The following is a 54,499-nucleotide window of genomic DNA, read 5'->3' as shown; positions in this document are numbered from 1 at the left end:
GCGGCTGTGCCAGCAGCCACAACGGCTCCGGGCACCACTTCTCCACATCGTCCATCGTTGATCAACGATACCGCCTACCTTGCAACACACCCAAACGAGATGCGGTCTAAGCCAGGCGAAGGTGCGTTCCACCGGCCAGCGGATGGTGCCCAGGCTCGAGCCGTGCTTGACGCCGCGGCGGGCGACGACCGGTGTGATACCGCGGGCGCGGACCAGACGGCGGTACTTGTCGTGGTCGTAGCCGCGGTCGGCGTAGAGCCGACGTGGCCGCCGCCGTGGCTTGCCGACCACACCTCGGATCGATGGGATAGCGTCGATCAGCGGAATCAGCTGGGTGACATCGTTGCGATGCCCGCCGGTCAGCGTGACGGCGAGCGGGGTGCCGTGGGCGTCGGTGATCAGGTGGTGCTTGGAGCCGGGTTTGCGGCGATCGACCGGGCCGGGCCCGGTGTGGTCCCCCCTTTGAGGGCACGCAGGTGGGTGGAATCGACCAGCGCAGCCGACAGGTCCAGCAGGCCGGCGGCACGTAGCTCGGCGAGCAGGCGTTCGTGCAGTTGCTGCCAGACGCCGGCCTCGTGCCATTCGGTCAGCCGCCGCCAGCAGGTGGCCCCGGAAGCGCCGAACAGCGCCGTGGGCAGGCGGTTCCAGCCGATGCCGGTGCGCACACGTACAGGATGCCTTCGAGTGCGGCGCGATCATCGGCACGCTTGCGGCCGGGATAGCGGAACCGCCGCGGGTGCACCGGAAGGAGCGGCTCGAGCCGCTCCCACAGCTGGTCGGTCAGAACCTCCTCACGGATACCGAGATTCTGGAAAGCCCCGCAGCCTCCGCAAAGACGACACGCCGACTCATTCTGAACTGACCTCTAAGACCTCGCACGAGGTCGTGGCCGGCGACGAGTTGCGCGGCCTCGACTCGCAGGTTGTCCGGGTCGGCTTCCTCGGCGATTCGAACGAGTGCCGCAATGCCCCTCGCCGGATGATGACATCGCACGGCTGCCGGTCCTGCTGAACGCGGACTGACCACTTACCGCTCCTCGGCCGCGGGGGCTTGCCCTGGAGCGGGGGAGATCAAGGTGTTCACGATGGTGTCGGCGTAGTCGCTCGTGATCGGCTCGCCGGTCACCAGCAGGCGGTACCAGAGCGGGGCGACCAGCATGTCGTCGTAGAGCGCGGGGTCGCCGGCGGCCAGCTGCCCGGCTTCCTGTGCCTTGACGAGCCGGGCCCGGTTGATCGCGGCCAGCGCCGTGTGGACCTTGCCCTGGATCATGGCGGCGAGTTCCGTGTCGAGCTGGGCCGAGCCGATCACGCCCGAGATGATCTGGCCGTGCCGTTCGTCGGCGAAGACCTCGGCGAGGGTGCGCAGCCAGGTGCGCAGGTCGGCGTCGATGTCACCGGTGTCGGGATAGAGGAAGAACCGCTCGCCCAGCCGGTCCATCAGGGCGTCCAGGAACAGCGCCCCCTTCGACGGCCACCAGCGGTAGACCGTCGGTTTGCCCACCTTCGCCCGCGTGGCGACCGCCTCCATGGTCACCGCGGCGTAGCCGCGCTCGGCGCAGAGGTCGACGGCGGCTTGCAGGATCTCGTCCCGGGAGCGTGCGGTCCGGCCGGCGGGTGGGGTGCTCACCGCGATCACTCTACCCAACTACAAAACGTTCTGTTACGTTCTGTGCAGTCATAACGTTACGTAACGTTTTGAGAGAAGGGGTGACCGTGACCCGCAAGAACGTCAACACCGTCCTGGCCACGGTGGGGCCCTGTTCATCGCCTGCACGCCGCTCGGCGACATGATCACCGTGCTGGCCCACGACGGATCGTCGGCCGCCGCGTTCGGCATTCACGGAGCGACCGCCGCCCTGGTCGCGCCCACCGGCGTTCTGACCCTCCGTGAAACCCGCGGCCGCCCGGCCATCGCGGAGCGGTTGTCCCTCGCACGTCAGTGAATTCCCGTCACCCTTTTCCGGAAAGAGCAAAGTAATGTCGAAATCCTATTACGCGGCACACATCTACATGATCCTCGGAGTGGTTTCCGGCTTGTACTACCGGGAATTCACCAAGCTCAACGAGTTCGACGGGCGAACCCAGCTCGCGCTCATCCACACGCACCTGCTCTCGCTGGGCATGCTGGGCTTCCTCATCGTCCTGGCGCTCGACAAGCTGTTCCAGCTTTCCGGGACCAGGCTGTTCACCCTCTTCTTCTGGTTCTACAACGCGGGCATCGCCGTCTCGGTCGCCATGATGTTCGTCCACGGCACTCAGACGGTTCTCGGCCTCTCCGTGCCGATGGCCGTCTCCTTGACCGCCGGGCTCGGCCACGTCCTGCTCACGGTCGGGCTGATCCTGCTGTTCGTCCTCCTCGGCAAACGCCTCAAGAAGACCGTTCAGCCGGCAGCATGAGCACGGCGGCCCGTCAGTGGCGGATGGCGAGGTAGACCCGGGCGGCAACGTCCTGGGCGGCCTGGTTGAAGGCGTGGATCTGGGGTGCGGTGTTGGTGCGCAGCCAGGTCGGCGCCCATTCCAGGGGTGGCGCGTCGCTGATCGGGAGATACGCGACGCCGGGCCGCGCGTAGAACCGGGACACCTGCGCGCCCATCACGAAAGCGCCTTCCCCTGCGCCGATCAATGCCAGGGCTTCCTGGAGTGTTTCGAAGCGCGGGCCCGGTTCGATCGGGTCGCCGCCGGGCGTGTGGTCCGGCGTGCGATCCGCGCGCCAGTAAGCCGGGAACGCTTCGGCCACTTGCAGCATTTTGACCGCGGCGAGGTCTTCCAGCGAAACGGTGTCGCGGCGGGCGAGCGGATGCCGGACGGACACCCCCAGCACCCGCGGCTCCGAGAACAGGACCTCGCCGGTGACCATGTCGGGTTCGTCGTGCGGCAGGCTCACGACCAGCAGGTCGGTATCGCCCGCGCGCAGCCGCTGAAGGCCGTCGACGATCTGCACTTCCCTCGGCTGGGCCCGCCAGCCGGGGTGACGCCGGTCGAACAGCTGGGCCCCCTGGACCATGAGCTGTCCCGCGGCGGCGCCGAGGAAACCGACCCGCAGCACACCGTGGACGCCGCGCGCGGCGTCGGTCGCCTTCCGGAGCCCGGCCTCGATCAGGTCGTAGGCGGGGCGCAGATCGTCGTACAACCGTTGCCCCGCTTCGGTGAAGGCGACATGGCGGCTGGTGCGTTCGAACAGCGGCGTCCCGATCTGGCGTTCGAGCTTCTTGATCGTCTGGCTGATCCGCGCGGTGGTCACGTGCAGGCGGTCGGCAGTGCGGCCGAAGTGCAGCTCCTCGCCGACGGTCAGGAACGCTTCCAGTTCAAGCCGCTCCAGCACATGCGCCTCCGGTCGTTAAACCCACCTTAATGACCGTTGCACTATGCCACCTTGTTGGCGGATCGGGCCCCCTAAAGACTGAATGAGACAACGTCACTCGGTGTCACCGACTCTCACTCAAGGACTCTCTGTGGGCAAGATCGTTTCGCTCGTCTACCTGTCGCTGGACGGGGTGATGGAGAAGCCGACCTGGACCGGGCCGTATTTCAGCGCCGAGCACGCCAAGTTCGCCTACGGTCAGTTGTTCTCCAGTGACGCACTGCTGCTGGGCCGCGTCACCTACGAGGGCATGGCCGCCGCCTGGCCGCATATGGAGGAGTCCGACGGCGACTTCGCCGTCCGGATGAACACCCTCCCCAAGTACGTCGTGTCGACCACCCTGGAAACCGCCGAGTGGAACAACACCACCGTCGTGCGAGGCGATCTGGCCGCCGAGATCTTAGAGCTCAAGGCGCGCTACGCCGGCGACATCCTCATCTACGCCAGCGGAGTCCTGGTGAACTCCCTGATCGAGCTCGGCCTTCTCGACGAACTGAAACTCTGGCTGCATCCCGTGATCGTCGGATGCGGCAAACGCCTGTTCCGCGCGGGCATCGATCCGACCTCGTGGCGTCTCGCGACGACGGCGGCCTTCAGCTCCGGAACGATGATCCTGGACTACCGGCCCACCGGTCGCGAGTGAAGTCCCTTCCCCCGGTTTCCCTGCCTGGCGGACGTTGAAGCGGGCCATACCGCCGGAAAGATCGTCCTCACCGTCTCCGCCTGACCCTTCCCCTTCTCACGAGAGCAGGCCCATGCGTTTGTTCCTTTCCTCCTGGAAACTCGGGGACGCCCCCGAACTCCTGGACGACCTCGCCGGCGACGTCCGGACCGCGGCCGTCATCGGCAACGCGCTGGATGCCCTCCCGGGTCCGGCGAGACGGCAGGCCACCGGCCGCGAGGTTGCACTGCTTCGCGACCGTGGCTACTCAGTGTCCGAAGTGGACTTTCGTGACCATTTCGGTGCTTCGGAAGGACTCGCGGAGCGCTTGTCCGGCTTCGGGGTCATCTGGGTCCACGGCGGCAACCCGTTCGTCCTGCGGCTGGCGATGGCCCTCAGCGGCGCCGACGGGATCCTGTCCGGCCTGCTCCGGCGCGACGCCGTCGTCTACGCGGGCTGGAGCGCGGGCGCCTGCGTCCTGTCGCCCAGCCTTCACGGCCTCGAACTCGTCGACGACCCCGCGGACACCGTCACCGCCTACGACCTGCCGGCGATCTGGGAAGGGCTCGGTCTCTTGGACTACGCCTTGGTCCCCCACTACCGCTCGCCGATCCCCGAGAGCGAGCCCATCGAGCGCGTCGTCGAGCGCTACGACCGCGAAGGAGTTCCGTACCGCACTCTCCGCGACGGCGAGGTCACCATCATCGACCGGCCGTCGACCCCCGCGAACCGCTGACACCCAACGAAAGAGAGAACCATGAACGCCGTACGACTCCCCGTCGACGAGCTGGCACCGCACATCAACCGCGCGCTCAACTCGCTCGACGCGGCCTCTCGCAAGGTCAGCCTGGAGCCCGCGCTGCTGGAACTGGTGCGAGCGCGCGCTTCCCAGCTCAACGGCTGTGCCTACTGCGTCGACATGCACACCAAGGACGCGCGTACCGGTGGTGAGACCGAGCAGCGGCTGTACGCGCTGCCGGTGTGGCGCGAGACGCCGTTCTTCACCGACCGTGAACGGGTGGCACTCGAGCTGACCGAGGCGGCGACCCGGCTCGTCGACGGCCCCGTCACCGACGAGGTGTTCGGCCGGGCGGCCGCCGAGTTCACCGAGGTCGAGCTCGCCGAGCTGATCTGGACCATCACCGTGATCAACGCCTGGAACCGGCTCGGCGCCACCGCCCGGCCCTGGCCGCTGGACTGACGGCCTCCCTTCTCCCGCCTCACCCCAGCCATACGCGCGAACGCGCCTACCGGATCGGAACATCACATGCGCGTCTTCATCACCGGGGCCACCGGCTACATCGGGGGTTCGGTCGCCGACCTGCTCCTGCGCTCAGGACATCGGGTCGACGGTCTCGTCCGTAGCGAGGACAAAGCTCGCGAGCTGGAGCGGCGCGGCATCAACCCCGTCATCGGCACGCTCGACGACGCCGCACTGCTCACCGCGCGCGCCCGCGAGGCCGACGCCGTCGTCAACGCCGCCAGCAGCGATCACCGGGGCGCCGTCGAGGCGCTCGTCGAAGGGCTGGCCGGCACCGGCCGTCCGCTGGTGCACACGAGCGGGTCCACCGTCGTCAGCACCGACTCGCGCGGTGCCGTCGCCGACGAGGTGTACACCGAGGAGGTCATCGCCCCCGGCTCTGGCTGGAGCCCCATCGAAAAGAAGGTCGCCCGTGTCGCACTCGACCGGTTCGTCCTGGACGCGGCGAGCCGCGAGGTGCGCTCGGTGGTGCTGTGCAACTCCCTCGTCTACGGGCACGGCCGGGGCATGTCCCGCGACAGCCTGCAAGTCCCCGTCCTCGCCAGGCAGGCCCGCGAAAGCGGGGTCGCCCGGTACGTCGGGGAGGGCCGCAACATCTGGTCGACCGTGCACATCGACGACCTGACCGACCTCTACCTCCGTGCGCTCACCGACGCTCCGGCCGGATCGTTCTACTTCGTCGAAAACGGCGAAGCGTCGTTCCGCGACATCGCCGCCGCGATCGCCCGGAAGTTCGGCCTCGGTCCCGCCGAGGCGTGGGACACCGACGATGCCGTGGCCCACTGGGGAGAAGAACTCACCTTGTACGTTCTCGCCTCCAACAGCCGGATCCGAGGCCGCGCCTCCGCCGGACTCGGCTGGCGTCCGGCGCACGCCTCCGTCTTGGACTGGATCCAGGACGATCTCGACTAACGCGTCGCGCGGGTGTTTTCCGGGGCGGTGCGGATCACGACATCCGCACCGCCCCGGAGCCGCCCTCGAACAGCTACTCCTCCGGGCGTACGCCGGAAAGCGTCCCGCGACGACGCAGCGCGACGAGCCGTTCACGCCGTTTCCGGCGCTCGACGAGCGGCGGTGCCGGTCAGAACGACCGCGACGAGCACCGCAAGCTGGAGAGTGATCGGCCAGGCCTGGAGAAGGTCGCACTTCCGTGCACCCGACGCCGACGCCGTGGGGTAGGTGGTGGGCGCACTCCGGTGGGCGATGTGTTCGACGGGATCGACGCGAAGGGTGTCGATCCGGCAGTCGTGCCGGGCGCAGCCGGCTGCTTCGCCGAGGCGGATCGCGACCGTGCTTTTCGCGACGACGATGGAAGAACCATCGGTAGACGATGGGTTCCGCCTCGAACTCGGCCTGAGTGCGGCTTTCGTGGAGAACGACTCTGGCGACGGCCCGCAGTAGCTGTTCGGGACCATCGGTGACGTAGGACGCGAACGCCTCGGCACCAGTGTGTCCGTCCGTGACGACCATGTCCCGGCGCTTCGGCGAGCCCCAGCGTCTCACCCGGGACTTCCCGCGAAAACCTTCCCGTTACATCTTGACGCCGCCGACGTCATCGTTCAGAGTCCAATGGTGCGTTCAGTCACACCGCCGTCGGCTACCTGACACCTATACCCCCTCATATTCCTGCACGGATCGCCTTCCAAAATGTTAGCGCTAACACGGCACTTTCCGTGGCGCGGGTGTCGCCGGGATCCGCACCGACGCGGACCCCTCCTGAAAGGACAGATGCTCATGTCGGTTGGGTTTGCGCGGACCGCGAGGTGGCGTCGTCGGTGGCGGTCGGGGTTGGCTGCTGCGGTAGCTGTCGTGATCGCAGGTGGGCTGCTCATGGGGGTCCCCACCTCGGCGTCGGCCGCCACTGTGGACACGGCTGCCTGGTATGTCCTGGTGAACCGCAACAGTGGCAAGGCCATCGACGTCTACAACTTCTCCACCGCCGATGGCGCCAACGTCGTCCAGTGGACTCGAACCAACGGCAACAACCAGCAGTTCCAGTTCGTGGATTCGGGTGGCGGTTACTACCGGCTCAAGGCGCGGCACTCGGGCAAGGTGATCGACGTGTCCAGCTGGTCGACAGCCGACGGTGCCGCCATCCACCAGTGGACCGACGGCAATGGCGCGAACCAGCAGTTCCGGTTGGCCGACTCCGACAGCGGTTACGTGCGGCTGATCAACCGCAACAGTGGCAAGGCGGTCGAGGTTCAGAACGCGGCGACCAACGACGGCGGCAACGTCGTGCAGTACAGCGACTGGGGCGGCAGCAACCAGCAGTGGCAACTCGTCCGCGTCGACGGGGGCACCGGCACGTGTGCTCTTCCGTCGACGTACCACTGGACATCCACCGGCCCGCTGGCGAACCCGAAGGCGGGCTGGGTCGCGCTCAAGGACTTCACCAACGTCGTCTACAACGGACAGCACGTCGTCTACGCCACGACGCACGACACCGTCGCCGGTGAGCAGGGGCGCTGGGGATTGATGAGCTTCAGTCCCTTCACGAACTGGTCCGACATGGCCACCGCCACCCAGAACACGATTCCCTTCGACGGCTTCGCGCCGACGCTGTTCTACTTCGCCCCGAAGAACACCTGGGTGCTCGCCTACATGGGCGGTTGGCCAAACGTCTTCTCCTACCGCACCTCGAGTGACCCCACCAACCCCAACGGCTGGTCCGCGCAGCAGGAGCTGTTCTCGGGCACCGTCCCGATCGGGGGTCCCCTCGACGTGACCCTGATCGGCGACGACACGAACATGTACATGTTCTTCGCCAACGACAAAGGCTACATCTACCGGTCCGGCATGCCCATCGGGAACTTCCCGAGCAGCTTCGGTTCGTCGTCCACGGAGGTCATGCACGACGCCGAGGCCAACCTGTTCGAGGCGCCGGAGGTCTACAAGGTCCAGGGCCAGAACCAGTACCTCATGATCGTCGAGGCGGAGGACTGGCGCGGTCGCTTCTTCCGCTCGTTCACCGCCACCAGCCTGGGCGGCACGTGGACACCGCAGGCCGACACTCAGGGCAACCCCTTCGCGGGCAAGGCCAACAGCGGCGCCACCTGGACCAACGACATCAGCCACGGCGACGTGGTTCGCACCAACCCCGACCAGACCAAGACCGTCGACCCGTGCAACCTGCAGTTCCTCTACCAGGGACGCGACCCCAGTACCGACGGCATGGACTACGGCATCCTGCCGTACCGGCCGGGCGTGCTGACACTGCAGCGCTAGTGTCCTGCGCCTGAATTTCGCTATCCAATCGCAGGCTGCGGTGACGGCGAGTGTGCGACGTTGCTGCGGTGGGAGCGGCGGGCGAAGTCGGCGCAAGCGTTGGCGTTGCGGTGCCGGATCGTGCTGGCGTAAGTGGCGGTCCCGGTTCGTGGCGCAGGGTTTGGACGGGCTGGTCGATGAGGACCGGCCCGGCCGGCCGGCGTCGATCACGCTGGAGAAGGTCGACGACGTGATCGTGACGAACGCATGCCGAGCCAGTAACCCAGGGCACTGCGGACCACCGGGGCACCGGTCCGGGCAGCACTGTGCACTCCACCGGTGACACTGGCCGCCTGCACCACCGACCCGCTGACGTCACCGCCCACGGAGTTCGCCACTCCAGCCGGCGGCACATCCGCATCGTCAGACATCGGACCAGTGTCTCGCCACCACCTGCACCCTTGAGGGCATCACCCACCGCATGCCCCGGACGGAGGATTCGACGACCGGCTCTCCCCGCCCGATTTTTCGCCCGGCGTGTACTGCCAGAACGACCTCGCCAGGACCGCGCCGGTCAGGACGAGGACCGCGCAGGTCAGTGCGGTCGCCGACCAGGCCACGGCGAGGGGGAGTGCCGAAGCCATGATCCCGGCGCGGAGGTCGCCGAGGCGGGGACCGCCGGTGACGACGACCGTGTACACGCCCTGTAGCCGGCCGCGCATGCGGTCGGGGACGGCGGTCTGCAGGATCGTCTGGCGGTACACCGCGCTGACGAGGTCGGCCGCGCCGGCGACGATGAGCAGCGTGACCGCGAGCCACAGAGTGGGCGCGAGCCCGGCCAGCGCGACGGCGCCGGCCCAGACCACCACCGCCGCGGTGAGGGCGGCGCCTTGGCGCCGCACCCGGCCGATCCAGCCGCTGGACAGCCCGGCGAGCACCGAGCCGATCGCGATCGCTGAGTAAAGCAGGCCGATTCCGCCGTGCCACCGCGTCTCGGCCGCTTGGGGGAACAGCGCGGTCGGCATGGCCAGCACCATCGCGGCGATGTCGACCAGGAAGGACATCAGCAGGACCTGGCGGCCGGCGAGGAAACGCAGGCCGTCGAGGACCGAGCGCAGGCCGGGGCGGCCGAGGGGTGCCGCCGGAGGCAGGGGCGGGAGCCGGAACGTCGCGTAGAGCGCCGCGGTGAACAGCACCGCGTCCGCGCCGTAGGCGTAGCAGAATCCGTTCGGCAGTCCGAGGAGGACACCCGCGACGAGGGGGCCCAGCACCTGTCCGACCGTCGAGGCGGTGTAGTTCAGCGAGTTGGCCGCGGGCACCAGATCCGGGGTGACGAGGGCCGGGACGATGGCGCCGCGGACCGCGGACGACACCGCGAAACCGCCGGACTGCACAGCGACGAGCGCGAGGATCAGCGGCGCCGACCGGAGCCCGGCCACCGCCTGAGCGAACAACGCGAGCGTGACCGTCCAGGTGAGCGCCGAGGAGACCAGGTACAGGCGTCGCCGGTCCACGGCGTCGGCGATCGCGCCGCCGTAGAGCCCGAACACCAGGATCGGAACGAGCCCGGCCAGTCCGGCGAGACCGACGTCGAACGACGAGTGCGACAGGTCGTAGATCTGCACCGGCACGGCGACTTCGGTCACCACCGTCCCGACCACCGCGGCGCCCTGACCGAAGAAAGTCCGGCGGAACACGGGATGCGCCAGCGGCCGGATGTCCACGGCGATCCGGCGGAGGCGGTTCTTCGGAGCGCTGGTCGTCATGCGCTCACGTTCGCAGCCACCACCGGGGCCGCACTTCCGATAATCTGTCGACTTGTGTCAGAAAACCGCCACGAGCACGCGGCCGGGCAGGTCATCGAGCGGCACCGGCACGACGAACACCAGCTGGTGTACGTCATCCGGGGTGTGCTCGCGGTCCGCACCGACCGCGGCGCGTGGGTCGCCTGCGCCGACCGCGCCGTCTGGATGCCCGCCGGCACCTGGCACGAACACCGCGTCTACGGCGCTTCCGAGGTGCTCACGCTGATGTTCCCGAGCCACGACGCGCCATTGGACGGCACCGCGCCCGCGGTCATCGCCGTCAGCGCGCTGCTGCGCGAACTCCTCATCGCCGCCACCGAACCCGGCCTCGGCGCCGCCGAGGCCGCCCGGCTCCACCTGGTGCTCCGCGACCGCCTGCGCCGCGCCCAGGACCGGCCGCTGACCCTGCCCGTGGCCCGCGACCCCCGCTTGGCCCACGCGTGCCGGCTCGTCACCGAAGACCTCAGCCGGCCCCGCACGACGGCGTGGCTGGCCCGTCGCACCGGGACCAGCGAGCGCACGCTGTCCCGGCTGTTCCGCGTCGAGTTCGGGACCACCTATCCGCAGTGGCGCACCACGACCCGCGTGTTCCACGCGATGATCGAGCTCGCGGAGGGCGCCAGCGTCACCCGGACCGCGCACCGGTGCGGCTGGGCCACGCCGAGCGCGTTCGTCGAAACGTTCACCCGCACCATGGGGCGGACACCCGGCTCCTACCGGGCCGGGCAGCCTCGGCGTCCGGAGCCCGGGGATGCTCCTTGAGCTTCACGGCTCGATCACCAGCGCGGCGATGTGCTCACCGTCCAAAGTGAACTGGAACCGCAGGTCGACGACGCCGCCGGGGAAGTCGCCCTCGAGGTGGTGCACGGCGACGTAGTGCCGGTCGTCGACGCGGTGGGCCGCGACGAGCGTCGTGGTGTAGGTGTACTGGCTCGCGGCGCGGGCGAGCCAGTCGCGGATCTCGCGCTTGCCGCGGTGGCTGTGACCCTCGTCGGTGACGACGGCGTCCTCGGTGTAGCAGGCCAGCGCCGCGTCCAGGTCACGGGCCTGGTGGGCGGCCAGGTAGCCGGTGATCAGTGCGGGCAGTTCGCGGGTGTCGATCGCTTCACTCATGCCGTCGACCGTGGGGTCTCTCCCGGGGAGAGGGTCAAGCGGTGCACAGTGGAGGGTGTCCCGTGGATTGACGATCGGCGAATTCGCGCAGCTGACGCACCTGGGTGTGCGGACCCTGCGCCGGTACCACGAGTCCGGCCTGCTGGAGCCCGCTTCGGTCGACCCCGCCAGCGGCTACCGGTACCACACCGCCGGCCAGATCCCGGCCGCGCAGGTCATCCACCGGCTGCGGGAGCTGGACGTGCCGCTGGCCGACGTGGCCAAGATCCTCGCGACCGAGGACGCGGCGGAGCGCGCGGACCTGGTCGCCGGCCACCTGCGGCGGCTGGAGGAGGAACTCGAGCGGACCCGGGCCGCGGTGGTTTCCCTGCAGCGGCTCCTGTCTCCCGCGTCTCCCGGGGACGACGGGCCGGATGTCGAGCTCCGCTCGGTGGCGGCGAGGACGGTCGCGGCGGTCGAGGACGTCGTCGACCAGGAGGACGTGCTGTCGTGGTTCGACCGGGCGATGGCCGAGCTCGACGCCGCGATCGCCGGCCTGCCTCCGCTCGGTCCGCCGGGTGGCCGCTACGCCAACGAGCTGTTCACCGGCGGCCGGGGCGCGGTCCTGGTCCACCGGCCCGTCGCCGACCCGCCGGCCCGGGGACGGGTGCGGCCGGTGGAGTTGCCGCCCGCCGAACTCGCCGTCGTCGTCCACCACGGACCCCACGACGACATCGACGTCACCTACGGCCGCCTCGGCGCCTGGGTGGTGGAGCACGCCCTCACGGTGGCCGGTCCCGTCCACGAAACGTACGCGGTCGGCCCGCGCGACAACCCGGCCCCGGCCACCTGGCGAACGGAGATCGGCTGGCCCGTGTTCCGGCTCGCATCGTCGCCGTGAAGATCGAGGACGAGGGTGCTCTGTTCGGTGGTGGCGTGTGAGCCCGTCGGTCAGTCGATGCCTTCGACGATGCGGAAGTCGCGCCCGAAGCCGTCGGGGAGGGCCACCAGCGCCTTCTGGTACGCCTCGCTCTCGTAGGCCGCGACGGCCTGCTCGAAGCTGTCGAACTCGATCAGAACGACGCGTTGCGTGATTCCGGCTTCGTGGGCGACGACTCGGCCGCCGCCGCGGGCCAGGACCCGGCCGCCCCCGGCTTGGACGGCCGGACGGGCCAGCTCGTTGTAGGCAGTCAGAATCTCCGGGTCGGAAATGGCGGGGTAGACACTGACCCAGTAGCCCTTGGCCACGGAAACCTCCTGTGTTCAGCCGGGACGCCAGATGCATAAAGCATTCATATAAATATTGTATGCTTCACCCATGAGCCGTCAAGACACCGCTCGTGGCGCTTCCGCTGCGATCGGGTCGGCCCTCTACGGGCTGGCCACCAGGGCTGTGAGACGCCTTCCGCGCGATATGAGCATCACGTCCGCGGCCACCTTGGCCACCCTGCACAGGTCCGGCCCGCGTCGCATCACCGATCTGGCCGGGATCGAGGGTGTCACCCAGCCCGCGATGACCGTCCTGGTCCGGGTGATGGAGGAGTCCGGGCTGGTCGAGCGGAGGGGCGACGCGTCCGACAAGCGGGTCACGCTGGTGTGCCTGACGGAGGCCGGCGAGTCCTACGTTCGGACCCGGCACCAGGCGGGCGTCGACGCGTTCGCGCGGCTGATCGACGAACTCGCCGGCGACGAGGTCGAGGCCCTGGTGGCGGCGCTTCCGGCGCTGGCGCACCTGGCAGAGCTCGAAAGCCAGGACCGAGAAGGGCCGAAGCGGTGACGGAGCGCACCCTGAAGCGCTCCGAGGCGCGGCTGCTGGTCCCCGCCCTGATCTTCATCGCCCTGGTCGTGGCGGCGGTCGCCAGCCTCGGGACGCCGCTGATCACCAGTGTGGCGACCACGTTCCACGTCTCGCTCGACAGCGCGCAGTGGACGCTGACCGTCGCGCTGCTGAGTGGCGCCGTCGCCACGCCCGTCCTGGGCCGGCTCGGAGCCGGCCCGCACCGGCGGGCCACGATCCTCGCCACGCTGGCGATCGTCGTCGCCGGCAGTGCGCTCACCGTGCTGCCGCTGCCGTTCGCGTGGCTGCTCATCGGGAGGGCGGCCCAGGGCGTCGGGCTCGGCCTGACGGCGCTGATGATGGGCGTGGCCCGTGACCATCTCCCCGAGGAACGCAGCACGGCGGCGATCGCCCTGATCTCGGTGGTCTCGATCATCGGTGCCGGCGTCGGCTACCCGCTCACCGCACTGCTCGCCGAGATCGGCGGCGTGCAGGCCGCCTACGGCTTCGGTCTGTTCGTCACCGCTGCCGCCTTCCTGACCGCTTGGCGTTCCATACCCGCGGCTCCCGAAGGCCGCTCCGCTCACGTGAACGTGGCGGGCGCGCTCGCCCTGGCGGGCGGACTGTTCCTCGTCCTGGTCCTGGCCGGCCAGAAGAGCCTGTGGAGCCGTCACCTCGCCGTGGCGGTGGTCCTCGCCGTCGCCGCCGTGCTCCTGCTGTGCGCCTGGACCGCTTCCGAGCTGCGCAGCAAGACGCCCCTGGTCGACGTCCGGGCGGTCCGGCACCCGGCGGTCGCCGGAGCGAACATCGCCATGTTCGTCGGCGGGAGCGGCATGTACCTCCTGCTCACGCTCATCACGCGGTACGCGCAGACGCCGCACAGCGCCGGCTACGGCTTCGGACTGACCACTTTCGTCGCCGGGCTGGTCCTCGTCCCGTTCTCGGTGCTGGGGTTCGTCGCCGGCAAACTCACGCCCCGGGTGCGGACGCTGGTCGACGCACCCGTGCTCCTGGCCGGCAGCGCGGTCGTCGTCGGCGGCGGGTTCGTCCTCTTCGCCGCGGCCCGGTCGAACCTGGCCGAACTGCTCGTCGCGATGGGTGTGCTGGGCTTCGGCGTCGGCAGCTTCTCGGCCGCAATGCCCGGCGTCATCCTGGCCGTCACGCCAAAGAGCGAGACGTCGAGCGCGATGAGCTTCAACTACGTCGTCCGCAGCGTCGGGTACTCCCTGGGCAGCGCGACCGGTGGCCTGATCCTGGCCACTGACACCGGTCAACTTTTCCCGGACGACCATGCCTACACCACCGCAGCGCTGGTCGGCATCGCCGCGATGGCGGTCACGACGCTGGCCGGCCTCGTTCTCGCCCGCCAACACCCGTCCGGGATCGACCCCACCCCTCGGCATTGAGGCGAGGCTCGTTGCACCGCAAGGTCTACGGCCGTCCACAGTGCGAGCATCGCCGTGGCGACTTCATCGGCGGCCGCGTCGGGGTGCGCCGCGCACAGCGAGGCCGGCACGCCACATTCGTCCGTTCGACGGTGCACGTCCGGGTGGTGCGCGCATTAGGCTCCGCCTCCATGATCGAGGACGACGCGCCAGCCGATCCGGTCGCCTCGCGCCGCCCGGCCTACCTGGAGGACCTGGCCGGCGGTGTGGATCGGTTCTTCGAGCCGCGCCGCACCAGCTGTCCGTGGTGTGGCTCCGAGGCCCTTCGTGGCCGGTTGCGCACGACCGACCTGCTGCTGCACAAGCCGGGCCGGTTCGGGCTCGACGAATGCCGGGACTGCGGGCACGTCTTCCAGAACCCCCGGCTGAACCCGGCCGGGCTCGAGTTCTACTACCGGGACTGCTACGACGGGCTCGGCGAAAAGAACATGTCCGGGATGTTCGAAAGCAACCGGGCGGGTTATCGCTCCCGGGCCGAGCTGGTCCGGGACATCGGCGTATCGGGTGAGTGGCTCGACGTCGGCATGGGACACGGGCATTTCTGCAAGGAAGCCGCCGCGGTGCTGCCCGGCGTCAAGTTCGATGGTCTCGACCTCGGCGAAGGGGTGGAGCTGGCGCGCCGGGAGGGCTGGATCCGTACCGGCTATCGGGGCTTCTTCGTGGACTTGGCCGAGGAGCTCGCCGGGCGCTACGACGTGGTCAGCATGTACCACTACCTGGAACACACCGCGGAACCGAAGCGGGAGCTGGCGGCCGCGATGGCGGTGTTGCGGCCAGGTGGGCTGCTGGCGATCGAGCTGCCCGATCCGGAATGCCGCTGGGCGAAGCTGCTGGGCCGGTGGTGGATGCCCTGGCTGCAGCCCCAGCACCTGAACCTGATGCCGATCGGCAACCTCCGCGCGGAGCTCGCGGACCGCGGATTCACGGTGGTCGCCGAGCAGCGTGCCGAGCCACATGACGCGATCGACGTGCTGGCCGCCTCGATCATGGCGGTCAACGCCCTGACCATCGCCGGGGAGGACCTTCCGTGGCGGGACGCGCCGCCGGCGCGGTGGCGGCGGATCCTGCGCAAGGCCACGTTCATCGCGTGCGTGCCGTTGTTCGTCCTGGCCTCGGCGGCGGACCGGATCAGCGCGCCGTTCGGCCGGCGGCGCGGGTGGTCCAACGCGTACCGGGTGGTGGCCCGCCGGGATGCCGCATAGCGTGCCTCGCGTTTCTGCTCAGCGCGCCGGCCAACCCGTTCATACACGTCTACTCCGTGAACATGGTCAGCGACCGAACTCGGCCGAAGCGGCGGGCGGCCAGGTCTTCGTGGCGGATCAGGAAGCGGCCGACGTGTACCTGGTCCTCCAGCTGGAACTGGGCCAGCGGTATCCACTCGCTCATCAGCCGGGTGGTCTCCTCCTCCACGAGCCGGTCGCGGTTCGGTACGTCACGCGCGATCGAGTCCTCCGCCATGCCGTACTCGGCGTTTTCGCCGATACCCAGCTCCATCGAATAGCCGCCGAGGTAGAGGTCGGCGCCCGTCGTCACCTGCGGCCAGAGCTCCTTGACCAAGGTGCGGAGGTCTTCGAGGTGGGCGGTGTCGCCCACCTGCAGCTGGACGACCTCCGACTCGAACTCGAGGTTCTCCGGTTCGTCGAACCAGCCCGGCATCTCCGGCTGGACCAGAGCGACAAGGTCGGACCGCGGCCGGAGGAAACCCGATTCGAACCAGTCTTCGTCGTGGGGCGGTGGCTGTTCCACCTGCACGGTGGCGGTGCCGGCCGGAATGTGGACGACCCGGGCGAACTCGTGCTCGTCGTGCGCGTGCAGAGCGTGCTCGTGCGCCAGGAAGAACAGGAGCGACCCGTCCGCCGGGAGCTCGAGGCCGTCGGCCCGCGGCAGCTTCGCGCAGTCCAGCGAGGCGATGAACGGAAGCGGCAACCGGCCCAGGCCGCTGATGTCGGCGTGCGGCCATTCCGTGCCGACCGGCAGGCGGGGCAGCCCGCCGTTCTGTCCGACCACGCCACCGTGCCGCTCGGCCGATCCGATGCCGTACCGGTTGGCATTGCACACCCAGATCGCCACCCGGAGGAAGCGGCCGATCCGGTCGGCCGCTTCGGCCGGGATGCCGCGCTCGATCGCCGTACCCCGCAACTGTTCGAGATGGTTCATGGCCGAGCACTCTCGCACATCCGCCGCCATGTCCATCACCCTGACCGCTCGAGTGGCGGCTCAGCCCAGCACCGTGCCCGAGTTCGCGGTGTTTCGGTTGCGCTTACGGGAAAACGCACCCAGGTCGATCTCCAGGCCGGTGCGCGGGGCCCGGAACCGGACGGGCACCATGTCGTGGTCGGCGCCGTTCTCCACCTGGTTGATCAGCTCCGTCATCAGCTGCCCCACGACCGGTGCGTTCTTGAACTGGTTGCCGCTCGTTCCGATCGCGACGTAGAAGCCCTCGAGTTCGGTGCGGTCGTAGATCGGCGTCCAGTCGTCCGCGACGTCGTAAACGCCCACCACGCCGCGCGCCCGGTTGGGCACCGCCAGGTTGGGCAACCGCCGCGCGGCCCGTGTCACCTGAGCCTCGAAGACCGCGGCCGTCGGGTGGATCTCGATCGTGTCCGGGTCGTCGGTCCACTGCAGCGGATCGCACTCCGGTTCCGTTCCGCCGACGAGCAGGTCCCCTCCGGTTTCACCGCGGAAATAGGTGCCCAGGTCCATGTCCGCCACCACCGGCCCGCCATAGCCTTCCCGGACCGGCACGTGCGCCACTTCCTGCCGCATCGGGCGCACCCCGACCGTGAAGTCGGAACCCACGCCGGCCAGCCGATTCAGCGCTCCCGACCACGGACCGGCCGCGTTGACCACGACGGCGCAGGGAATCCGGGTGCCGTCCGACAGCCGCACCGACGTCACGCGGCCGCCGGCCTTCTCCACCGCTGTCACCGTGCTGCGGAAGCGGAACTCCGCCCCGCACGCCGAGGCCGCGGCGGCGAGGTTCACGGCGGCGAGGCTCGGGTCCGAGACGTAACCGGCATCCGGGGTGTACACGCCACCGAGCGATTGTTTCGCGTCCTCCCAGAATTCCTCGTCGTCGAGGCGCTTCGGCGGCCAATAGCGGCCGGCGTCGATACCCGGAACGCGCTCGGCCAAGGTCGCGCTGTCCCATTCCTCGTAGGGGACACCGATCTCGTCGAACAACGGAAGCCATGACGCACGCGGCGCCGCCTCGACGTCCAGCATGACCAGCCCGCTCTTGCGGAACACCGCGAGGTCGCCGACGTCGTGCCCGAGGTGCTCGGCCCAGTCGAGCCAGCCGAAGTGCGCCTCCCACGCCGTCGCCACCCCGGCGGTGGTGGAGAAGTTGAACCGGACGATCGCACTCGATGCCGAGGTCGACCCCTGCCCGGCCCCTGGGGCCCGATCGAGCACGATCACCCGGCGCCCCGCCCGGGCGAGCTCGAGGGCGATCGACGAACCGATCACCCCGGCCCCGATCACGACCACCTCGGCGCTCGGGCGCTCACCGGGCACGGCAGGTCCTGAGGTAGCTGAGGAACGAGGCCTGCAGGCCGGTCACGTGCGTTTCGCGCAGGACCGCGCTGGTGACGGCGCCGCCGCGGGCGGTCAGGCGGTGCAGGACGGTGGCCGCGTTCTTCGTGAGGTTCTGGTAGACGGCCAGGTCGCCGAGTAGCTCTCGGTCGTTGAGGGTCAGGTGAAGCTTGGTGGCGGGCAGGCTGTCTCCCATTTCCTGGAGCATCGCGAAGACCTGACTGTCTTCACCGACGACACCGGGGCTACCCGCTCCGATGCTCTCGAAGAGCGTGTTGCCGGTGAGCCAGGTGTAGAGGCTGAAGAGTCCGCCGTAGGAGTAGCCGAAGAGGCCGTGACCGCTCGCGGCCGTGCCGTAGTCGCGTTCGATCCGCGGGTGCAGTTCCGCGGTGAGGAAGGCCAGGAACGCATCGGCCTGGGTGTCCTTCAATTCGGCGAGGTAGGCGTCGGCTTCCTCGCGGCTCATCGCGCCTGTCCGGATTCCCGTCTCCACGGCGTCGACGAACTCCCGGGCGATGGGCTCGCCGGGCGGCACGAGGTCCCTGTTGCGCAGCCGTGCCCAGTGCTGGGCGTCCTCGCCCGCGTAGCCGACGCTGACCTGGAGGTAGGGCCGGATCTGCTGCATGGGGTCTTTCTGGGTGACGATGAGCGGGGCCGTCATGCCCACGGCCCAGTTGCCGTCGAGCACGTACACGGCCGGCGCCGGCGCCGTGGCGGGGTCGTAGCCCGGTGGCGTGGTGACCCAGACGCCGTAGTCGTGCCCGCCGCTGGAACGCAGCTCGAAGTAGTCGGTGTCGGCGAGGCAGCCCTGCCACATGGTGCTCATCGGAGGTCCTTCACAATTCGGCCGCCCTGGAGAACGAGGACGGCATTGGCGGGATCGGCGAACAGCTCCGGGTCTTCGACCGGGTTGCCGTTCCACAACACGAGGTCGGCCTGCGCGCCGGGAGCGATGACACCGACTCGGCCGGACAGGCCGAGGATCTCGGCGTTGGTCTTGGTGGCCGCCACGAGAGCGTCCATCGGCGTTTCGAGCTTCGCGCGCAGCCTGAGCTCTTCGCCTCGGCGGTCCTGGGCCGGGCCGATGAGATCGGAACCCAGCCCGATCCGGACCCCGGCCTCCTTGGCGACCGCGAGCGCTTCGGTCATCCGCTCACGAACACCCAGCACCCGATCGCGGGTGGATTCGTCGAGGCCCGCGCCGGCGGTGTCGTGCAGCAGTTGCTCGACGACGGCGAACGTGGGTACGAGGGCGACGTCACGAGCGGCCATCAGGATGGCCGTGGGTTCGTCGAGGTCGGTGCCGTGCTCGACGCAGCGCACCCCGGCCTCGACGGCGTTGCGGATGCCGTCGTTGTTGTGGGCGTGCACCGTCACGTAGGTGCCCCGCGCCGCGGCTTCTTGTACCGCGACGGCGATCTCCTCGACGGTGAACTGGGTGTCGGTCAGCCGGTCGTGCGCGCCGACCACGCCGCCGGTCACGCAGAGCTTCAGGAAGGAGGCTCCGCGGCGGAAGGCCTCGCGCACGTTGCGCCGCAGCTCGTCCGCGTTGCCGGACATCATGGACAGCGCGCACAGGCCGGGGAGGTGGTGGCTGCTCCACAGCTCGGTGGGTTCCCAGTCGGCTCCGTAGTAGCCGTGGCCGCCGATCTGGCACTGGACCGGTCCGCACGACAGGACGCGCGGCCCCCTGACCTTGCCTTTCGCGATCGTGGTGACGAGGCCGCCGTCGACCCCGCCGGTGTCCCGGACGGTGGTGAAGCCGGCGTCGAGCGTCGCGCCGGCCGTGGCGAAGATGTCCGCCGCGAGCTCGGCGGCGCTGATCCGGAACGAGAACTGCGGCTGGATCGGGCTCGACAGGCCCAAGTGGACGTGCGCGTCGATCAGGCCGGGCGTCATCGTCAGGCCTGCGGCATCGAGGCGCTCGCCGTGGGCACCGGAGGCGCCGACCCGGGTGATGTGCCCGTCTTCGATGCTGACGTCGACGTCGACCGGGTCGCGACCCGATCCGTCGACGACCGTCGCACCGACCACTTGAGACCGTCCCACGAGTCGTTCCCTCCGCTGGCGCCGGCTGCGACCATGTGTGCGCAACACGGCGCTTCTTTTCCAATGGATAAACTGTGGGAGTGATCCTGTCAAGCACGGAACGCAACGGCGACGCCCGCGAGCGGCTCCTGGCCCGGCTTCTCGACGCCTTCGACGAGGGCCTTCCCGCACCGGAGGTGTCGCTGCGTGAGGTCGCCGCCAGGGCCGAGACCAGTCACGCCCTGTTGCGATACCACTTCGGGTCACTCACGGGGGTCCTGGCGGCCATGCTCGAGGCACAGCGATCTCGGGACAACGAGTCACTGCTCGAGGTCGCCCGGCAAGGCTCCTTCGACGACCTCGTCATGGCGATCTGGCGGGCCTACACGCGCCCGGAGCAGCTGTCGCGGGTCCGCGGGTTCTTCCACGTCGTCGGACTGGCCGCGTACAGCCCGGAGGACTTTCGCGAGTTCATCGACTCACTCGACGACCTGACCAAGATGCTGGCCTCGCTCGCGGAACGCGAAGGGCTCGACAGTCGGGAAGCGCTGACTTTGGCCACGGTCACCATTGCCGCGATGCGCGGCCTGCTCTTGCAGAAGGTGCTGGCGCCGGCAGTCCACTCGGAGGACGCGGTCGCCTTGATCCTGCGCATGCGCAAAGACCGATCCGGTTGACGGGAACGCCCGGGGCTTTGAGCGGGTGGCCGCTTTTCGCCGCCATCTGGGCCCTCTCGCGGCGCCGGTCGATCGGCCGCCGGATCTCCCAGGCGAGCGGCGCTTTGTCGACCGCGCTCAGCCGCCAAGTGCCGCCCGATATTCCTTCGCCTGGTCCGGTGTCAGGAGCCGCGATACCCGCACCAGCACGCCGCCCTTCACGTAGTCGTATTCGCCGACCGCGGGCAGCCCCTTCGCGATCGACTGGATGAAGTCCATTCGCGCCTTCGCTCCCGCCTCGTCCGCGTACACCTCCACGGAGCCGCCGCGTTCTACCGCGTCCTCATTCAGGTACTCGACGTCGTCGGCCTTGACGCGCGAGTCCGAGAACGCCGTCTTCGACGTGTAGCCGTTCGGCCGGCCGAGCAGGTGGTTCGGGTCGTCCGCCGCGGTGTAGGTCTTGAACAGCTTCACCGTGGGGATCTTCTCGGTGAGCGTCTTCGTGACGTCGTCGGCGGACTTCGGGCCGCTGGCGGCCTCGGCTGGGGCGACGACACCGGCCGAGTCGGTCGCCGTGGGCGCGCCGTCTGAGCTGCCGCACGCGGCCAACGAAAGCGCGACCGCGGAGACGCCAACGGCGAGAACGGTACGGCGGATGATCACGAACCCCTCCAACGTGACGATGGTCGACGCCGGTATGTCTCGCCGAGCGGATCTTGTGTTACGGCAAGCAATGAACTCGTTACCGTGGCGCTCAGGTGTCCGCGGCCAAGGGGCGATGCCTTGCCCCAGGCGCCGACCATGATTACCGAACGTCCTACTCCGCCTGGCGAACCCTGACGACGACCTTGCCCTTGACGTGTCCTTCGTCGACATACGCCATGGCCTCATTCGTCGACTCGAAGGGAAAGACCCGGTCCACGACCGGCTCGATGACGCCGTCGTCGATGAGGGAGGTGATCTCGCGAAGCTGGGATCCACTGGCGCGCATGAACAAGAACGAGTAGTCCACCCCGCGGCGCTCGGCCGCCGTCCGGATTCCGTGGCTGAGCACGCGCGTTGCCGGGCGGAGGATCCACGGCTTTCCCATCTCCCGGGCGAAGTCCGGGTCGGGCGGGCCGGAGAGGGAGATGAGCTTGCCGCCGGGTTTCAATACCCGTAGGGACTTCTTGAGCGCCTCGCCGGCCAAGCTGTGCAGGACCACGTCGTAGTCGTGCAGGACGGTTTCGAAGTCGTCCTTGCGGTAGTCGATCACGATGTCCGCGCCGAGGCGCTCGACCAGACCCGCGTTCGCGGTGCTCGTGGTCGTGGCCACGGTCGCGCCGAGGTGCTTCGCCAGCTGGATCGCGAACGTTCCCACGCCGCCGGAACCCGCCTGGATGAAGACCTTCTGCCCCTTCCGCAGGTGGGCCAGTTCGATCAGCGCCTGCCAGGCGGTGAGGCCGACAAGGGGAACCGATGCGGCTTCCTCCATCGTGAGGCGCTCCGGTTTGCGGGCCAGGTCGTCTTCGTGGACGGCGATGAACTCCGCGAAAGTGCCGATCCGGTCCTTGTCCGGGCGCGCGTAGACCTCGTCGCCGGGCTTGAACTCGCGTACGCGGGCCCCGACGCGGGCCACCACCCCGGCGACGTCGTTGCCCAGGACGAACGGGGGCCGGTAGGGGAGGACGAGCTTGAACTCGCCGTCCCTGATCTTCGAGTCCAGGGCGTTGACGCCGGCGGCGTGGACCTCGACCAGCACGTCGTGTTCGCCGACGATGGGCTCCGGGACGTCGCCGGCCCGGAGGCCATTGCCCTTCTCGTAACGATCGACGATGAACGCCTTCATGTCAGCCACCTGCCTTTGAATTATGATCATAATACAATATGGCGCGGTGGAGCGGGTGGCAAGAGCTTGGTCAAAACTTGGATTATGATCGTACTAACATGAGGGAACCGGTCCGGTGAGTGGAGGCGCGCGTGGTGCGGTACGCGAAAGAGCACAAGCAGGTGACGCGGCAGCGGATCATCGAGGCGGCCGGGCGCCGGCTCAAGCGCGACGGGATCGACGGCTCCGGGGTCGCCACGCTCATGAAGGACGCGGGCCTGACCAACGGTGCCTTCTACGCCCACTTCGAATCGAAGGAAGACCTGGTCGCCACCGCGGTCTCCGAGCAGCTGCGCGGCCAGCGCGAGTGGCTCACCTCGTTCCCGCCCGGCCGTGACGGTGTCGAGCAGATGGTGCGCACCTACCTCTCGCCCGAGCACCGCGACAACCCCGAGGAAGGCTGCCCGTCCGCCGCGCTGCTGGACGAGATCAGCCGCTGCGCGGATCCGACGAAGGAGACCTATACCACCAGCGTGGTGGCCGTCATCGACGACATCGCCGCCCGGCTGGCGCCGCACGACCCGCCGTCGGCGCGCACCAAGACCCTCGGCATCTACGCCCTGATGGTCGGGACCCTGCAACTCGCTCGTGCTCTGGCCGACCGGCAGCTCTCCGACGACATCCTGGAGCAGGGGATCCGCAACGCGCTGACGGTGCTGGACGCGCCCGGGAGCTGACCGGCCGCCGGCCGGTTCCGGCGACGTCGTCGCGCTCAAGCTGACCATCGAGTTCGTAAGGCCGCTTGCACCGCTCATAGAATTATGGTCATAATATAAAGCATGACGACGTACTCAGCCGACACCCTCGAGAACCACACCACCGCCGGCCCCTCCGCGGTCTTCACCTACCGCCGCACCGGTCCGCGGGGTGGTGTGCCGCTGGTCCTGCTCATGCGGTTCCGCGGCACCATCGACTGGTGGGACCCGGAGTTCGTCGACCGGCTCGCCACGGACCGCGACGTCATCCTGTTCGACAACGTCGGCATCGGGTACACCGGCGGCGAGCCGCGTGACACCGCCGAGGGCTTCGCCGACGGGGCGATCGAGTTCGTCGAGTCACTCGGGCTGCCGCGGGTCGATCTGCTCGGCTGGTCGCTCGGCGGCATCGTGGCGCAGCTGGTCGCGCTCCGCCGGCCCGGTCTCGTGCGCAAGATCGTCGTCGCCGGCAGCAGCGGGCCGGGCGTCGCGCCCGGTACCCCGGCGATGGGCGAGCGCGTGCTGTCCATCATGGCCAAGCCGGACGCGGACGCCGAAGACCTGCTCCACCTCTTCTACCCGGAAACCGAACCGGCCCGCGCCGCCGGGCTCGCGCACCTCGCGAAGGTCGCCAAGCGCCTGGAGGCGGGTGGTCCCGCGGTCACCGAGGACGCCGCCCAGGGGCAGCTCGCCGCCGTGGGACGCCTCCTGGCCGTGGAGTGGGCGCAGCTGAAGTCCCAGCTGCGGGCGATCGGCCGGCCGGTCCTGTACGCCAACGGGATCCACGACGTGATGATCCCCGCCATCGGCTCCTACAAGGCGGTCGAACAGGTCCCCGACGCCACGCTGGTCCTCTACAGCGACGCCGGGCACGCCTTCTTGTTCCAGCACATCGACGAGTTCGCCGCCCAGGTCGACCTCTTCCTCGGCAAGTGACCGAAAAGGACAAACCATGAACAGCGGCCAAGACGTCGTTTCGTCCTATCAGGACGCCCCGACCCGCACCGTCTCCGCCGGCGGTGTCGACTTCGCCTACCGCGAGCTCGGCCCGAAAACCGGTGTCCCGGTGGTCTTCCTGACCCACCTGGCCGCGGTCCTCGACAACTGGGACCCGCGCGTCGTCGACGGCATCGCCGCGCACCACCGGGTCATCGCCTTCGACAACCGAGGTGTGGGCGCCACCACCGGCACCACCCCGAAGTCGATCCAGGCGATGGCGGCCGACGCCGTCACCTTCACCCGCGCGCTCGGCCTGACGAAGGTCGACCTCCTCGGCTTCTCGATGGGCGGCATGATCGCCCAGGTGATCGTCCAAACGGAACCGGAGCTGGTCCGCAAGCTGATCATCGCCGGCACGGGCCCCGCCGGGGGCGAGGGCATCAAGAACGTCACCAGGATTGCGAACCTCGACACCGTCCGGGCGCTGCTGACCCTCCAAGACCCGAAGCAGTTCCTCTTCTTCACCCGGACGCCGGACGGGAAGCGGGCGGGCAAGGAGTTCCTGGCGCGCTTGAAGGAACGCCGGAACCACCGCGACAAGCCGATCGCGCCGAGGGCCTACGTCGCCCAGCTCAAGGCCATCCACCGCTGGGGCCTGGAAAAGCCGGCCGACCTCTCCGTCGTCCACCAGCCCGTGCTGGTCGCCAACGGCGACCACGACCGGATGGTGCCGACGAAGAACACCCACGACCTGGCCCGCCGCCTGCCCGACAGCGAACTGGTGATCTACCCCGACGCCGGCCACGGCGGCATCTTCCAGTTCCACGACCGGTTCGTCGGCAAGGCCTTGGAGTTCCTCGGGCGCTAGCGCCCCCGGCTACGCCGGCGCCCGCGTCCCCGGCCGGCTCGCCACCGCGCGCCGACCTGCTCGCCAGCTGGCCGGCCAGCTGCCCCGAAGGCCCCGGCCCGGCGGCTCCTTCGGGTGCGCCGCCGGGGTGCGGGAAAATATCTTCGGGGGCGTGTCGATCCGCGAGCCGCCCGTTCGACCAGAGGGCGCACGGGCCGGAGCCGGCCCGGCGGACGAGGAGACCGAGATGTCGAAGTACATGCTGATCATGCGGGGCACCGACGAGTCGAACGCCGCCATGATGGCGAACATCGACGAAATGATGGCCACCAGCCGCCAGTTCATCGACGACCTGTTCAAGTCCGGTGTCTACGTCGCGGCCGAAGGGCTGGACGATCCCGCCAAGGGCGTCGTCGTCGACTTCGGCGGGGAGACGCCCGTGGTCACCGATGGGCCCTACGGGGAGACCAAGGAACTCTTCGGCGGCTTCTTCCTGATCGACGTCGCCTCGAAGGAAGAGGCGGTCGAGTGGGCCAAGCGGGTTCCCGCGGCTCCGGGGGCCAAGGTCGAGGTGCGGCGGGTGCCCGGCAGCGACGAGACCCCGCACTGATCCGATGAGCACCCTCGACGTGGAAGCCGTCTGGCGGATCGAGTCGGCGCGGATCGTGGCCGCGCTGACCCGGTTCACCGGGGATTTCGGGCTGGCCGAGGACGCCGCCCAGGAGGCGGTGGCCGAGGCGCTGGTGTCGTGGCCGCTCGACCCGCCCGCCGATCCGGCCGGCTGGCTGATGGCCACCTCCCGGCGGCGGGCGATCGACGCGATCCGCCGCCGGGTCGCCCTCCGGGACCGCTACGCCGTGCTGGCGACCGATCCGGCCGTCGGCGCGGCGGCCGGGCCGGCGGCCGTCGAAGACGTCGACCCCGACCGGATCGACGACGACGTGCTCGCGCTGATGTTCGTCAGCTGCCACCCGGTGCTCTCGCCCGAGGCCCGGGTGGCGCTGACGCTGCGGGTCGTCGCCGGCCTGTCGAGCCAGGAGATCGCCCGGGCGTTCCTGGTTTCAGTGCCGACCGTGCAGGCCCGCATCACCCGCGGCAAGAAGACGATCGCGGCGGCCGGGGTGCCGTTCGAGCTGCCGCCACCCGCCGAGCGCCGGGAGCGGCTGGGCGGCGTGCTCAGCGTCCTCTACGTGATCTTCACCGAGGGGTCGACGGCCACTTCGGGTGACCGGCTGGTGCGCCCGGAGGTGGCGTACGAGGCGATCCGGCTGGCCCGCACGCTGGCCGCGCTGCTGCCGGACGAGCCGGAGGTGCACGGCCTGCTCGCCTTGTGCGAGCTGACGGCCGCGCGCTTCCCGGCCCGGACCGCCTCCGACGGTTCGCCGGTCCTGCTCGAGGACCAGGACCGGCGCCGCTGGGACGTCTCGGCGATCCACCGTGGGCTGGCCGCGCTGGCCAAGGCTTCCGCGGGCGGCGGCCTCGGCCCGTACGGCCTGCAGGCCGCGATCGCGGCCACGCACGCGGCGGCGCCGTCGGTCGAGGCGACCGACTGGGAGCGGATCGTGGTGCTCTACGAGGCGTTGGGCCGGGTCGCGCCCTCGCCGGTGGTCGAGCTCAACCGGGCCGTCGCCGTGGCCATGGCTTCGGGACCGGAGCAGGCGCTGGCCATCGTGGACGAACTGGTCGTCGCCGACCGGCTCTCCGGTTCGCACCTGGTCCCGACCGTGCGCGGCGAACTGCTGGCCCGCCTCGGCCGGCGCCCGGAGGCGCGCGCCGAGCTGGAGCTGGCCGCCCGGCTGTGCGCCAACGAGCGGGAACGCGCGGTCCTGCTGCGCAAGGCGGCCGAGCTGGACTGACGGCGTCGACCGGTCAACCCGGCAAGTCCCGCCGAGGTTCGTCCCGGTCGGTCGTGTACCGGAATTCCCGCAGGGACACGGTTCCGGCGAGGGCTTCGACGCCGATCATGCGGCCGGTGAAGCCGGCCGCGACCTCCGTGGACAGGTAGCGGCCGTCGAACGCGCCGAGGACCTGCGCCCGGTCGTCCTCGCCGAGCACGGACAGCTCGACCAGGTCCGGCTCGGTGACCTCCTGGAACGGGCCGGAAGCGGGAGGCCGCAGCGCCCGGATGCGCAGCGAGACGACGGAACAGGCCGCGACGGTCGTGACCACTTCGCGAGCGGGGCCGATGGCGAGCGTGGCCGTGACGGTGCCGCCGCCGGCCGTGAGGCCGTACCAGTGCCGGTCATCGATGCGCACGACGAACATGGCGGTGCCCCGGGAAACGTCGAGGCGCGCCACCGCCGTCCACTGTTCGTCGAGGGCCCGGGTCAGCAGCGGACGCCCCGCCGCCAGGACCAGTTCGCCCGGCCCCGCCCAGCGGGTGAAGGTCTCGGGCCCGGCGCCGGGGGCCACCCAGCGCGGGTGCAGCTCGGCGCTCGCGAAGCCGTCCGTGAAGCTGTGATCGGCCGGCTCGACCGGGAACCGGCCTTCGGCCACGACCGGCCAGCCGTCGACCCAGTCCACGCCGGCCAGGAAGGTTTCGCGGCCGTTGACGTGGAACTGGGGGGTCTTGCCGCGGGGCCGGACGCCCAGGTGGACCATCGCCCAGCTGCCGTCGGCGCACTCGACCAGGTCGGCGTGCCCGGTGTTCTGCACCGGGTGCGTCGTGCTGCGGTGGGTCAGGATCGGGTTCGTGGGCGCCGGTTCGTACGGGCCCGCCAAGCTGCGGGCGCGCGCGATGGTGACGGCGTGGCCGCGTTCGGTGCCGCCTTCGGCGAGCAGCAGGTACCACCAGCCGTCGACGCGGTACAGGTGCGGACCCTCCGGCGCCGCCAGGCCGGTGCCGTTCCACAGCAGCCGCGGCTCGCCGAGCACCGCTCCCGTGGCCGGGTCGACCGGCACGCTCGCGATGCCCCGCAGCTCCGGCCGGAACGACGCCCAGGTGAGGTGGCAGACGCCGGCGTCGTCCCAGCAGAGGTCCGGGTCGATGCCGTCGGTGCCCGGCACGTGCACCGGGTCGGACCACGGACCGGCCGGGTCCTCGGCGGTCACGATCAGCTGCCCCCGGCCGGCTTCGAGGATGTTCGTGGTGACGAGGTGGAACCGCCCGTCGTGGTGCCGCAGGGTCGGGGCGAAGATGCCGGTGTTCGCGGCGCCCTCGCTCGGCGGCAGCTGGCTCGGCCGGCTCAGCGCGTGCCCGATGAGCTCCCAGGAGACGAGGTCGGTGCTGCGCCGGATCGGGACGCCCGGCACGTACTCGAAGCTCGAATTCGCCAGGTAGTACGTGCCGCCGACCCGGCAGATCGACGGGTCGGGGTGGAATCCCGGAACGATCGGGACCGTCATCGGCGTCTCCTCACGGGTGCCCGCCGCGGGGATGGCGGCGGCGGGCACCCGTGCCGGGGTGCCCGGGGTCAGGCGTTGCAGGTCTTGTTGCGGTTGATGCAGTTGACGAGCTGGTTCATGATGCTCTGCGACATCACGTTGGCGAAGTCGTCGTGGTCCGACAAGGGATTGTGCTTTTCGGACGGGAACGAGTCCACTTTGTACTGCTTCTTGACCTGGATGTCGTGCGGGATGTCGTAGACGAGGGTGATCCGCAGCTGCGGCACCGCCTTGAAGCCCGCGGCGCAGCGGCCGGCCTTGTCCGGGAACACGATGTGCGTGCGGTGGTTGGCGCTGTCGGTGTTCTTGCCGTCCCAGCAGCTCGGGAAGTTGTGGATCCGCTCGACCTTGCTGCCCTCGGGGCAGATCGGGTACTTGTCGGTCAGCCGGTTTTCGAAGCCGGTGCAGGTCCACGCCGCGCGGGTGTTCTTGGCGCCGTTGATGGAGGGCTTGGCGTCACCGGTGAGGGCCCGCAGGAACTTCGGCATCGCGACGACCGGGCCGGCCGCGCTGCCGCGGAAGGTGATCCCGACCTTCGCCGGGCGCTGGATCGCCCCGTCGTTTTCCGGCAGCTCGTTGTTGGCGTCCGGGCCGGGCAGCGGCGGTGTCGCCGTCGCACCGCCGTTGTTCCCGGTGTTGCCACCGTTGTTGCCGCCCTGGCCGAGGCTGCAGGGGGCGAGGGCGTCGAGGCCCTGGGGTTTGGCGGCGGTGCGGCCGATGGCGATGGCCATCCGGTCGATGGTGGCGACGCGCTTGTCCTTGAGCGGGCCGAGGATGGCGTTCTGGACGAAGTTGGGGCCACCCTGGCCCTGGGTGGTCACGAGCCGCTGGTTCGCCTCCTGGATCTGCGTGTTCAGCAGCTGGAGGTTGCGGTCCACTTCGGCCTTGGCCGAGGCCGGGACGGCGGGGAGCTTGCTCGCGACGTCCGGGCAGGTGATCTGCTGGGCCGCGCCGGCGGGGGCGCCACCGCCGTTGCTCACGGGGTTGCCGCCGGTGCCGGCCTGCTCCTTGAGCGCGCAGGGGGCGAGGGCGTCGAGGCCCTGGGGTTTGGCGGCGGTGCGGCCGATGGCGATGGCCATCCGGTCGATGGTGGCGACGCGCTTGTCCTTGAGCGGGCCGAGGATGGCGTTCTGCACGAAGTTCGGTCCGCCCTGGCCCCGCGTGCTGATCAGCCGCTTGTTGGCCTCGTCGATCTGCGTGTCGAGCAGGTCGAGGTTGCGGTTCACCTCGGCCATCGCCGAGTCGGGGACGTCGGGGAGCTTGCTGGCGACGTCCGGGCAGGTGATCACCGGGGACGCGGCGTCCTGGGCCGCCTGGTCGCGGTCGCCGTCGGGCGACTTCGCCGGCGGGTTCTTCTCTTCGTCACCGGTGTCGATGCGCACCACCGGCCAGAAATAGGCGGACTTGTCCCCGTTTTTGCAGGTGGTCCCGGCGGCGTCGAGGCTCTTGTTGTTCGAATCCGCGTTCGACGAGAGGTTGCCGACGTAGTCGTGCAGGTGCTGGGCGCCGTTGCGGATGCCGGGCTGGGCGACGAAGTTGTCCGGGTTGAAGTGCTGGTTTTCGTTGCGGCCGCAGTTCACGGTGAAGGTGCCGGTGGACGCGCCGCGGGCGTTGGCGGGCTCGGCGTTGTTCGGGGCGACCTTGAGGATGTCGATGTAGAGCGCGGGGTCGGCCTCGTCGGCGCTGGCCTGGCCGGGGTCGCCGAACGTCGTCGACACCGCGATCCCGCCGGCGGCGACGGCCAGCGCGAGGACACCGGTGGCGATCTTGGTTCGTCGGGAGATGCGGTGCTTTCCGGTGTTTCCGGGCATGAAGGGACTCCGATGGGTTCAAAGGGAAGAGATTCCACTGGCCCGACACCAGTGGGCGGTTCTCTGTTAGCGATAACAATGCTCGTCTGGTGAAGAAATAACCGATTCTTTCCGGGAGATCAACGAGGGTCGAGCACGGCGTAATCGTGACCTGTGCACGTCGCGTTGTCCAGAGCTTTGTCGGGTGAGGAAAGAGTTCGGAAATGTGGTGAACCGCAATGAACCGGGAGCCGTGTACCCAGGTGAGGCGTGGAGTGCGGCGTCAGCTGTCCAGGATGGTCAGGCTCGGCGTCTCGCCAGGTCCGACCGGGAAGTGGGCGACGAACGTGACGCCGTCGGCCTGCGCGTCGAACCGGGCGATCCGGGTTGATTCGGGCTCGTAGAAGACGTCGCCGGGAGTCAGCACGGATTCGGGCTCGCCGTCGATCTGGTAAACGGCCGAGCCGGTTTCGATGCTGCCGAACACCGGTCCGTTGTGGACGTGCAGCCCGGCGGTTTCGCCCGGGGCGATGGTGATGCGGCGGATTTCGACGCGATCGATCATCCGCGGCGCCGGGAGCCGCTGGTCCAGCACCACGGTGCGGGTGACAGCCGGCGCGGTGGCGGGTTCGCCCGCGCCTGCCGGGCCGCCGAGCTCGGTCGGGGTGCCGTCGCCGGGGAGTTCCTCGATTGCCAGGTGGGTCATCGGCGTCGTGTCGGTGGCGCCGTGCCAGTGCCACTCGCCGGCGGCGACGCGGACCGTGTCGCCCGGCCGGATCAGCCGGGCCGGGCCGCCGCGGCGCTGGACGTAGCCGGTGCCTTCCGTGACGACGAGGACCTGGCCGAGCGGGTGCCGGTGCCAGTGGGTGCGGGCTCCGGGGGCGAAGTGGACGCGGTCCACCCGGGTCCGGGACGGGCCGTCCGGGACGGCGAGTGCGGTGATCCACGCGCTGCCGGTGACGGCCTCGGCGGGGGCGGCGGTGCTGGTGGCCGGAAGGTGGCGGACGTGCACTTCGGTCTCCTGGGGTTCAGCGGGTGGTGAGCAGCGCGAGCACGCCGGAAACGGCCTGGTCGAACGGCTCGGGGGAGTTCGCGGCGCGGGCCAGCACGTAACCGCCCTGCAGGACGGCGACGATCGTGGCGGCGAGGGCGATGGGGTCCAGGGTGGCGGGCAGCTCACCCGCGTCGCGGCCTTCGCCGAGGACCTCGGCCAGCCGGGCGCGCAGGTGGGCGAAGGTCTCGTCCACCGGGGCGCGCAGGACCGGGTCGGCGACGATGTCGGGGTCCTGGGTGAGCCGGCCGATGGGGCAGCCCCGGAGCACTTCGCGCTCGCGCCGCAGGTAGGCGGTGATGCGCTCGACGGCGGTGCCGGGCGAGCGCAGCTGTGTGTCGGCGGCGGCCAGCAGTTCCTCGGCGCTGCGCCGCACGGCGGCCAGGGCGAGGTCCTTCTTGCCGGTGAAGTGGTGGTACATGCTGCCCTGCCCGGCGCCCGCCCGCTGCTGGATGGCCTTGGGGCTGGTGCCGACGTAGCCGCGTTCCCACAGCAGCTCGCGGGCGCTGTCGACGAGCTGGTCCCGGGTTCCCATGGGCCCTGACTGTACATACTAGTAGGTACAGAATCAACGCTGTCACAAGTTCTCCCCGGGCGGTGTCTTGAGGCCGCACACCGTTCGAGAGGAGAACGTCATGGATCTGGCACTGTGGATCGCGGCCGGCTTGCTCGCCGTCGTGGCCTTGACCGGAGGTGTCAGCAAAGTGTTCGTGCGCCAGGAGAAGCTGGCCGCCGCCCCGGGTGGCGAATGGACGGCCGGCGCCGCTCCCGGCTTCGTCAAGGGCCTCGGGGCGCTGGAGCTGCTCGCGGCGGTCGGGCTGATCCTGCCCGCGCTGACCGGGATCGCGCCGGCGCTGGTGCCGGTGACCGCGGTCTGCTGGGTGCTGCTGATGGTGGGTGCGATGATCACCCACGTCCGCCACGGCAGCGCCGCGTTCGCCCTGCTGAACCTGGCCTACCTGGCCGTGGCGGCGTTCGTCGCCTGGGGCCGGTTCGGTCCCTTCCCCGCATGAACGGAGGAGACGCCGTGACCGAGGCCTTCGTCGCCCACCGGAACCTGCTGTTCACCGTCGCCTACGAGATGCTCGGCTCGGCGGCCGACGCGGAGGACGTCCTCCAGGAGACGTGGCTGCGCTGGGCCGAGGTCGACCAGTCGGGAGTGCGCGACGAGCGCGCGTACCTGGTCCGCATCACGGCCCGCCTGGCGCTCAACCGGCTGCGCACGATGAAGCGCCGCAAGGAGGCGTACGTCGGCCCGTGGCTGCCGGAGCCGCTGCTGACGACGCCGGACGTGGCCGAGGACGTCGAGCTGGCGGAAAGCGTGTCGATGGCGTTGATGCTGGTTCTCGAGACGCTGGCGCCGACCGAACGCGCGGTGTTCGTGCTGCGCGAGGTGTTCGACGTCGGGTACGACGAAATCGCGGAAGCCGTGGGGAAGACCCCGGCCGCGGTCCGGCAGATCGCCCACCGCGCGCGCCGGCACGTCGATGCCCGACGTCCGCGCGAGGTGGTTTCGGCTCAGGAGACCCGGGCGGTGCTGGAATCCTTCCAGCGGGCGATCGAGGGCCGGGACCTGCAGGGGTTGCTGGATTTGCTGGCGCCGGACGTGGTGCTGATGAGCGACGGTGGCGGCGTGAAGCAGGCGGCCCTGCGGCCGGTCGCGGGCGCGGACAAGGTGAGCCGGTTCATCGTGGGCGGGATCGGCAAGACGGAGATCGAGCTGACCGGCGTGCCGATGACGGTGAACGGCAACCCGGCGCTGGCGCTGCACGTGGACGGCTCGTTCGACGGGATCATGACGGTCCGCGTCGAGGGCGGCCGGATCAGCGGGCTGTACTTCGTGCGGAACCCGGAGAAGCTGACCCGGGTGGAGGCGGAGACGCCGTTGACCCTGCGCTGACGGCTGGGGGAAAGACGCCGGTTCCCGTAACAGGGAACCGGCGCGGCGCGACCCTGGCTGCGCATCGCGAACCGCGGTGCACCCCCCTCCGATCGACGTACGCCTACGACGTCGGCGTGGGGCACTCCATCTCCCACGAGCAGTTCGCCCAGCCCGCGGTCACCGCGTTCTACGGTGCGCAGGGCGGCTTCGACCGCAACTTCATGGTCTGGGCGCCGATCGTGGCCATCGACCGGCCCCACGAATTCCGGAACGGGTGCGACGGGAACACCGGTGGCCCCTGCCCGCACGTCCGCCCCGGAAACCAGCAGGTCTACGACGAGATCGGCACCGGCCAGATCCACGTCAAGAAATGGCTCGGCGCGTTCATCGGTGTGACCTGCGGAAACTTCAACCACGGCGGCCGTCACGGACGCCGGGGCGCCTATGCGTTCTCCTTGAACGCCAACGCCCTCCCGGTCGGTGCCGGGACCTACGCCCTGACCGAACGTCCCCCGTCCGGCTGGGTCCAGTCGCAGGCGCCCGCCTCCGTCGCCGTCGGGTACGGCGTGGGCGAAGCGCACTTCGGCGGGAACGACTTCGGGAACTACCGGGCGGTGACGATCGGGGGCCGGAAGTTCGACGACCACGGGGCCGACGGCAGCGGTACCGGTGATCCCGGGCTGGCGAACTGGACCTTCGACCTGGACGACGGCGCCACGGCGGTCACCGGGACCGATGGCGGGTACGGCTTCTCCGGGCTGCGACCGGGCACTTACACCGTCCGTGAGCGGCAGCAGGCCGGATGGCGCCGGACCACACCGGCGTCGGGGAGCACGACCGTCACCGTGACCAGCGGCCAGATCACCGGGGGCGTCGACTTCGGCAACGTCTGCCTCGGTGCGGTCGCCGTCACCGCTCCGGACGGCGTGGCGATCCGCGTCGACGAGGTGAGCGTGCCGGGTGTCCTGGCGAACGATCCGCCGGCTCCGCGCACCGCGTCGGGTACCGCGACCGTCGGCGGGCTGCTGCCCGGCACCTACCGGGTGACGCTGATCCTGCCGGACGGCGCCTTCACCACCGACCTGGACCTCACCTCGCTGGACGGGAAGTTCGCCGTCGTCAAGACGGTGACGGTTCCCGAGTGCGGGGCGTTCCCGGTCGCGCCGCAGTTCGTCACCTCGCAGCCGGGCAAGATCACCGGCGGGATCCGGATCCTGGTGCCCGGCGGGACCGCGACCGCCGGCTTCGAGTTCATGCAGCGCAAGGAAGGGCCGCGCGGCACGCTCGAATACAACGACCACGGCAACGAGATCGACCTGCACACCTCGGACATCACCGGGATCTCGGTCTCCGGACCGGACGCCTACGTGTTCGGGCACGCGGTGCTGAACGGGGTGCCGACGGGCTTCCGGCTGCACCTCGTGGACGCGGGTGAACCCGGCCGCGCGGACCGGTTCGAGCTGCTGCTGGCGAGCGGCTACTCGGCCGGGTACGACCAGACGCTCGACGGCGGGAACGTCCAGATCCACTGAGAGCCACTGAGCGGGCCCGGCGGTGTGCTTCCCCGCACGCCGCCGGGAGGTGTCTCAGCTCAGCCGCTTGTCCCAGTCGGTGAACGCGTCGACCAGGTCCTCGGGCGCGCCGGTCTCGCGAAGCCGCCGGGTCTCCGCCTCGATGTAGTAGCGGTACAGCGGAACCAGTCCCGCCGCCAGCTCCGGTTCCACCTCGGCCGGCTCCAGCGGGTGTCCGGCGCGGACCTCCCGCGCCAACCGGACCAGTGACGCCGCCGGCGCGTCGGCCAGACCCAGATACCAGTCGATCGCTTCGTCGTTGTTCGCCGCGCGGCCGGTCGACGTCGTTCCCGAATACAGGAAGCGGACCGGGAACAGCACCGCCTTCGTGAACCACACCGTGTCCACCAGCAGCCGCTTCGGCGCGCGGAACTCGGCCGTCACCTCGTCCGTCGCCAGCACCGCGATCGCGAAGCCGGCGCTCTCCAGCAGCAGCTCCGGGGCGGCGGGCCGGGCGACCTCCGCGCGGACGTCCGAACCGGTCAGGACCCGGCCGTCGTCGGCCAGCTGCAAGCGGTCCAGGGCCGGGAAGCGACCGTCGTCGCGGCCTTCGCGCAAGGCCGGCAACGAGGCCCAGAACACCGAAAGCTTGCGGTGCACCGGGCTCCGCTCCTGCAACGCCGCCGTCGTGCTCTCGACCGCCGAGCGGTCGCCGTCGCCGATTTCGGTGAGGACCAGGGCCAGGTCGATGTCGCTGGCGGCCGCCGAGTAGCCGCCGTAGGACAGGCTGCCCAGCACGTAGGCGCCGATCAGGCGCTCTCCCAAGGCTTCCTGGTAGGCCCGGGCGGCCTCGGCGGCGATTTCGCGCGCCGCGGCGGCCGGTTCGGTGGTCGTCATGCCGCCACCGTATCTCGGCGGGCGCACTCGGCGATGCGGTCGGAGACGACGCCGATCACCTGCCACGCGCGGTCCAGGACCGTGATCACCGCTTCCGGCGTCCAGTCGCCGCGCCGCCGCAGCACTTCGTAGCCCATCTCGAGGTGCTCGACGTCCGCTTCGTCGTGCAGCTCGAAGTATTCGTCGTCGGGGAACGCGCGCGTGCCGGCCTGGCTGAACACCAGGCTGCCGGCCTCCAGGGCCAGGTGAGCCAGTACCGCGCGCTGCACGCCGGGCAGGATCGCGAACTGGTCGACGAACCAGGACGCGCCCATCTCGATGACCGGGTCCCAGACCAGCTCCCGGTCCTCCGCGCGGCTGCGGGCCAGGATCTTGTCGTGGCCGACCTCTTCCGCCTGGTGTTCGCAGGCGAGCGCGCGCAGCTCGGGGTCGCTCTCGAAGGTGACCCGGGCGCTGATCATCCGCTGGAACGCGTTCGACCACGGCTGCAGGTACGTCAGTACCGCTTTCTTCGTTTCGGCCGTGGTGTTCTCGTCGGTCAGCAGCCGGATCAGGTCCGACGCCTCGTACTCCCGTTGCCGCTGCTCGTTGTGGCGGGCGACCCGCTCGACGTCCTGCTCGGTCACGATCTGCTCCTTCACGGTGGACTATCCGAGATCGACGGGCGAAAGGGGGGAGGGTGGCGGCCGGTCGTAGACCGGGAACCGGAAGTACGTGGTCACGTCGCCGTGGCGGCCCGCGGCGCGGAAGCTCACCAGCTCCAGGACACCCCGGCTGCCGCTCAGCGGCCCGGGCGCCAGGGCGGCGGCGAGGGTGCGGAACCGGCCGGGGTCGACGCCGTGGTCGTGCAGCAGCGCGGCCGTGCGCTCCACGGCTTCGCGGTCGTCCGGCACGAGGGCGGGCAGCCGGAGGTACGTCGTGGACTCGGCGGCGCGGTCCACACCGGATCGGAACGCCAGGCAGCTCAACGCCGCCTCGCCGGCGTCGTCGTCTTCGCCGGCCAGCGTCCGGTAGGCCGCTTGCGCCTGGCGCGAGTCGTGGTGCAGCGCCACCGCGGCGACGCGCTCGACCTCGGCCAGGCCGGCGTCGTGGTTGCGGTAGTAGATCTTCACGCGGGCCTGTGCGTCGTCGGTCAGGTCGACGGCGAAGAACTCGATCTCGCGGTCGCCTTCGACAGTTTCGACGCGCCGGCGGGCGTCGTCCCAGGCCGTGGCCAACCCGAGCCGCGCCATGGCTTCGGTCACCGCGGCCTCGCGGTGCGCGTGCGGCCACGAGTACAGCCCGAAGTACGTCTTGTGGACCACGCCGGACGGTGGGCGCCAGGCGATCGAATGCCACAGCGGTGCCGGGGACGGCCGGCCGGCGCGCGGGGTGAACGTCTCGCGGACGTGGTCGAGGCGCCGGGTCCGGAAAACGCTCTCACCAGGCCAAACCACTTCGTGACCGAGGCTGTCGAACAGCACGCGCAGTTCCGGCCGCGCGCCGGACCAGTTGACCGACATCTCGGCCGGGAAGCCGTCGTCCGCCACATAGGACGGCTGGACGGGGACCGGGCCGATCCGCTCGTGCGCCCACGGCGGCAGCAGGGCCCGCAGCATCCCGGTGGTCCGGACCGACTGTTCGAGAGGGACGTCGAGCGCTTCGCACGCGGTCGACCACAGTCCACCCAGAAAGTCCCCGAACAGACGACCCTCCGCCGGATAGTTTTCCCTTATATATTCAGAAAACTCCGGCATGCGACTCGTCACGAGCGGATGCTATCAGTTGGATGCTTGCTCAACTAAAAGTCTGCACCCGGGTGGTCCAGTCAATTGCGCCATGTGGGTAGCCGGTGCCCGCCGCGGCCACGGAGGGCCACAACGGACACCGGCGGGTGTCCTGAGGGGACAAAAGCGGACAACGCGCAGGTCTCAGACCCGGGCGGCCGGCACGACGGTCATCGCGTGCTTGACGAGCCGGATCAGCGCGAGCTTGCTGGAATCGCGGTCGCGTGCGTCACACATGACGATCGGCACACGGTCCGGGACGACCAGTGCCTCGCGGATCTCGTCGGCGGTGTAGCGCGGCGCGTTGTCGAAGCAGTTCACCGCGACGACGAACGGGATCTTCCGGCGTTCGAAGAAATCGATCGCGGCGAAGCTGGTCTCCAGTCGCCGGGTGTCGACCAGCACGACCGTCCCGATGGCCCCGCGGGCCAGGTCGTCCCACATGAACCAGAAGCGCGCCTGGCCCGGCGTCCCGAACAGGTACAGCACGTGCCGCGGCGAGATGGTGATCCGGCCGAAGTCCAGCGCGACTGTCGTGGTCGTCTTCCGCTCGACGCCGGACAGGTCGTCGACGCCGGCGCTCGCCTCGGTGAGCACCTCTTCGGTGGTCAGCGGCGGGATCTCGCTGACCGAACCGACCATCGTGGTCTTCCCCGCGCCGAAGCCGCCCGCGATGATGATCTTGACCGGCGTGGGGACCATGTCCGCCCCCGTGCCGTCAGTACTTGATGAGGCCATCGAGAACCGCCTGGAGTGTTTCGAGGTCCGGCGCCTGCGCCGGGTTGTGGGCAGGGGAGCGCGTGATGACGAGGCCGCGTTCGATCAGGTCGCCGACGAGCACCCGCACGACCCCGAGCGGGATCTTGACGTAGACGGCGATCTCGGCGACGGACACCGGGTGGCGGCACAGCTGCACGATCGCCACGTGCTCCGGGCCCAGCCCGGCCGGCTCCTGCTCCGACCGCAGCGTCATGACCTGCGTGGACAGGTCGAGCCGCGCGGTACCGGCCGGCGTCCGCCCGCTGGTGATCGTGTACGGCCGGACCAGCGGTCCGGCGGCTTCGTCGTACCAGCCGTCTTCGGCACTCATGTGGCCTCCCGGAGGACCGACGCCGCTTCCCGCGGCGCGGACGCCATGTAGTCACCGACTCGCTTGACGAGCCGGCTCATCTCGTAGGCGATCATTTCGACGTCGACGTTGTCCGCGGCCAGCACCGCGAGGCAGGCACCCTGCCCGGCCGCGGAGACGAACAGGTAGCCGCGCTCCATCTCGATCATGTTCTGCAGCACCGGGCCGCGGTTGAACTGCTTGCTCACACCCTTGGCGAGGCTCTGCAAGCTGGAGGCGATGGCCGAAAGCTGGTCCGAGTCGTCCTTGCTCATCCCGGCCGACTTGCCGATCAGCAGCCCGTCGGCGGACAGCACGATGGCGTTCTGCGCGCCGACCACGCGGTTCACCATGTCGTCGAGCAGCCAGTTGAGATCGGGTTTGGGGCTCCCGTACTCGTTCATTCGACTTCAGACCCTGACTTTCCTGTGTGGACTTTCCGGTGTGTGGTCGGGGATTAGGAATGGTCGTCCGGCCCGCCGCGCCCGCGGCGGGTGCCCTTGTGGAACGCCGCGAGCGTGCGCGCGGTGCCTTCCCCCGGCGCCACGACGTCGTCGGTGCTGTCGTCGGGTTCGTTCTCCAGCTGGGCGACGAGGTTCTGCTGCGGCTCCCGCCGGGGCAGCCGGGGCCGGTCGTCGGTCGGCCGCACGTCCGTTGCCGGACTGACGGCGGCCGGCTCCGGCGCCGCCGCCGGCACGGAAGGCAGGGCGTCGGGCGGGGTGAGGGCGCGTGCCGGGTACGGCCTCGGCTTGGTGTCTCGCTTCATCGGGATCTGACCGCTGAACGAGCTGGGCGTGTCCATCGTGCGGAGCGGGCTTTCTGCTGCCTGTGCCGCCGGGGCACCCACCGGGGCGAGGACCGCGGTGTCCTCCGCCGGCGTGGACCCGGAGCCGTCGGCCCGGTCGGCGTCCTCGCCGGCCAGGTGCTGGGTGGGGATGAGGACGGTGGCGCGCAGGCCGCCGTAGCGGGACGGGTCGAAGGTGACGGTGATGCCGAGCCGGGCGGCCAGGCGGGCGACCACGAACAGGCCGAGGCTGGAGTCGGCCCGCAGCGCCATCGCGTCGAACTCGGGGGCTTCGGCCATCATCGCGTTGGCCCACTCGCGGACGGCGTCCTTCATGCCGAGCCCCTGGTCCGACACGTCGACGACGACACCGCGCGCGACCATCCGGCTGGTCACCTCGACCGGCGAGCCGGGCGGCGAGAACGACGTCGCGTTGTCGACGAGCTCGGCGACGAGGTGGATCGTGTCGGCCACCGCGGCGCCGAGGATCGCGACGTCGGCCACCTGCTCGACCTGGACCCGGGCGTACTGCTCGGTTTCCGAGACGGCGGCGCGCAGCACCTCCATCAGCGCGACCGGCTTGCGCCAGCGGCGGCCGGGCTGCTTGCCGCCGAGGATGATCAGGTTTTCGGTGGTGCGGCGGGCACGCGCGGCGAGGTGGTCGAGCTGGAACAGCGACGCCAGCTGCGTCGAGTCGTCCTCGCGCGCTTCCATCTCGTCGAGGATCTGCAGCTGCTGGTGGACGAGGACCTGGTTGCGGTGCGCGATGCCGAGGAACACGTTGTGCACACCGCTGCGGGCCTTCGCCTCACTCGCCGCGGCGTTGACCGCGGTCAGCTGGGCGACGTTGAACGCCTCGGCCACCTGCCCGATCTCGTCGCGGCCGTGGTCGAGCCGGGGGAGTTCTGCCTTCAGGTCGACGGCTTCGCCGTTCTTCAGCCGCTCCACGATGTCCGGCAGCCGGTTGCGGGCGAGGTCGAGGGAGTCGTTGCGCAGCCGCGCGAGGCGCGTCATCAGCGCGCGGTCGACGAGCGAGCGGGACACCCGCACCGCGACGATGATCGCCGCCAGCGACGCCAGCAGGGCCACGATGCTGCCGATGATGACGTTGCGCAGCTGGGCGTCACCGGAGTCGATCGCGGCGGCCGAAACCTTGTCCGCCTGGGTGATGGCGAGGTCGTTGAGGCCCTGGGCGACCTGGTTCGTCGCGTTCTCCCAGTCCGTTTCGGACACCGGCACGGACTTCTGCTCACTGGCGGTCCACGGGCCGTGCTTCACCAGCGCCGATTCCGCGGTCGCGAGCTGCCGCCAGGCCGCGCTGTTGGTCAGCGCCTGGTACCGGTCGCGGACGCTGGGATCGAGGAAGGGCGCGATCTGCGTCAGCTGGGTCCGGTAGAGCCCGGAAAGCTGCGCGAACTGGGCGAAGTCGTCGGGCGCGAAGGTGCCGGCGGAGAACGCCGTCGAGACCAGCGACGTCTCGCGCGACATCATGTCGCCGGCGCGGAAGACCGAGGTCGCCGTGATGCCGCCGGTCGCGGCTTCGGAGTCGGGGACGATCCGGGCCTGGGTGTCGAAGAGGTTGGACGCGGTGTCCATCACGCCGTTGTAGTAGGTGTTGACCTGGGCCCGGTCGATGCTGCGGAAGCTGATCTGCGAGCGCAGCACCGGCAGCTGGTCGAACTGCGACTTCAGCGCGTTCACCTTGGACGCGATCTCGTCCGGCGCGTTGGAGATGGTCGCGGCGAACGCGTCCTTCAGTTCGGAAAGCTTGGCGTCGGTGGCCTTCTGCTGCTGCTGGAGCCGGGCCGGGCCGAGCGCCGGGTCATCGAGGTACTGCAGGGCGGTCTGGCGTTCCTTCTGGAACTCGGCCAGCGCGGTGGCGGCGGGGATCGACACCTCGCGCACGGAAGCGGCGACCAGCCGGACGTAAACGCCATTGAAGAGGAAGTACGACGAGACCGCGATCCACAGCACCAGCAGTGTCACGCTGGGAATGAGAACGGTCCTGGTCAGCCTTTTGCGGATCGACTTGTCGTACGGCTTGTCCGACTCGTCCCGGGGGTCTTTGTTCAGCACGGCGGTTCACGAACTCCTGAGTGACGGTCGGCGAGGAATGGGGACCCGGACGAGGAAGCGGACACGACGATGGGACACAGCGGCCGCCGTCACCCGTCTTCGCCTCACCCTCCGTGTTGCCGCGGAATCGATCAGGGTCCGTTTTTTACCACGAACCCCTGACACCCGGTTGGTGCGACCCGGCTTCCGGACACTCGTCCGCCCGGCGGCGAACAGCGTTTACTGTCTGCTCCGGGACGATTACCGGCATTTCCTCAGGTACTGGCGTTGTGACCTATTTCGGGATGCCGATCGCTGGGCCGAACGGGTGAAAGTGAATTCCGCCGCTTCGGTGTGTGCAGTGGTTGACGGCGGAGGAAAGAAGGGAACGGGCGCTGCCCGGAAGTCCCTCTGTGGCCGGTGCCGGCGGCCGATGGTGTTCGCCGGGCCCGATTTCGCGGCGCCGCCGCGCCGGGACGGCTCCGGGTGGGCGGCGGCAGTCGGTACGTCTTTACATCAGACGCATGATTGTCAATCCGATTGGACATCACCTATCCTTCTGTCAACGCAGTCCGCCAAGGAGGGTGTGATGAGCGAAGCGATCGGGACCGTGCCCGCCGGCTCGACCGAGCTGTGGCGCGACCGCAAGCGGTACCTGTGGCTGATCGGCCTGGTCGTGCCCTCCCTGGCGTTCCTCGCCATCGGGCTGCACGCCGCCACCGGGTGGGGTGGCTGGTTCTGGATCGGGCCGGTCGTGATCCTCGTGATCGTGCCCGCCATCGACCTGGTCGCCGGGCTCGACCGGAGCAACCCGCCCGACGACGTCATCGCGCGGCTGGAGAACGACCGCTACTACCGCTGGATCACCTTCGCCTTCCTGCCCGTCCAGTACCTCGGCTTCGCCGCGGCGTGCTGGCTGATCGCGCGGGGCGAGCTCACCGTGGTGGACAAGGTCGGGCTCGCCGTGTCGATCGGGTGCGTCGGCGGGATCGGCATCAACACCGCGCACGAACTGGGCCACAAGAAGGAGAGCCACGAGCGGTGGCTGTCGAAGATCGCGCTGGCGCAGAGCTGCTACGGGCACTTCTACATCGAGCACAACCGCGGCCACCACGTCCGCGTGGCGACCCCGGAGGACCCGGCGAGCAGCCGCGTCGGCGAAAGCTTCTACCGCTTCTGGCCGCGCACGGTGTTCGGCTCGCTGAAGTCGGCGTGGCGGCTGGAGCGCAAGCGCTACGCCCGGCGCGACCGGCACCCCTACCGGCTCGGCAACGACGTGCTCAACGCCTGGCTGATGTCCGCGGTGCTGTGGGCGGCGATGATCGCCTGGCTCGGCGCGGGTGTCCTGCCCTACCTCGTGATCCAGGCCGTTGTCGGGTTTTCGCTGCTGGAAGTCGTCAACTACATGGAGCACTACGGCATGCTGCGGCAGCGGGTCGGCGCCCCGGGGCGGCGCCGGTACGAGCGCGTCGACCCCAGCCACAGCTGGAACTCCAACAACATCGCCACGAACGTCCTGCTCTACCACCTGCAGCGGCACAGCGACCACCACGCCAACCCGACCCGCCGCTACCAGACGCTGCGCGACTTCGCCGAGTCGCCGGTGCTGCCCACCGGGTACGCCGGGATGATCGTGCTGGCGCTCGTCCCGCCGCTGTGGCGCCGGGTGATGGACCCGCGGGTGCTCGCCCACTACGGCGGCGACATCTCGCGCGCCAACATCCAGCCGGGCAAGCGGGCGAAGGTCCTGGCCCGCTACGGAACCCGCGTCACCGCGACCGCGCGCGAGCTCGCCGACACCCGCGGCGACGCCACCGAAGGCGGCATGTGCCCCGGCTGCGGGTACGTCTACGACGAACAGCGCGGCGACCCGCGGGAGGGCTTCCCGGCCGGCACGCCGTGGGCGGCGATCCCGGACTCCTGGTGCTGCCCGGACTGCGGCGTGCGCGACAAGGTCGACTTCGTCGCGCCGGGGCGGGTGGGCCCGGCCGGGGGTGGCACGACCTAGAATGCCGATCATGAGCGGGGCGGTTCCGGTGCCGGCGGAAGGTGGTCAGCACCGGCGGCCGATCATCGCGGCGGCGATCGAGCTGACCGCCCGGTCCGGCTGGCCGGCCGTCACGATGGCCCGCCTGGCCGAGCTGGCCGGCGTCAGCCGCCAGACCGTGTACAACGAGATCGGCTCCAAGGCCGCGCTGGCCGAAGCGATGGTCGCGCACGAGCTCGGCCGGTTCCTCGCGGTGGTCGGCGCCGCCTTCGACCGCCACCCGGACGACCTGGTCGAGGCGATCTACGACGCCGTCCGCGCGGTCCTCGAACTCGCCCACGACAACACGCTGCTGCGCGCGATCGTCTCGGCGACGCACGGCACCGCCCCCGAGCTCCTCCCGCTGCTGACCACCGACTCGGGCGCGCTGCTCGCCCAGGCGAAAGCCATGGTGGCCGATCGCGTCGCGGCCTACCGCCCGCCGCTGGCCGGCGGTCAGATCGACGTGGTGATCGACCTGATCGTCCGCACCGTCCTCAGCCACGTCATGCAACCGTCGGACACCCCGGCCCGCACCGCCGACGGCCTGGCGTGGGTCGCGGCGCGGGTGCTCGGGGTGACGGCGAACCCGTCGTTGCGGCACACGTGAGGCCGGAGGCGGTCTGCTCGGCGCGAACGTCAGCGAAGGCCGTGCCGGTCCAGCCACGCCGCGATTTCCGCGGCGATCTCCTTCGGCCGGTCCTCCTGGGCGTGGTGCCCGGCCTCGCCGCCGGCGACGACCTCCAGTGCGGCGATGTGATCGGCGCACCACTGCGCCATCTTCTCGCCGATCAGCAGCGTCGGTGAGCCTTCGAACGTCATGAGCAGCTTCGGGGTGCTCTCGCTGGCCGCCAGCCACTCGTCGTAGGCCTCGATCCGGGTGACCAGCTCGGCCGGGTCGCCGCCCAGGGGCAGCTGACGCGCCCAGGCGAGGACCGGACGGCGGCTTTCGGGCGTCGGGAACGGGGCGAGGAAGGTGGCCAGATCTTCGTCGCCGAGCGGGGTGCGCACCCCGCCGGTGAACGCCTGGCGGATGAAGAGGTCCTGCGTCAGCACCAGGTCCTCGCCGGCGCCCGGCGTACGGATCTTGCGCGACCGCTCGGCCGCCTGCGGTGTCAGGTCGTCCCAGGCCATGGGCTTCACGATGGTCTCGAAGAACGCGAGCCCGCGGACCCGGCCGGGGTGCCGGGCGGCCCGGTCGAAGGCGAGCGCGCCGCCCCAGTCGTGGCCGACGAGGACGACGTCGTCCAGGCCGAGTGCGTCGAACCAGGCGTCGAGGTGGTCGGCGTGGTCGGCGAAGGTGTACGCGATGTCCGGCTTCGGCGACCGGCCCATGCCGATCAGGTCGGGAGCCAGCAGCCGCCCGGCGCCGACGTGCGGGAGGATGTGGCGCCAGCTGTGCGACGACGAGGGATTGCCGTGCAGGAAGACGATCGGGGTGCCGGTGCCGGTTTCTTCGTGGTGCAGCATGACTGTCCTTTCAGGACTCGAGCGGCGTGTCGAGGAGGAGGGTGAGCTCGCGCGCCAGCGCCGCGGTGCGCTCGCCGGTCCGCCCGCCGAGCGGGGCGAGGAGCCGGTCGAGCAGCTCGGCCACGGTGGCGATCGCCGGCTCGGTCACCTCCCGCCCGCGGGCGGTGAGGCGCAGCCGGACGGTCCGGGTGTCGGCCGGGTCGCGGGTGCGTTCGACGAGTCCTTCGGCGTCGAGCGCGCGGGCGAGTTTGGAGACGTAGAGCGCTTCCAGGCCGGTGTGGTCGGCCAGCTCACGCTGGCTCGGCCTCGCTCCGGCGCGCTCCAGCCCGGAGAGCGAGGACAGGAAGACGTACTGCGCGTGCGTCAGCCCGATCGGGGCGAGGGCGCGATCCACCGCGACCCGCCACTTCGTGGAGAGGCGCCAGACGAGGTGACCGGGAGTGCTCATGCCAGAAACTGTACATGGCTACTAAGTACATGGCTACTATTTAACGTGCCGACCGGCCGAACCGGCTCGGTGCCCCGTCAGCCGGCGAGTTCGCGGATGCGGTCCATTGCCCGCCGGACCTCGGCGAAGCCGGTGGTGAGCGGGCTCAGCCCGATGCGGATGCCGTCGGGACGGCGGAAGTCGATGAGCACGCCGTGCTCGATGAGGACGCGGGAAAGCCGTTCGGCGTCCGGGTGGCGGAGGGTGACGTGGCCGCCGCGGCGGTCGTCGTCGCGCGGGGAGGCGACGGTGAACCCGAGCGGGACGAGCCACGCGTCGGCGAGGGCGAGCACCCACCGGCCCAGCGCGACGGCCTTGGCCCGCACGCGGTCGATACCCGCTTCCGCCAGCAGCGCCACGCCTTCCTGGACGCCCACCATGCCGAGCACCGGCGGCGTGCCGGAGAGCGCCCGCCGGATGCCGGGTGCGGGCACGTACTTCTCGGCCATGCCGAAGGTGTCGGCCGCACTCATCCAGCCGGTGACGGGCTGGCCGAACTCCGCGTGGTGGCGGGCGTTGACGTAGAGGAACGCGGGCGCGCCGGGGCCGGCGTTGAGGAACTTGTAGGTGCAGCCGACGGCGAAGTCGGCGCCGGCCGCGTCCAGCTCGACCGGGAGCACGCCGACACTGTGGCAGAGGTCCCAGACGACGAGGCCGCCGCGCTCGTGCACCAACCGCGTGACGGCGGCCAGGTCGGTGATCGCGGCCGTCCGGTAGTCCACATGGGACAGTGTGACGACCGCGGTCCGCGGCCCGGCGGCCGCGGCGACGTCTTCGCTTCCGGCCCACCGGACGGTGAGGCCGAGTTCGGCGGCGACGCTCTCCACGAGGAACCGGTCGGTGGGGAAGTTCGCGGTGTCGGTGACGATCTCGTCCCGCCCCGGCCGCAGCGCGACGGCGGCCCGGAGCGCCTTGTAGAGGCAGACGGACGTCGAGTCGGCGACGATCGTCTGCCCGGGCGCGGCCCCGAGCGCGACACGGCCCAGCTCGTCCCCGATCGCCTCGGGCAGCGCGAGCCAGCGCTCTTCCCAGGACCGGATGAGCCGCGCACCCCACTCGTGGGCCACGAGTTCCTGGAGCCGTTCGGCGGTGGCCCGCAGCGGACGGCCCAGGGAGTTCCCGTCGAGGTAGGCGACGACCCCGGGGTCGGTGATCGGGACGAACCGGTCGCGGAAGGCGGCGAGCTCGTCTTCGGCGTCGAGACGGTCCGCCGCCTCGGGCGAAAGATCGGTGGCGGTCAGTGCTTCTGTTCCTTGACCCGCACCGCTTCCTGCCGCACCTCGGCCTGGGTGGCGCGTTCCCGCACCAGCCAGTCGGGGCTCTCCGCCTTCAGCGCCTCGATCTGCTCGGTGGTCAGCGGCTCGGTGATGCCGCCGCGGGTGAGGCCGCCGATGGAGACGCCCAGCTTCGCCGCGACCACCGGCCGCGGGTGCGGGCCCGTGCGGCGCAGCTCGCGCAGCCACTCCGGCGGGTCGGCCTGCAGCGCGTTCAGCTCGTCGCGCGTCACGACGCCCTCCCGGAACTCCGCGGGGGTGGCTTCGAGGTACACACCCAGCTTCTTCGCCGCGGTCGCGGGCTTCATCGTCTGGGCGGTCTTGTGCGACGTCATGCCGTCCAGGGTAGCCAGCGTCACTCCCGGTAACCTGACCCGGTGACCTCTTTCAAGCTCGCGTACGTCCCGGGAGCGACCCCCGCCAAGTGGGTGCGGACCTGGGGCGAGCGGGTGCCGGAGGTGCCGCTGACCCTCGTCCCGGTCGCCGCCGCGGACGCCGCGGCCCTGCTGCGCGCCCGGGACGCCGACGCGGCCTTGCTGCGCTCCCCGATCGACCGGGACGGCCTGCACGCCATCCCGCTCTACACCGAGACGACGGTCGTCGTGGTGCCCAAGGACCACCTGATCGCGGCGGCGGACGAAGTGTCCACCGGCGACCTGGCGGACGAGGTCGTGCTGCACCCGCTCGACGACACGCTGGAGTGGCCGGCGCTGCCGGGCCGCCCGGCGGTTTCGCGGCCCGAGACCACGGCCGACGCGATCGAGCTGGTCGCGGCCGGCGTGGGGGTGCTCGTCGTCCCGCAGTCGATCGCCCGGCTGCACCACCGCCGTGACCTCACCTACCGGCCGGTGGAGGACGCGCCGCAGTCGAGCGTCGCGCTGTCGTGGCCGGAGGAGGAGACGACGGACCTGATGGAGCAGTTCATCGGGATCGTCCGCGGCCGGACGGTGAACAGCACGCGCGGGCGCCCGGCGGCACCGGCCGAACGCCGGCGGGCGGAACGCAAGCCCGCCGCGGCGAAGGCGGCCAAGTCGGCCAAGGCGGCGAAACCGGCCCGGCGGAACACGGGCGGGGGCGCGGGGAAGCGCCGCCGCCGGGCCTGAGCTCCCAGCGCCGTCAGGAGGTCGCGCAGACGCAGTTGCCGTCGGCGCGGTCGGGCAGGTCGGGGTCGTCGAACCAGTGCCCGTCCTCGCCGAGGTAGCGGAAGTGCAGGACCGTGCCCGGCGCGACGTCGACCGAGGCCGACCGGCGGCCGTTGGACCGTGGCGTGAGGTGGTGGCGGCCGGGGGTCCAGTCGTTGAACGAGCCCACGACGCTCACCCGGCCGGGCGGCGCGCCGATCGGGAGGCTGAAGGTGACGCGCGGGGTGCCGGCCCGGCTCTTGCTGATCTTGATCACGGGTGTTCGGGGCCTTTCGTGGGGATGGTCGAGGGGGTGTGCTCGGCACTGAGGCTCATTCCGGTTGGGCCGCCGCGACCCACGACGATGCCGCCGGTTACCGCGGAAGTCTTCGGCGGCCGACGGCTGAATAAGCCTCACTGGGCGCCGACATGATGGCACACCTGTGACGATTCGGTCACGCCCAGTGCCCGATCGGGTTACGGCGCCGCTCAACGGTCCGCCACCGACCGGGTGGTCCTCGGGTGAACCATGATCATCTTGGGGTTGCCCGCGGGTGGCGGTGGGAAACTGACAGCCGTGACCGTCGTCGCTGATCGTCAAGTCAAGGACCCGTGTGCCTGGCTCAGCGCCGTCATCCACGAGCTCGCCGACGCCCCTCCGGCCGACACGCGAGCGGTGCTCTTGACGGTGTGGGACGGGCTGGTCGCCGCCCGGCTGGCCGGGCTGTACGCCGCGGCCGCTTCACCCCGCTGGCGGGCCAGACAGCGTCACGCCGAAGCGGTCGAGTTCGATCTCGCCGTGCAGCTGGCGCGGAACTGCACCATCGGCACCGGCCTGGCCATCCCGGCCCGGCTGCCGGGAGCCGCGGTCGCCTGGCCGGGGGAGCGGGCCGACGCGGCGGTCGCGGCGGTGGTTTCCTTCTGCGGCACGGCGGAAGCGGTGCTGCGCCGCGCGGGCGAGCTGACGCCGGTGTGGGAGGACAGCCTGCTCGGGCCGGTCGCGCTGGCCCGCTGGCTGGCGGACTGCTGGACGGGCCGCCACACCGGCTGCCCGCTGCGGCTCCCGGTGCCCCCGCCGCCGTGGTGGCGCTGACAGCGTGTCCGTCAGGTGAAGGCTGGCGCGAGGGGAGAGAGGAGGCGGGGAGTGAGCGACCCGTGCTCGAGACTCCCGGAGGCAACCCGCGCGGCGGTGCGCGCGCTCCTGCTGGCCGAGCTGACGGCGGCGGGCCGGCGTGCGACAGCCGCGGGCTGCGCACCCGAGGTGCTGACGGCGGTGTTCGAGGCCCGGCGCCGGCAGGTCGAGGACGGCTGACCGGCGTCACGCTCGCGCGCCCGGTGGACACATGAAGAAGGCCCGGTTCCCCCTCCCAGGGAACCGGGCCTCCTACCCCCCCCGGGCGGTGTCAGCTGGTGGTCAGCGTCGTCGAGATGACGTCGTTGGCCGTGTTCGGGTCGGTGCTGCCGAAGACGCCCTTCCACACGGTGAACTTGATCTCGGCGGCGGACAGCGGCTTCTCGACGACCACGCGCGCGCCGACGAACTCGTACGCACCCGGCGAACGGCGGTCGTAGAAGAAGCCGGTGACCTTGCCGGCCGGCTCGGTCGCGTAGTACTTCGGCATGCCGCCGACGCGCTCGACGACGCGCAGGCCGTCCGGCAGCGAAAGCTGGCCGCCGAACTGGTCCCAGACGTTGCCGACCGGGACGGCGGAACCGACGATGTCGAGCACGTCGCCGACCTTCGGGGCCGTGTTGCCGATGATGACCTGGCCGGCCCGGTAGTCGACCTTGGCGGTGGCGAAACCGCTGTCCAGGCCCTTCACCCGCTGGCCGGCGGTCAGGACCACCGGCTTCCCGAGCGTGCCGTCGGAGCTGCGGAACGCCGAGTCGCCACCCACGGTCGTCCAGCCTTGGCCGAACCCGGCGCGGTCGACCGACTTCACCGCGTAGCTGCCCGGCGGGAGGTCCTTGAACTCGTACTGGCCCTTGGCGTCCGTCTGCACCGCGTTGCCGGTGCCGTCGATCACCATCCACTGGCCCGCGATGGCCGGCTCACCCACGTCCTTCAGACCGTTGCTGTTGACGTCGCTCCACACGTCGCCGGTGATGGAGCCGGTTGCGGCGGCGTGCGCCGGGGCGGCGAGGGCGAGCGGTGCGGCGACGGCGAGAGCGAGGGCGGCGAGGCGAGCGAGGTTCTTCATGGCGTGTTCCCCCCAAGGGAGCCGGTCTGGCTGGTTTCGACGAGGAGAACTCTGCCGGGCAGGTCTTCAAGGAACCTCCAGGTGGCCTTTGAGCTTTTCTGGAGGCCGCGGTGGGCGGGAGGATCACAGGAACGTCACATCGGGATCATCGGGACAACGGCACCGCGCGGTTTCCGTCTGTAGGCTGGGTTTCCTGGAGGGTGGGGGCGGACGTGGAATTCCGGTTGCTGGGGTCGATGGCGGTACTCGTTGCGGGAAAACAGGTCCCGCTCGGTGGCCCGAAGCCGCGCACCTTGCTGGCGGTGCTCCTGGTCAACGCCGGTCGCGTGGTGCCGGTCGACACCCTGATCACCGCGCTGTGGGGCGAGAAACCGCCGAACAGCGCTCGTCCGGTGGTCCACACGTACGTTTCCGCGCTGCGCCGGATGCTCGGTGACCAGGACGACGCGCTGCGCAGGCAGGCGCCGGGATACGTCCTCGACGTCGCACCCGAGTCGATCGACCTGGTCAGGTTCGAGCGGGCGGTGAGCGCGGGCCGGCGGGCGCTGGCGGCCGGTGACGCGCGGCCGGCCGCGACGACCCTGGCCGAGGCACTCGGGCTCTGGAGCGGGTCCCCGCTCGGTGGCGCGGAGGGTGAGTGGGCGGAATCGGAGCGGACGAAGCTGGCCGAAGCCCGGCTCGTCGCGGTGGAAGCCCGGCTGGAGGCGGACTTCCGGCTCGGCCGCGGCAGCGCGCTGGCCGGGGAGCTGGCCGAACTGGTCGCCGAGCACCCGCTGCGCGAACCGTTGCGTGCCCAGCTGATCCTGGCGCTGCACCAGGCCGGCCGCCAGGCCGACGCGCTGGCCACCTTCCACGAGGCACGCCGGCTGCTCGACGACGAACTCGGGGTGGAACCGGGACCCCAGCTGCAGGCGGCGTTCCGGACGGTGCTCGCCGAACCCGCGGGCGAAGCGGCGACGCCGGTCGCGGCGCTCACGCCGAGCCTGCTGCCCGCCACCATCTCGGACTTCACCGGCCGGCGCGAAGACGTCGACCAGGTCCTGCGGGGATTGCGCCCGGCCGGCTCGGCCGCCCGGGTCTGCGCCGTCTCCGGCAAGCCGGGGTCGGGCAAGACCACGCTCGCGGTGCACATCGCCCACCGGATCCGCGACCGGTATCCCGACGGGCAGCTCTACGCCACCCTCCACGGCAACCACCCCGAACCGGCCGATCCGGACGAGGTGCTCGCCAGGTTCCTGCACGCGCTCGGGGTGGCCGGCGCGGCGATTCCGGGCGAGCCGGCGGAGCGCGTCGACCTGTACCGGTCGCTGCTCGCCGATCGCCGGGTGCTCGTCGTGCTCGACGACGCGGCCGGCGAGAAGCAGATCCGGCCCTTGCTCCCGCCCGGTGGCGGCTGCGCGGTGCTGGTCACCAGCCGGGTCCGGCTGGCCGCGTTGGAGGGTGCCGCCCTGCTCGACCTGCACGAGCTGCGCGAGGAGGAAACCCTCGAACTGCTGGCCAAGCTGGTCGGACCGCGGCTGGCGGCCGAACCGGAGGCCGCGCTGGAGATCGTGCGGCTGTGCGGGCACCTGCCGCTCGCGGTCCGCATCGCGGGTGCCCGGCTGGCCGCCCGGCCGGACTGGACGGTGGCCCGGCTGGCGCAGCGGCTGGGCCGGAAGCAGCGGCTGCTCAACGAACTCGTCCTCGGCGATCTGGAGGTCCGGGGCAGCCTCGCGGTGAGCTACGACGGCCTCGGCGAGCAGGAACGCACCGCGCTGCGCCGGCTCGGCATGATCGGCGTCCAGGACTTCGCGGGGTGGCTCGCGGCTCCGCTGCTGGACATCCCCGTCGCCGAGGCCGAAGACGTGATCGAGCGGCTGGTCGACGCGCAGCTGCTCGACCCGGCCGGCGCCGACGTCACCGGGCTGAGCCGCTACCGCATCCACGACTTGACCCGGGCGTACGCCGCGGAGCTGTGCGACGCCGAGGAGGCCGCCGGCGAAGTCCGCGCGGCGCTGGACCGGGTGGGCCGGGACGCGCTGACCCTGGTCCGCTGCGCGTCCGGCCGGCTGCCTTCACCGGACGGCTCCGGGCGGCTCGACCACGCCACCGTCGAAGGCATCCGCGGCGATCCGGACGCCTGGTTCGAGGCCGAGGAGGACCTGCTGGTCGGCGTGGTCGAGCGGATCAGCGAACTGGACCTGGTGCCCACCGCGGCCGCGCTGGCCTCGGCGCTGTCTTCGTCGACCTTCGCCGCCCGCAACCAGTTCCGCCAGTGGCAGCACACCCACACCGCCGCGCTCGCCGCGGCCCAGCGCGCCGGCGACCGGGCGGCGGAAGGGCTGCTGCTGAGCGGGATGGGGACGCTCTATTTCGAACAGGACCGGTTCGACGAGTCGCTGGCGTACTACCACCAGGCGCTCGCCGCGTTCGCCGAGGTCGGCGACCGCCTCGGCCAGGCCCGGACCTGGCTGAGCCTGAGCTTCGTGCTGCGCGAGCGCGGCTCGTTCGCCGACGCCGAACGGGCGCTGACCGAAGCGGTCCCGGTGTTGCGGCGCGAAGGAACCGACGAGGAGCTGGCCCAGGCCGAGCACAACCTCGGCATGATCCTCACCGAATCCGGCGACCTGAGCCGGGCGGCGGACTCGGTGGCCAAGGCACTCGAACATTGGCGCGCGTCGGGCAACCGCCGTGGGGCGGCGCTGGCCCTGCGGTCGACGGGCATCATCCACCGCGCCGCGGGCCGGCTCGCCGAAGCCGCCGACTGCTGCACCCGGGCGGCGGCCGAGCTGCGCATCGTCGGCAGCCGGCTCGTCGTCGCCTACGCCGACCAGGCGCTGGCGAAGGTGCGGATCCGGCAGGGCCGGGGCGAGGAGGTCCGCCAGTCGCTCGAGGAGGCCTTGACCACCTGCAACGAGCTCCAAGACGGCTTCGGCCAGGCGCTGGTCCTGCGCACCCTCGGCGAACTCGACCTCGCGGCGGGCGCACCGGAGGCCGCCACCGCGCACCTGACCCGGTCCCTGGAGTGGTGGAAGGCACTGGACCTGCCGGTCTGGCAGGCCAGGACGATCCGCGACCTGGCGCTCGCGGCGGCCTTGTCCGGGGACGAACGCCGAGCGGCCGTCCTGCGCGACAGAGCACGCGCGGTGTTCGAGCGGTACGGCTGCCGCGAGGCCACCGAACCGCTGCCACTTCCGTTGCCGCTTCCGCCGGACGCGTCCCACCGGGTGCGGTAGCAATCCTGCGGACGGGAACGCCCCGACGGCCGCTGTGGGTGCGTTGGGCGCACCGAAGGCCGCGTTGGGGCGCTCGCCGGCTCCGCGCGGGCTGCTCGGGTGCGGGTTGCTTGGCCGCGTGGGGGTTGGTTGGCCGGGTGGGGGCTGCTCGAGCGCGCCGGGCTGCTCGGCCGCGGGGTTGCTTGGCCGGGCGGGGGTTGGTTGACCGCGCGGGGGCTGCTCAAGCGCGCGGGGCTGCTCGGCCGCGGGGTTGCTTGGCCGGGCGGGTTGCTTGGCCGGGCGGGGGTTGGTTGGCCGCGCGGGGGCTGCTCAAGCGCGCGGGGCTGCTCCGCTGCGCCGGGCTGCTTGGCCGCGCCGGGCTGCTCGGGGTGCGGGTTGCTTGGCCGCGCCGGACTGTTCGGCCGTGGGTTGGTTGGCCGCGCCGGGTTGGTTGGCCGCGTGGGGGTTGCTCAAGCGCGCGGGGCTGTTCGGCCGCGGGGCTGCTTGACCGCGCCGGGCTGCTCGGCTGCGGGGCCGCGGGCCGCTCGGCCCCGCGGCCGCTCAGCCGCTCGCGCTCAGCGGTCGAGGATCGCCAGGACCGTGGTCACGATCCCCGCCAGGCGCTCCTGGTTCGCCAAGGCCGCCGCCAGCCAGTCGTCGCGGGCAGTGGTGTCCGGGGCGCGGCCGCCGAACACCGTCCGGACCACCGTGGTCACCGCCGCGGCGGGGGCTTCTCCCCGGTTCAGCCGGGTCTCGATCGCCCGCAGGGCCTGCTCGGCCAGGCCCGCGAGGCGGGCGTCCGCCAGCTCGTGCTCGCCGACCAGTTCCAGGGCCGGGAGCTCCGCCGGCATCGGGGCGACCGGGGCCTGCTTGTGCCCCAGCGGGCGCTCGACGTGCTCCGCGTGCCACGCCGGCCGGGTGCGCATCGCGGTCAGGACCCGGTCGACCTCGCGGTCGAGGGCGTCGCGGGTGGCCGGCTCGCCCGTGACCTCGGCGCGCCGGGCCGCCCAGCCGTCCAGGGGCCACAGCTCGGCGCCCGCCGTGGCCGGCACCCCCACCCAGACCAAGATCTGCACCGCCAGGTCGCACAGCCACGGATCGCCGCCGAGCGCCCCGGCCAGCCACGCCGGCAGGCGCGGCCGCTGCAGTGCCCCGATTTCGCCGCGGCGACGCCGGTGCGCGTCGACCGTGGCCGGGGTGAGGCGGGTCGCCAGCCAGCCCTCGAGGTTCTCGATCGGGCTCGTCGCGCGCCGCAGCGCGTGGTCCACCACCGCCTCGACGTCGTCGTGGAAGCGGTCGAGGCAGTCCGGGCGCAGCCATTCGA

At 70.7% G+C, this 54,499-nt stretch carries 56 protein-coding genes and 2 pseudogenes (1 of these 58 running past the window's edge); 28 read left to right on the top strand and 30 right to left on the bottom strand.

Translation table 11 applies throughout. The annotated features are described in order from the left end of the window. Window positions 1–108: 108 nt before the first annotated feature. Both AB0F52_RS45390 and AB0F52_RS45385 read right to left on the bottom strand, forming a co-directional pair. Window positions 109–799, bottom strand: a pseudogene (locus AB0F52_RS45390) (IS5 family transposase); the annotation flags it as partial. A 227-nt stretch (window positions 800–1,026) separates the two neighbouring features. Further along, window positions 1,027–1,626 (bottom strand): TetR/AcrR family transcriptional regulator, encoded by a 600-nt coding sequence (locus tag AB0F52_RS45385; protein ID WP_360184758.1) that lies wholly within the window; start codon window positions 1,624–1,626, stop codon window positions 1,027–1,029. A gap of 130 nt (window positions 1,627–1,756) precedes the next feature. On the opposite strand from AB0F52_RS45385, the gene AB0F52_RS45380 reads away from it, so the two are divergent. Together AB0F52_RS45380 and AB0F52_RS45375 are read left to right on the top strand one after the other, a co-directional pair. Continuing rightward, on the top strand, window positions 1,757–1,942 hold the full coding sequence (locus AB0F52_RS45380; RefSeq protein ID WP_360184768.1) for a DUF4267 domain-containing protein: 186 nt from the start codon (window positions 1,757–1,759) through the stop codon (window positions 1,940–1,942). A 34-nt stretch (window positions 1,943–1,976) separates the two neighbouring features. Beyond that, window positions 1,977–2,396 carry a DUF2871 domain-containing protein gene (locus AB0F52_RS45375; RefSeq protein WP_360184755.1) on the top strand — a complete coding sequence of 140 codons (420 nt, stop codon included), beginning with the start codon at window positions 1,977–1,979 and terminating at the stop codon, window positions 2,394–2,396. A 13-nt stretch (window positions 2,397–2,409) separates the two neighbouring features. Here AB0F52_RS45375 and AB0F52_RS45370 read toward each other — a convergent pair whose 3' ends face one another. Then, on the bottom strand, window positions 2,410–3,321 hold the full coding sequence (locus AB0F52_RS45370) for a LysR family transcriptional regulator (RefSeq protein WP_360184753.1): 912 nt from the start codon (window positions 3,319–3,321) through the stop codon (window positions 2,410–2,412). A 130-nt stretch (window positions 3,322–3,451) separates the two neighbouring features. Between AB0F52_RS45370 and AB0F52_RS45365 the strand changes: the two genes are divergently transcribed. The 6 genes and pseudogenes from AB0F52_RS45365 to AB0F52_RS45340 form a co-directional block, all read left to right on the top strand. Continuing rightward, window positions 3,452–4,003, top strand: coding sequence for a dihydrofolate reductase family protein (locus AB0F52_RS45365; protein ID WP_360184750.1), 552 nt, complete (start codon window positions 3,452–3,454; stop codon window positions 4,001–4,003). Window positions 4,004–4,115: 112 nt separating this feature from the next. Continuing rightward, complete coding sequence (locus AB0F52_RS45360; RefSeq protein WP_360184747.1) at window positions 4,116–4,757, top strand: Type 1 glutamine amidotransferase-like domain-containing protein; 642 nt, start codon at window positions 4,116–4,118, stop codon at window positions 4,755–4,757. Between the two features lie 21 nt (window positions 4,758–4,778). Continuing rightward, the gene (locus tag AB0F52_RS45355) at window positions 4,779–5,222 is read left to right on the top strand and encodes a carboxymuconolactone decarboxylase family protein (RefSeq protein ID WP_360184745.1); all 444 of its coding nucleotides are present in this window, start codon (window positions 4,779–4,781) and stop codon (window positions 5,220–5,222) included. A 66-nt stretch (window positions 5,223–5,288) separates the two neighbouring features. Then, entirely contained in the window at window positions 5,289–6,194 is a 906-nt protein-coding gene (locus AB0F52_RS45350) for an NAD-dependent epimerase/dehydratase family protein (protein WP_360184742.1), read from the top strand. Between the two features lie 822 nt (window positions 6,195–7,016). Beyond that, entirely contained in the window at window positions 7,017–8,510 is a 1,494-nt protein-coding gene (locus AB0F52_RS45345; RefSeq protein WP_360184739.1) for a non-reducing end alpha-L-arabinofuranosidase family hydrolase, read from the top strand. A 27-nt stretch (window positions 8,511–8,537) separates the two neighbouring features. Next, window positions 8,538–8,748: pseudogene (locus tag AB0F52_RS45340) on the top strand (IS630 family transposase); the annotation flags it as partial. A 211-nt stretch (window positions 8,749–8,959) separates the two neighbouring features. Here AB0F52_RS45340 and AB0F52_RS45335 read toward each other — a convergent pair. Next, the gene (locus AB0F52_RS45335) at window positions 8,960–10,255 is read right to left on the bottom strand and encodes an MFS transporter (RefSeq protein WP_360184737.1); all 1,296 of its coding nucleotides are present in this window, start codon (window positions 10,253–10,255) and stop codon (window positions 8,960–8,962) included. 54 nt (window positions 10,256–10,309) lie between these two features. Between AB0F52_RS45335 and AB0F52_RS45330 the strand changes: the two genes are divergently transcribed. After that, window positions 10,310–11,056 carry a helix-turn-helix transcriptional regulator gene (locus AB0F52_RS45330; protein WP_360184734.1) on the top strand — a complete coding sequence of 249 codons (747 nt, stop codon included), beginning with the start codon at window positions 10,310–10,312 and terminating at the stop codon, window positions 11,054–11,056. 3 nt (window positions 11,057–11,059) lie between these two features. Here AB0F52_RS45330 and AB0F52_RS45325 read toward each other — a convergent pair whose 3' ends face one another. Continuing rightward, window positions 11,060–11,407 (bottom strand): nuclear transport factor 2 family protein, encoded by a 348-nt coding sequence (locus AB0F52_RS45325; protein ID WP_360184732.1) that lies wholly within the window; start codon window positions 11,405–11,407, stop codon window positions 11,060–11,062. A gap of 67 nt (window positions 11,408–11,474) precedes the next feature. Here AB0F52_RS45325 and AB0F52_RS45320 point away from each other — a divergent pair, with 67 nt between their 5' ends. After that, window positions 11,475–12,287, top strand: coding sequence for a MerR family transcriptional regulator (locus AB0F52_RS45320; protein WP_360184729.1), 813 nt, complete (start codon window positions 11,475–11,477; stop codon window positions 12,285–12,287). 50 nt (window positions 12,288–12,337) lie between these two features. Here the strand turns inward: AB0F52_RS45320 and AB0F52_RS45315 are convergent, their stop codons facing one another. Next, complete coding sequence (locus AB0F52_RS45315) at window positions 12,338–12,634, bottom strand: DUF1330 domain-containing protein (protein ID WP_360184726.1); 297 nt, start codon at window positions 12,632–12,634, stop codon at window positions 12,338–12,340. Between the two features lie 166 nt (window positions 12,635–12,800). Here AB0F52_RS45315 and AB0F52_RS45310 point away from each other — a divergent pair, with 166 nt between their 5' ends. The 3 genes from AB0F52_RS45310 (at window position 12,801) to AB0F52_RS45300 (ending at window position 15,810) form a co-directional block, all read left to right on the top strand. Then, on the top strand, window positions 12,801–13,163 hold the full coding sequence (locus AB0F52_RS45310) for a MarR family transcriptional regulator (RefSeq protein ID WP_360184724.1): 363 nt from the start codon (window positions 12,801–12,803) through the stop codon (window positions 13,161–13,163). After that, a complete protein-coding gene (locus AB0F52_RS45305) occupies window positions 13,160–14,569 on the top strand; it encodes an MFS transporter (RefSeq protein ID WP_360184721.1) in 1,410 nt (469 codons plus the stop codon). Before AB0F52_RS45310 ends, AB0F52_RS45305 begins: the two co-directional genes overlap by 4 nt. 170 nt (window positions 14,570–14,739) lie before the next feature. Beyond that, the gene (locus AB0F52_RS45300) at window positions 14,740–15,810 is read left to right on the top strand and encodes a class I SAM-dependent methyltransferase (protein ID WP_360184718.1); all 1,071 of its coding nucleotides are present in this window, start codon (window positions 14,740–14,742) and stop codon (window positions 15,808–15,810) included. Between the two features lie 49 nt (window positions 15,811–15,859). Here the strand turns inward: AB0F52_RS45300 and AB0F52_RS45295 are convergent, their stop codons facing one another. From AB0F52_RS45295 to AB0F52_RS45280, 4 genes are read right to left on the bottom strand one after another with little or no spacing between them, the layout of a single operon-like run. Further along, window positions 15,860–16,765, bottom strand: a complete 906-nt coding sequence (locus AB0F52_RS45295) for a DUF1963 domain-containing protein (RefSeq protein WP_360184716.1) — start codon at window positions 16,763–16,765, stop codon at window positions 15,860–15,862. A 60-nt stretch (window positions 16,766–16,825) separates the two neighbouring features. After that, window positions 16,826–18,124 carry an FAD-dependent oxidoreductase gene (locus tag AB0F52_RS45290; protein ID WP_360184714.1) on the bottom strand — a complete coding sequence of 433 codons (1,299 nt, stop codon included), beginning with the start codon at window positions 18,122–18,124 and terminating at the stop codon, window positions 16,826–16,828. Then, on the bottom strand, window positions 18,114–18,968 hold the full coding sequence (locus tag AB0F52_RS45285; RefSeq protein ID WP_360184711.1) for an alpha/beta hydrolase-fold protein: 855 nt from the start codon (window positions 18,966–18,968) through the stop codon (window positions 18,114–18,116). Before AB0F52_RS45285 ends, AB0F52_RS45290 begins: the two co-directional genes overlap by 11 nt. Further along, a complete protein-coding gene (locus AB0F52_RS45280; RefSeq protein WP_360184709.1) occupies window positions 18,965–20,191 on the bottom strand; it encodes an amidohydrolase family protein in 1,227 nt (408 codons plus the stop codon). The genes AB0F52_RS45285 and AB0F52_RS45280 overlap by 4 nt, the downstream gene beginning before the upstream one ends. Window positions 20,192–20,271: 80 nt before the next feature. Between AB0F52_RS45280 and AB0F52_RS45275 the strand changes: the two genes are divergently transcribed. Then, the gene (locus tag AB0F52_RS45275; RefSeq protein ID WP_360184706.1) at window positions 20,272–20,847 is read left to right on the top strand and encodes a TetR/AcrR family transcriptional regulator; all 576 of its coding nucleotides are present in this window, start codon (window positions 20,272–20,274) and stop codon (window positions 20,845–20,847) included. Between the two features lie 117 nt (window positions 20,848–20,964). Here AB0F52_RS45275 and AB0F52_RS45270 read toward each other — a convergent pair whose 3' ends face one another. Beyond that, window positions 20,965–21,489, bottom strand: a complete 525-nt coding sequence (locus AB0F52_RS45270; RefSeq protein WP_360184704.1) for a hypothetical protein — start codon at window positions 21,487–21,489, stop codon at window positions 20,965–20,967. Window positions 21,490–21,643: 154 nt separating this feature from the next. Continuing rightward, a complete protein-coding gene (locus tag AB0F52_RS45265; protein WP_360184701.1) occupies window positions 21,644–22,654 on the bottom strand; it encodes an NADP-dependent oxidoreductase in 1,011 nt (336 codons plus the stop codon). Window positions 22,655–22,785: 131 nt separating this feature from the next. Between AB0F52_RS45265 and AB0F52_RS45260 the strand changes: the two genes are divergently transcribed. The 5 genes from AB0F52_RS45260 (at window position 22,786) to AB0F52_RS45240 (ending at window position 27,030) form a co-directional block, all read left to right on the top strand. Continuing rightward, window positions 22,786–23,370 carry a TetR/AcrR family transcriptional regulator gene (locus tag AB0F52_RS45260; RefSeq protein ID WP_360184698.1) on the top strand — a complete coding sequence of 195 codons (585 nt, stop codon included), beginning with the start codon at window positions 22,786–22,788 and terminating at the stop codon, window positions 23,368–23,370. A gap of 102 nt (window positions 23,371–23,472) precedes the next feature. Next, window positions 23,473–24,324, top strand: coding sequence for an alpha/beta hydrolase (locus AB0F52_RS45255; RefSeq protein WP_360184695.1), 852 nt, complete (start codon window positions 23,473–23,475; stop codon window positions 24,322–24,324). Window positions 24,325–24,340: 16 nt separating this feature from the next. After that, window positions 24,341–25,195, top strand: a complete 855-nt coding sequence (locus tag AB0F52_RS45250; protein ID WP_360184693.1) for an alpha/beta hydrolase — start codon at window positions 24,341–24,343, stop codon at window positions 25,193–25,195. A 226-nt stretch (window positions 25,196–25,421) separates the two neighbouring features. Continuing rightward, window positions 25,422–25,784 carry a YciI family protein gene (locus tag AB0F52_RS45245; RefSeq protein WP_360184690.1) on the top strand — a complete coding sequence of 121 codons (363 nt, stop codon included), beginning with the start codon at window positions 25,422–25,424 and terminating at the stop codon, window positions 25,782–25,784. A 4-nt stretch (window positions 25,785–25,788) separates the two neighbouring features. Beyond that, window positions 25,789–27,030: a sigma-70 family RNA polymerase sigma factor gene (locus tag AB0F52_RS45240; protein WP_360184687.1), complete on the top strand. Its 1,242-nt coding sequence runs from the start codon at window positions 25,789–25,791 to the stop codon at window positions 27,028–27,030. A gap of 13 nt (window positions 27,031–27,043) precedes the next feature. Here AB0F52_RS45240 and AB0F52_RS45235 read toward each other — a convergent pair whose 3' ends face one another. From AB0F52_RS45235 to AB0F52_RS45220, 4 genes are all read right to left on the bottom strand, one after another. Next, window positions 27,044–28,519, bottom strand: coding sequence for a family 43 glycosylhydrolase (locus AB0F52_RS45235; RefSeq protein ID WP_360184684.1), 1,476 nt, complete (start codon window positions 28,517–28,519; stop codon window positions 27,044–27,046). 68 nt (window positions 28,520–28,587) lie between these two features. Continuing rightward, window positions 28,588–30,369 (bottom strand): DUF1996 domain-containing protein, encoded by a 1,782-nt coding sequence (locus AB0F52_RS45230; RefSeq protein ID WP_360184682.1) that lies wholly within the window; start codon window positions 30,367–30,369, stop codon window positions 28,588–28,590. Window positions 30,370–30,631: 262 nt separating this feature from the next. Continuing rightward, window positions 30,632–31,360 (bottom strand): cupin domain-containing protein, encoded by a 729-nt coding sequence (locus AB0F52_RS45225; protein ID WP_360184680.1) that lies wholly within the window; start codon window positions 31,358–31,360, stop codon window positions 30,632–30,634. A gap of 16 nt (window positions 31,361–31,376) precedes the next feature. Further along, window positions 31,377–31,934, bottom strand: a complete 558-nt coding sequence (locus AB0F52_RS45220; protein WP_360184677.1) for a TetR/AcrR family transcriptional regulator — start codon at window positions 31,932–31,934, stop codon at window positions 31,377–31,379. Between the two features lie 100 nt (window positions 31,935–32,034). On the opposite strand from AB0F52_RS45220, the gene AB0F52_RS45215 reads away from it, so the two are divergent. The 3 genes from AB0F52_RS45215 to AB0F52_RS45205 all read left to right on the top strand — a co-directional run bounded on the left by AB0F52_RS45215 (window position 32,035) and on the right by AB0F52_RS45205 (window position 34,813). Continuing rightward, window positions 32,035–32,412 carry a DoxX family protein gene (locus AB0F52_RS45215; RefSeq protein WP_360184675.1) on the top strand — a complete coding sequence of 126 codons (378 nt, stop codon included), beginning with the start codon at window positions 32,035–32,037 and terminating at the stop codon, window positions 32,410–32,412. 14 nt (window positions 32,413–32,426) lie between these two features. Then, window positions 32,427–33,299 (top strand): RNA polymerase sigma-70 factor, encoded by an 873-nt coding sequence (locus AB0F52_RS45210; protein WP_360184673.1) that lies wholly within the window; start codon window positions 32,427–32,429, stop codon window positions 33,297–33,299. Window positions 33,300–33,415: 116 nt separating this feature from the next. Then, window positions 33,416–34,813, top strand: coding sequence for a post-COAP-1 domain-containing protein (locus AB0F52_RS45205; RefSeq protein WP_360184671.1), 1,398 nt, complete (start codon window positions 33,416–33,418; stop codon window positions 34,811–34,813). 54 nt (window positions 34,814–34,867) lie between these two features. On the opposite strand, the gene AB0F52_RS45200 is transcribed toward AB0F52_RS45205, so the two are convergent. From AB0F52_RS45200 to AB0F52_RS45170, 7 genes are all read right to left on the bottom strand, one after another. Further along, the gene (locus tag AB0F52_RS45200; RefSeq protein ID WP_360184669.1) at window positions 34,868–35,689 is read right to left on the bottom strand and encodes a hypothetical protein; all 822 of its coding nucleotides are present in this window, start codon (window positions 35,687–35,689) and stop codon (window positions 34,868–34,870) included. Beyond that, window positions 35,686–36,315: a hypothetical protein gene (locus AB0F52_RS45195; RefSeq protein WP_360184666.1), complete on the bottom strand. Its 630-nt coding sequence runs from the start codon at window positions 36,313–36,315 to the stop codon at window positions 35,686–35,688. The genes AB0F52_RS45200 and AB0F52_RS45195 overlap by 4 nt, the downstream gene beginning before the upstream one ends. Before the next feature lie 21 nt (window positions 36,316–36,336). Continuing rightward, on the bottom strand, window positions 36,337–37,425 hold the full coding sequence (locus tag AB0F52_RS45190; protein ID WP_360184664.1) for a hypothetical protein: 1,089 nt from the start codon (window positions 37,423–37,425) through the stop codon (window positions 36,337–36,339). 174 nt (window positions 37,426–37,599) lie between these two features. Beyond that, window positions 37,600–38,157, bottom strand: a complete 558-nt coding sequence (locus tag AB0F52_RS45185) for an ATP/GTP-binding protein (protein WP_013228186.1) — start codon at window positions 38,155–38,157, stop codon at window positions 37,600–37,602. Between the two features lie 16 nt (window positions 38,158–38,173). Beyond that, complete coding sequence (locus AB0F52_RS45180; RefSeq protein WP_103338558.1) at window positions 38,174–38,545, bottom strand: DUF742 domain-containing protein; 372 nt, start codon at window positions 38,543–38,545, stop codon at window positions 38,174–38,176. Then, window positions 38,542–38,967, bottom strand: a complete 426-nt coding sequence (locus AB0F52_RS45175) for a roadblock/LC7 domain-containing protein (RefSeq protein WP_013228184.1) — start codon at window positions 38,965–38,967, stop codon at window positions 38,542–38,544. Before AB0F52_RS45175 ends, AB0F52_RS45180 begins: the two co-directional genes overlap by 4 nt. 53 nt (window positions 38,968–39,020) lie before the next feature. Then, window positions 39,021–41,423 carry an ATP-binding protein gene (locus tag AB0F52_RS45170; protein WP_360184659.1) on the bottom strand — a complete coding sequence of 801 codons (2,403 nt, stop codon included), beginning with the start codon at window positions 41,421–41,423 and terminating at the stop codon, window positions 39,021–39,023. Between the two features lie 568 nt (window positions 41,424–41,991). On the opposite strand from AB0F52_RS45170, the gene AB0F52_RS45165 reads away from it, so the two are divergent. Beyond that, on the top strand, window positions 41,992–43,410 hold the full coding sequence (locus AB0F52_RS45165; protein WP_360184656.1) for a fatty acid desaturase: 1,419 nt from the start codon (window positions 41,992–41,994) through the stop codon (window positions 43,408–43,410). 1 nt (window position 43,411) lies between these two features. Continuing rightward, a complete protein-coding gene (locus AB0F52_RS45160) occupies window positions 43,412–44,038 on the top strand; it encodes a TetR family transcriptional regulator (RefSeq protein ID WP_360184653.1) in 627 nt (208 codons plus the stop codon). Between the two features lie 29 nt (window positions 44,039–44,067). Here the strand turns inward: AB0F52_RS45160 and AB0F52_RS45155 are convergent, their stop codons facing one another. The 4 genes from AB0F52_RS45155 to AB0F52_RS45140 form a co-directional block, all read right to left on the bottom strand. Further along, complete coding sequence (locus AB0F52_RS45155) at window positions 44,068–44,898, bottom strand: haloalkane dehalogenase (protein ID WP_360184650.1); 831 nt, start codon at window positions 44,896–44,898, stop codon at window positions 44,068–44,070. 10 nt (window positions 44,899–44,908) lie between these two features. After that, window positions 44,909–45,346, bottom strand: coding sequence for a MarR family transcriptional regulator (locus AB0F52_RS45150; protein ID WP_360184647.1), 438 nt, complete (start codon window positions 45,344–45,346; stop codon window positions 44,909–44,911). A gap of 77 nt (window positions 45,347–45,423) precedes the next feature. After that, the gene (locus tag AB0F52_RS45145) at window positions 45,424–46,626 is read right to left on the bottom strand and encodes an aminotransferase class V-fold PLP-dependent enzyme (RefSeq protein WP_360184765.1); all 1,203 of its coding nucleotides are present in this window, start codon (window positions 46,624–46,626) and stop codon (window positions 45,424–45,426) included. Then, window positions 46,623–46,994, bottom strand: coding sequence for a DUF5997 family protein (locus AB0F52_RS45140; RefSeq protein WP_360184645.1), 372 nt, complete (start codon window positions 46,992–46,994; stop codon window positions 46,623–46,625). Before AB0F52_RS45140 ends, AB0F52_RS45145 begins: the two co-directional genes overlap by 4 nt. Before the next feature lie 42 nt (window positions 46,995–47,036). Here AB0F52_RS45140 and AB0F52_RS45135 point away from each other — a divergent pair, with 42 nt between their 5' ends. After that, the gene (locus tag AB0F52_RS45135) at window positions 47,037–47,762 is read left to right on the top strand and encodes a LysR substrate-binding domain-containing protein (protein WP_360184642.1); all 726 of its coding nucleotides are present in this window, start codon (window positions 47,037–47,039) and stop codon (window positions 47,760–47,762) included. Between the two features lie 13 nt (window positions 47,763–47,775). Here the strand turns inward: AB0F52_RS45135 and AB0F52_RS45130 are convergent, their stop codons facing one another. After that, window positions 47,776–48,057 (bottom strand): isoamylase, encoded by a 282-nt coding sequence (locus AB0F52_RS45130; RefSeq protein ID WP_360184639.1) that lies wholly within the window; start codon window positions 48,055–48,057, stop codon window positions 47,776–47,778. Between the two features lie 300 nt (window positions 48,058–48,357). On the opposite strand from AB0F52_RS45130, the gene AB0F52_RS45125 reads away from it, so the two are divergent. Continuing rightward, window positions 48,358–48,873, top strand: coding sequence for a hypothetical protein (locus AB0F52_RS45125; RefSeq protein WP_360184636.1), 516 nt, complete (start codon window positions 48,358–48,360; stop codon window positions 48,871–48,873). 51 nt (window positions 48,874–48,924) lie between these two features. Then, complete coding sequence (locus AB0F52_RS45120; protein ID WP_360184633.1) at window positions 48,925–49,092, top strand: hypothetical protein; 168 nt, start codon at window positions 48,925–48,927, stop codon at window positions 49,090–49,092. Window positions 49,093–49,183: 91 nt separating this feature from the next. On the opposite strand, the gene AB0F52_RS45115 is transcribed toward AB0F52_RS45120, so the two are convergent. Next, a complete protein-coding gene (locus AB0F52_RS45115) occupies window positions 49,184–49,981 on the bottom strand; it encodes an SdrD B-like domain-containing protein (protein WP_360184631.1) in 798 nt (265 codons plus the stop codon). Between the two features lie 236 nt (window positions 49,982–50,217). Between AB0F52_RS45115 and AB0F52_RS45110 the strand changes: the two genes are divergently transcribed. Beyond that, window positions 50,218–53,196, top strand: coding sequence for a BTAD domain-containing putative transcriptional regulator (locus AB0F52_RS45110; RefSeq protein ID WP_360184628.1), 2,979 nt, complete (start codon window positions 50,218–50,220; stop codon window positions 53,194–53,196). A 554-nt stretch (window positions 53,197–53,750) separates the two neighbouring features. On the opposite strand, the gene AB0F52_RS45105 is transcribed toward AB0F52_RS45110, so the two are convergent. Beyond that, window positions 53,751–54,499, bottom strand: the 3' portion of a protein-coding gene (locus tag AB0F52_RS45105) for a hypothetical protein (protein ID WP_360184626.1). Its footprint extends 208 nt past the window's final position; only the last 749 of its 957 coding nucleotides appear in the window; the start codon falls outside the window, past its right edge — the gene reads right to left on this strand; the stop codon is at window positions 53,751–53,753.

Origin of the sequence: Amycolatopsis sp. NPDC024027, from assembly GCF_040638975.1 — a bacterium.
Lineage (GTDB): Bacteria > Actinomycetota > Actinomycetes > Mycobacteriales > Pseudonocardiaceae > Amycolatopsis.
Note: the sequence above shows the minus strand (reverse complement) of the source record. Positions and strands in the feature narration are given on the sequence as shown.

Coding starts and splice junctions, on each gene's coding strand:
- AB0F52_RS45355 (WP_360184745.1), top strand. CDS start 4,779: ATGAACGCCGTACGACTCCCCGTCGACGAGCTGGCACCGCACATCAAC.
- AB0F52_RS45285 (WP_360184711.1), bottom strand. CDS start 18,968: ATGAGCACCATGTGGCAGGGCTGCCTCGCCGACACCGACTACTTCGAG.
- AB0F52_RS45235 (WP_360184684.1), bottom strand. CDS start 28,519: ATGACGGTCCCGATCGTTCCGGGATTCCACCCCGACCCGTCGATCTGC.
- AB0F52_RS45300 (WP_360184718.1), top strand. CDS start 14,740: ATGATCGAGGACGACGCGCCAGCCGATCCGGTCGCCTCGCGCCGCCCG.
- AB0F52_RS45140 (WP_360184645.1), bottom strand. CDS start 46,994: ATGACGTCGCACAAGACCGCCCAGACGATGAAGCCCGCGACCGCGGCG.
- AB0F52_RS45180 (WP_103338558.1), bottom strand. CDS start 38,545: ATGAGTGCCGAAGACGGCTGGTACGACGAAGCCGCCGGACCGCTGGTC.
- AB0F52_RS45190 (WP_360184664.1), bottom strand. CDS start 37,425: ATGCCGGAGTTTTCTGAATATATAAGGGAAAACTATCCGGCGGAGGGT.
- AB0F52_RS45150 (WP_360184647.1), bottom strand. CDS start 45,346: ATGAGCACTCCCGGTCACCTCGTCTGGCGCCTCTCCACGAAGTGGCGG.
- AB0F52_RS45375 (WP_360184755.1), top strand. CDS start 1,977: ATGTCGAAATCCTATTACGCGGCACACATCTACATGATCCTCGGAGTG.
- AB0F52_RS45250 (WP_360184693.1), top strand. CDS start 24,341: ATGAACAGCGGCCAAGACGTCGTTTCGTCCTATCAGGACGCCCCGACC.
- AB0F52_RS45245 (WP_360184690.1), top strand. CDS start 25,422: ATGTCGAAGTACATGCTGATCATGCGGGGCACCGACGAGTCGAACGCC.
- AB0F52_RS45360 (WP_360184747.1), top strand. CDS start 4,116: ATGCGTTTGTTCCTTTCCTCCTGGAAACTCGGGGACGCCCCCGAACTC.
- AB0F52_RS45230 (WP_360184682.1), bottom strand. CDS start 30,369: ATGCCCGGAAACACCGGAAAGCACCGCATCTCCCGACGAACCAAGATC.
- AB0F52_RS45255 (WP_360184695.1), top strand. CDS start 23,473: ATGACGACGTACTCAGCCGACACCCTCGAGAACCACACCACCGCCGGC.
- AB0F52_RS45295 (WP_360184716.1), bottom strand. CDS start 16,765: ATGAACCATCTCGAACAGTTGCGGGGTACGGCGATCGAGCGCGGCATC.
- AB0F52_RS45350 (WP_360184742.1), top strand. CDS start 5,289: ATGCGCGTCTTCATCACCGGGGCCACCGGCTACATCGGGGGTTCGGTC.
- AB0F52_RS45110 (WP_360184628.1), top strand. CDS start 50,218: ATGGCGGTACTCGTTGCGGGAAAACAGGTCCCGCTCGGTGGCCCGAAG.
- AB0F52_RS45335 (WP_360184737.1), bottom strand. CDS start 10,255: ATGACGACCAGCGCTCCGAAGAACCGCCTCCGCCGGATCGCCGTGGAC.
- AB0F52_RS45345 (WP_360184739.1), top strand. CDS start 7,017: ATGTCGGTTGGGTTTGCGCGGACCGCGAGGTGGCGTCGTCGGTGGCGG.
- AB0F52_RS45185 (WP_013228186.1), bottom strand. CDS start 38,157: ATGGTCCCCACGCCGGTCAAGATCATCATCGCGGGCGGCTTCGGCGCG.
- AB0F52_RS45175 (WP_013228184.1), bottom strand. CDS start 38,967: ATGAACGAGTACGGGAGCCCCAAACCCGATCTCAACTGGCTGCTCGAC.
- AB0F52_RS45220 (WP_360184677.1), bottom strand. CDS start 31,934: ATGGGAACCCGGGACCAGCTCGTCGACAGCGCCCGCGAGCTGCTGTGG.
- AB0F52_RS45115 (WP_360184631.1), bottom strand. CDS start 49,981: ATGAAGAACCTCGCTCGCCTCGCCGCCCTCGCTCTCGCCGTCGCCGCA.
- AB0F52_RS45160 (WP_360184653.1), top strand. CDS start 43,412: ATGCCGATCATGAGCGGGGCGGTTCCGGTGCCGGCGGAAGGTGGTCAG.
- AB0F52_RS45165 (WP_360184656.1), top strand. CDS start 41,992: ATGAGCGAAGCGATCGGGACCGTGCCCGCCGGCTCGACCGAGCTGTGG.
- AB0F52_RS45240 (WP_360184687.1), top strand. CDS start 25,789: ATGAGCACCCTCGACGTGGAAGCCGTCTGGCGGATCGAGTCGGCGCGG.
- AB0F52_RS45155 (WP_360184650.1), bottom strand. CDS start 44,898: ATGCTGCACCACGAAGAAACCGGCACCGGCACCCCGATCGTCTTCCTG.
- AB0F52_RS45215 (WP_360184675.1), top strand. CDS start 32,035: ATGGATCTGGCACTGTGGATCGCGGCCGGCTTGCTCGCCGTCGTGGCC.
- AB0F52_RS45325 (WP_360184732.1), bottom strand. CDS start 11,407: ATGAGTGAAGCGATCGACACCCGCGAACTGCCCGCACTGATCACCGGC.
- AB0F52_RS45310 (WP_360184724.1), top strand. CDS start 12,801: ATGAGCATCACGTCCGCGGCCACCTTGGCCACCCTGCACAGGTCCGGC.
- AB0F52_RS45200 (WP_360184669.1), bottom strand. CDS start 35,689: ATGACGACCACCGAACCGGCCGCCGCGGCGCGCGAAATCGCCGCCGAG.
- AB0F52_RS45265 (WP_360184701.1), bottom strand. CDS start 22,654: ATGAAGGCGTTCATCGTCGATCGTTACGAGAAGGGCAATGGCCTCCGG.